Annotated in this window: 34 protein-coding genes; 16 read left to right on the forward strand and 18 right to left on the reverse strand. The window is 66.5% G+C overall.

Annotated features, from left to right (window positions below; translation table 11 throughout):
* The 5 genes from RT697_RS16370 to clpS form a co-directional block, all read right to left on the reverse strand.
* On the reverse strand, positions 1 to 1131 hold a 1131-nt coding region (locus RT697_RS16370), incomplete at its 3' end, for a paraquat-inducible protein A (RefSeq protein WP_313700252.1).
* Positions 1131 to 3443 carry an ATP-dependent Clp protease ATP-binding subunit ClpA gene (gene clpA, locus RT697_RS16375; RefSeq protein WP_313700254.1) on the reverse strand — a complete coding sequence of 771 codons (2313 nt, stop codon included), beginning with the start codon at positions 3441 to 3443 and terminating at the stop codon, positions 1131 to 1133. The genes RT697_RS16370 and clpA, both read right to left, overlap by 1 nt.
* 55 nt (positions 3444 to 3498) lie before the next feature.
* Positions 3499 to 5751, reverse strand: coding sequence for a penicillin-binding protein 1C (gene pbpC, locus RT697_RS16380; RefSeq protein WP_409517446.1), 2253 nt, complete (start codon positions 5749 to 5751; stop codon positions 3499 to 3501).
* Complete coding sequence (locus tag RT697_RS16385; RefSeq protein WP_409517447.1) at positions 5706 to 10928, reverse strand: alpha-2-macroglobulin family protein; 5223 nt, start codon at positions 10926 to 10928, stop codon at positions 5706 to 5708. Before RT697_RS16385 ends, pbpC begins: the two co-directional genes overlap by 46 nt.
* 170 nt (positions 10929 to 11098) lie before the next feature.
* Entirely contained in the window at positions 11099 to 11413 is a 315-nt protein-coding gene (gene clpS / locus RT697_RS16390; protein WP_056562630.1) for an ATP-dependent Clp protease adapter ClpS, read from the reverse strand.
* Between the two features lie 226 nt (positions 11414 to 11639).
* On the opposite strand from clpS, the gene RT697_RS16395 reads away from it, so the two are divergent.
* Positions 11640 to 11885, forward strand: a complete 246-nt coding sequence (locus RT697_RS16395; protein WP_006220277.1) for a cold-shock protein — start codon at positions 11640 to 11642, stop codon at positions 11883 to 11885.
* A gap of 198 nt (positions 11886 to 12083) precedes the next feature.
* Positions 12084 to 12521: a DUF192 domain-containing protein gene (locus RT697_RS16400; protein WP_313700295.1), complete on the forward strand. Its 438-nt coding sequence runs from the start codon at positions 12084 to 12086 to the stop codon at positions 12519 to 12521.
* Between the two features lie 105 nt (positions 12522 to 12626).
* Here RT697_RS16400 and pcaF read toward each other — a convergent pair whose 3' ends face one another.
* The 6 genes from pcaF to xseA form a co-directional block, all read right to left on the reverse strand.
* Positions 12627 to 13832 (reverse strand): 3-oxoadipyl-CoA thiolase, encoded by a 1206-nt coding sequence (gene pcaF, locus RT697_RS16405; RefSeq protein WP_313700258.1) that lies wholly within the window; start codon positions 13830 to 13832, stop codon positions 12627 to 12629.
* A gap of 166 nt (positions 13833 to 13998) precedes the next feature.
* Positions 13999 to 15393 carry a chloride channel protein gene (locus tag RT697_RS16410; protein WP_312428605.1) on the reverse strand — a complete coding sequence of 465 codons (1395 nt, stop codon included), beginning with the start codon at positions 15391 to 15393 and terminating at the stop codon, positions 13999 to 14001.
* Positions 15394 to 15534: 141 nt separating this feature from the next.
* Positions 15535 to 17241 carry a methyl-accepting chemotaxis protein gene (locus RT697_RS16415; protein ID WP_313700260.1) on the reverse strand — a complete coding sequence of 569 codons (1707 nt, stop codon included), beginning with the start codon at positions 17239 to 17241 and terminating at the stop codon, positions 15535 to 15537.
* 274 nt (positions 17242 to 17515) lie between these two features.
* Positions 17516 to 18094: a superoxide dismutase [Fe] gene (gene sodB, locus RT697_RS16420; RefSeq protein ID WP_313700262.1), complete on the reverse strand. Its 579-nt coding sequence runs from the start codon at positions 18092 to 18094 to the stop codon at positions 17516 to 17518.
* Between the two features lie 153 nt (positions 18095 to 18247).
* Entirely contained in the window at positions 18248 to 21592 is a 3345-nt protein-coding gene (locus tag RT697_RS16425; protein WP_313700264.1) for an ankyrin repeat domain-containing protein, read from the reverse strand.
* A gap of 79 nt (positions 21593 to 21671) precedes the next feature.
* The gene (gene xseA, locus RT697_RS16430; RefSeq protein WP_313700266.1) at positions 21672 to 23039 is read right to left on the reverse strand and encodes an exodeoxyribonuclease VII large subunit; all 1368 of its coding nucleotides are present in this window, start codon (positions 23037 to 23039) and stop codon (positions 21672 to 21674) included.
* A 352-nt stretch (positions 23040 to 23391) separates the two neighbouring features.
* Here xseA and RT697_RS16435 point away from each other — a divergent pair, with 352 nt between their 5' ends.
* The 10 genes from RT697_RS16435 to rpsT all read left to right on the forward strand — a co-directional run bounded on the left by RT697_RS16435 (position 23392) and on the right by rpsT (position 31697).
* Entirely contained in the window at positions 23392 to 24015 is a 624-nt protein-coding gene (locus RT697_RS16435; RefSeq protein ID WP_313700267.1) for a MotA/TolQ/ExbB proton channel family protein, read from the forward strand.
* Positions 24012 to 24425 (forward strand): biopolymer transporter ExbD, encoded by a 414-nt coding sequence (locus RT697_RS16440; protein ID WP_313700269.1) that lies wholly within the window; start codon positions 24012 to 24014, stop codon positions 24423 to 24425. The genes RT697_RS16435 and RT697_RS16440 overlap by 4 nt, the downstream gene beginning before the upstream one ends.
* On the forward strand, positions 24422 to 25621 hold the full coding sequence (gene lpxK, locus RT697_RS16445) for a tetraacyldisaccharide 4'-kinase (RefSeq protein WP_313700271.1): 1200 nt from the start codon (positions 24422 to 24424) through the stop codon (positions 25619 to 25621). The genes RT697_RS16440 and lpxK overlap by 4 nt, the downstream gene beginning before the upstream one ends.
* Before the next feature lie 69 nt (positions 25622 to 25690).
* Positions 25691 to 25873, forward strand: coding sequence for a Trm112 family protein (locus RT697_RS16450; RefSeq protein ID WP_105239494.1), 183 nt, complete (start codon positions 25691 to 25693; stop codon positions 25871 to 25873).
* A gap of 10 nt (positions 25874 to 25883) precedes the next feature.
* Positions 25884 to 26648: a 3-deoxy-manno-octulosonate cytidylyltransferase gene (gene kdsB / locus RT697_RS16455; RefSeq protein WP_313700273.1), complete on the forward strand. Its 765-nt coding sequence runs from the start codon at positions 25884 to 25886 to the stop codon at positions 26646 to 26648.
* A 91-nt stretch (positions 26649 to 26739) separates the two neighbouring features.
* On the forward strand, positions 26740 to 27396 hold the full coding sequence (gene adk, locus RT697_RS16460) for an adenylate kinase (protein ID WP_191575623.1): 657 nt from the start codon (positions 26740 to 26742) through the stop codon (positions 27394 to 27396).
* Positions 27397 to 27530: 134 nt separating this feature from the next.
* Positions 27531 to 28289, forward strand: a complete 759-nt coding sequence (locus RT697_RS16465) for a 3-hydroxyacyl-CoA dehydrogenase (RefSeq protein ID WP_175123486.1) — start codon at positions 27531 to 27533, stop codon at positions 28287 to 28289.
* Positions 28290 to 28420: 131 nt separating this feature from the next.
* Positions 28421 to 29980, forward strand: coding sequence for a murein biosynthesis integral membrane protein MurJ (gene murJ / locus RT697_RS16470; RefSeq protein ID WP_313700275.1), 1560 nt, complete (start codon positions 28421 to 28423; stop codon positions 29978 to 29980).
* Positions 29981 to 30176: 196 nt separating this feature from the next.
* Positions 30177 to 31145 (forward strand): FecR domain-containing protein, encoded by a 969-nt coding sequence (locus RT697_RS16475; RefSeq protein ID WP_313700276.1) that lies wholly within the window; start codon positions 30177 to 30179, stop codon positions 31143 to 31145.
* A 288-nt stretch (positions 31146 to 31433) separates the two neighbouring features.
* Positions 31434 to 31697 carry a 30S ribosomal protein S20 gene (rpsT, locus tag RT697_RS16480; protein WP_043542310.1) on the forward strand — a complete coding sequence of 88 codons (264 nt, stop codon included), beginning with the start codon at positions 31434 to 31436 and terminating at the stop codon, positions 31695 to 31697.
* A 149-nt stretch (positions 31698 to 31846) separates the two neighbouring features.
* On the opposite strand, the gene RT697_RS16485 is transcribed toward rpsT, so the two are convergent.
* Complete coding sequence (locus RT697_RS16485; protein ID WP_313700278.1) at positions 31847 to 32764, reverse strand: LysR family transcriptional regulator; 918 nt, start codon at positions 32762 to 32764, stop codon at positions 31847 to 31849.
* Positions 32765 to 32877: 113 nt separating this feature from the next.
* Between RT697_RS16485 and lysA the strand changes: the two genes are divergently transcribed.
* Positions 32878 to 34110, forward strand: a complete 1233-nt coding sequence (gene lysA / locus RT697_RS16490) for a diaminopimelate decarboxylase (protein ID WP_313700280.1) — start codon at positions 32878 to 32880, stop codon at positions 34108 to 34110.
* A gap of 108 nt (positions 34111 to 34218) precedes the next feature.
* On the opposite strand, the gene garL is transcribed toward lysA, so the two are convergent.
* The 4 genes from garL to RT697_RS16510 form a co-directional block, all read right to left on the reverse strand.
* Positions 34219 to 34986 (reverse strand): 2-dehydro-3-deoxyglucarate aldolase, encoded by a 768-nt coding sequence (gene garL / locus RT697_RS16495; protein ID WP_313700281.1) that lies wholly within the window; start codon positions 34984 to 34986, stop codon positions 34219 to 34221.
* Positions 34987 to 35038: 52 nt separating this feature from the next.
* Positions 35039 to 36079 (reverse strand): Ldh family oxidoreductase, encoded by a 1041-nt coding sequence (locus RT697_RS16500; protein ID WP_409517448.1) that lies wholly within the window; start codon positions 36077 to 36079, stop codon positions 35039 to 35041.
* A 117-nt stretch (positions 36080 to 36196) separates the two neighbouring features.
* Positions 36197 to 36970, reverse strand: coding sequence for a FadR/GntR family transcriptional regulator (locus RT697_RS16505; protein WP_370633056.1), 774 nt, complete (start codon positions 36968 to 36970; stop codon positions 36197 to 36199).
* Positions 36971 to 37084: 114 nt separating this feature from the next.
* The gene (locus RT697_RS16510) at positions 37085 to 38014 is read right to left on the reverse strand and encodes a dihydrodipicolinate synthase family protein (RefSeq protein ID WP_313700283.1); all 930 of its coding nucleotides are present in this window, start codon (positions 38012 to 38014) and stop codon (positions 37085 to 37087) included.
* A gap of 234 nt (positions 38015 to 38248) precedes the next feature.
* Between RT697_RS16510 and RT697_RS16515 the strand changes: the two genes are divergently transcribed.
* From RT697_RS16515 to RT697_RS16525, 3 genes are all read left to right on the forward strand, one after another.
* On the forward strand, positions 38249 to 39250 hold the full coding sequence (locus tag RT697_RS16515) for a tripartite tricarboxylate transporter substrate binding protein (protein ID WP_313700285.1): 1002 nt from the start codon (positions 38249 to 38251) through the stop codon (positions 39248 to 39250).
* 75 nt (positions 39251 to 39325) lie between these two features.
* Complete coding sequence (locus RT697_RS16520; RefSeq protein ID WP_313700287.1) at positions 39326 to 40297, forward strand: tripartite tricarboxylate transporter substrate binding protein; 972 nt, start codon at positions 39326 to 39328, stop codon at positions 40295 to 40297.
* Between the two features lie 130 nt (positions 40298 to 40427).
* Complete coding sequence (locus tag RT697_RS16525; RefSeq protein WP_313700289.1) at positions 40428 to 41384, forward strand: 2-hydroxyacid dehydrogenase; 957 nt, start codon at positions 40428 to 40430, stop codon at positions 41382 to 41384.
* A 152-nt stretch (positions 41385 to 41536) separates the two neighbouring features.
* Here the strand turns inward: RT697_RS16525 and RT697_RS16530 are convergent, their stop codons facing one another.
* On the reverse strand, positions 41537 to 41752 hold the full coding sequence (locus tag RT697_RS16530) for a hypothetical protein (protein ID WP_313700291.1): 216 nt from the start codon (positions 41750 to 41752) through the stop codon (positions 41537 to 41539).
* Positions 41753 to 41994: 242 nt separating this feature from the next.
* Positions 41995 to 42153, reverse strand: a 159-nt coding sequence (locus RT697_RS16535; RefSeq protein ID WP_313700297.1) for a TSUP family transporter, incomplete at its 5' end; no start/stop codon positions are given.

Genomic DNA, 42153 nt, shown 5'->3' on the forward strand with positions numbered 1-42153 from the left:
GCCCTGAAAATCGGCCAGGGCCGCCAGCAATATAACGACAAATACATCCAGCATGGACCACTGGCCAATGAATTCAACCATCTGATACAACCGCGTACGCGCCCCCAGATTGGTTGTGCTACGCCATTGTTCAGTCAGCAGCAGCAAGATAAGTGCCAGCAATTTGGTCAGCGGCACCGCCACGCTTGCGATGAACACGATCAGCGCGATGTCCCACGAGCCCATCTGCCAAAGCTCCACGACGCCACCCAGAATGGTGTGCGCGCTGTCGCCCAGCAGCGAACTGACGTTCATGACGGGCAGCACGTTCGCGGGGATGTAGAAGACGACGGCCGCCAGCAGCAGCGCCCAGGTGCGCGCCACGTGGTCGGGCTTGCGGTAATGCACCACCGCGTCGCAGCGCACGCAATGATGGTGCGCTTCGGGGTCGGCATCTTTCGGCAGGGCCTGCACCTGGCCGCAGACGTGGCAACCGGTCAACACGACGTCGGGACCGGCTTCTGGCACATGCACGGGCACCACGCCGACGGATTCGGCATACCGCCACAACACATGGGGCGACAACCTGCCCAAAATCGTGAGCAGCACCGTCAGGACGCCGAACGCCGCCAGGCCGATGCCCGGCGACACCGCGGCCATCCCGGCCAGTTTCACCACCGCAACCAGCACGCCAAGCAGGAACACCGGCACCATGCACCACGGCCGCAGCACGCCCAACAGGCGCATGGCGGCGTGGAAATCCGCCGGCTCGCGGCCACGCGACAGCGGAACCAGCACCCACAGCAGCACGGTGAGCTGCAATAGCGGCAGCGCGAAGCCCGCCAGGCCGGTCATGATGGACACGAGCCAATGGCCCTGGCGCCAGGTAATGGAAATGGAGTCCAGCAGCGAAGCCTGCTGCACCATGCCCTGCACGGACATCGAAGCGACCGGGTAGGCATTGGCCACCCCGAAGACGATCAGGGCAGTGATGGCGAGCGCCAGCCAATTGGACAAAGTAAGCCCGCTGTAGCGCCAGAGCACGGCGCCGCAGCGGGCACAATTGGCCGTCTCGCCAGGTTCAAGCTGATGTCGGCGATAGATGCTTGCGCAATGTTCGCATTCAATCAGCGGCTGGCGGTCCGCGGTCATCAGTCGACGAGTTCGACTTCCTGCTTGTCCGGCGCGTCCGACGAAGGCGGCTTGCCGCTATCGTCAAAGTCCAACGTGACTTTGCCCGACTCGTCCAGATCCACCGTGACGGAACCGCCGTCGACCAGCTTGCCGAACAGCAGCTCGTCGGCCAGCGCGCGCCGGATGGTGTCCTGGATAAGGCGTTGCATGGGACGCGCGCCCATCAGCGGATCGAACCCCTCCTTGGCAAGGTGTTCACGCAGGCGCGTGGTGAATACGGCTTCCACGCGGCGCTCGTGCAGTTGGTCTTCAAGCTGCATGAGGAACTTGTCCACCACGCGCATGATGACCTCGTGGTCCAGCGCGGCAAAGGGAATGATCGCGTCCAGGCGGTTGCGGAATTCCGGCGTGAACATGCGGCGGATTTCCGCCATTTCGTCGCCGACCATCCGCGAGTTCGCAAAACCGATCGACGGACGGTTCAAGGTCTCGGCGCCCGCGTTGGTCGTCATGATGAGGATGACGTTGCGGAAGTCTGCCTTGCGGCCGTTGTTGTCGGTCAGCGTGCCGTGGTCCATGACCTGCAGCAGGATGTTGAACACATCCGGATGCGCCTTTTCGATTTCGTCGAGCAGCAGCACGCAATGCGGCTGCTTGGTGATCGCCTCGGTCAGCAGGCCGCCCTGGTCGAAGCCCACGTATCCCGGCGGCGCGCCGATCAGGCGCGACACCGCGTGGCGCTCCATGTACTCGGACATGTCGAAGCGCAGCAATTCGACGCCCAGCGTGAACGCCAGCTGGCGTGCGACTTCGGTCTTGCCGACGCCCGTGGGACCCGACAGCAGGAAAGCGCCGATCGGCTTTTCCGGCTTGCCCAGACCCGAGCGCGCCATCTTGATGGCGGCGGACAGCGCGTCGATGGCGCCATCCTGGCCAAACACCACGGTCTTCAAGTCGCGGTCCAGCGTGGCGAGCTTGCTGCGGTCGTCGTTGGAGACGGACTGCGGCGGGATGCGCGCGATCTTGGAAACGATGTTCTCGATGTCGACCTTGCCGATCACCTTCTTCTGGCGCGAACGCGGCAGCAGACGTTGCGCGGCGCCGGCCTCGTCGATCACGTCGATGGCCTTGTCGGGCAGGTGGCGATCGTTGATGAAGCGCGCCGACAGCTCGGCGGCAGCCGACAGCGCCGCCGCCGAATAGCGCACGCTGTGGTGCTCTTCGAAGCGGCTCTTCAGGCCGCGCAGGATCTGCACAGTCTGTTCGATGCTGGGCTCGGGCACGTCGATCTTCTGGAACCGGCGCGACAGCGCGTGGTCCTTTTCGAAGACGCCGCGGTATTCGGTGTAGGTGGTGGCGCCGATGCACTTCAACTGCCCCGACGACAAGGCCGGCTTGAGCAGGTTGGAGGCATCCAGCGTGCCGCCCGACGCGGAACCGGCGCCGATCAGCGTGTGGATTTCGTCGATGAACAGGATCGCGTCGGGGTTGCCGCGGATCTGCTTGAGCACACCTTTCAGACGCTGTTCGAAATCGCCGCGATACTTGGTGCCGGCCAGCAGCGCGCCCATGTCCAGAGAAAAAACCTGAGCGGCCTGCAGGACTTCGGGCACTTCGCCGCGCGTGATGCGCCAGGCCAGGCCTTCCGCGATGGCGGTCTTGCCAACGCCGGCCTCGCCCACCAGCAGCGGGTTGTTCTTGCGGCGGCGGCACAGCACCTGAATGACGCGCTCGACTTCGTGCTCGCGACCGATCAGGGGATCGATGCGGCCGGCCAGCGCGGCGGCGTTCAGGTCGGTGGCGTACTGATCCAGCGGCGACTGACGCGAGTCGCCCTGCTCTTCAGCATTGGGCTGTTGCTCTTTCTGCACGGCGGCGGACTCCACCTGCGGCTGTTTGGTAATGCCATGGGACAGAAAATTGACCACGTCCAGGCGCGTGACGCCCTGCTGTTGCAGGTAGTACACGGCGTGCGAGTCCTTTTCACCAAAAATGGCCACCAGCACGTTCGCGCCCGTAACGGGCTTCTTGCCCGTGCCGCCGGCGGAGACGTGCATGATCGCGCGCTGAATGACGCGCTGGAAACCCAACGTGGGTTGCGTGTCGACTTCTGCGCCGCTGGGAATTACCGGCGTGTTTTCCGATACGAACTGGCGCAGGTTGCGGCGCAGGTCGTCCAGGTTGGCCGCGCACGCGCGCAGGACCTCGACCGCCGAAGCGTTGTCGAGCAACGCCAACAGCAGGTGCTCGACGGTAATAAATTCGTGCCGGGCCGAACGGGCCTCGACAAAAGCCATATGCAGGCTGACTTCAAGCTCTTGAGAAATCACGCTTCCTCCGTAACGCATCGAAGCGGGCTAATACACGATTCATATTCTATGCCGATCATGGCGTAACGCCAGCGATTTCAAAAACCACGCTGTCGTGCCGGCCATGTGTATCCATGACGGTTAGCGTATACCGGCCGTCGTGCGCCAGCACCAAATTAAACGGATGACCCGCGGCGCCATGACTTGCGACACGACCATCGAGCATCCACCATACTTCGCCTTCAGCGCCCTGGACATCGACGTCCAGCGCGACTTGTTGCATGCCGGGCACGGGCCGCAGCACCGAGCCGTTGGCCACGCCGCCGAGACGCAGCGGTCCCTGAGTGGCGTCGGCATAGCCGGCAAACGAGGGCGGCGCCGTTTCATTGAGCATCCAGGCCGCCCGTTGTTCGGGACACGCGCCCGAGGGCTCGCTACCCAGCCTGTAACCCAAGGGCCAGCATGTCACCACCGCCTGCACCGTTTCGGGCCTGACGCGGACCTGCTGGGCGCCTTCCGGCAATGCCGCCACGATGTCCTGCAGTAGCGGCGCCGCCACATTCGCCCCGAAAAATCCCGGGTTCGGCGTACCGTCGGGCCTGCCGACCCATACGCCGATCGTCCATCTGTCGGTCACTCCGACCGCCCAGGCGTCCCGGAAACCGAAACTGGTCCCGGTTTTCCAGGCCAGTTGGCGGCCAGGATTACCGGATTGGTAGAACGGCCGGTCCGGGTGTCCCCCGCCTTCGAGGATGTCCCGGACGATCCAGGCCGCGCCAGGACTCATCATACGGGACTCGACAAGGGGCTGCTCCGGCCTGAGACGGGGCCGCCCCGAGATGCCATCCCGGGCCAGCGCGCGATACGCGCCGACCAGTTCTTCCAATGTGGTGCCGCCCCCGCCCAAAATCAAGCTCAGATTCGGCTCGGCGCCCGCGGGCATTCGTAACTTCACGCCGCCCGCCAGCATAACCGAGGCAAAACTGGCCGGGCCGACCCGGTCCAGCAGGTCCACCGCGGGCACATTCAACGACCGTTGCAAGGCCTGCGCCACGCTGATCGGCCCCGCGAACGCCGCCTGGAAATTACCTGGCGCGTAGCCGCCGAACGACATGGGCGCGTCGATCAGCAGGCTTTCCGAATGGATCAGTCCCTCGTCCAGGGCCTGGGCGTACAGAAAAGGCTTGAGCGTCGAACCCGGCGAACGCACCCCGCGCACCATGTCCACGTGCGAGTAACGGGAATCGTCGGAAAAATCAGCCGAGCCAGCGTAGGCCTTGACCTCCAGCGTATCGTTGTCCATCACCAGCACCGCCATCGACACCTTCGGCGGAAGGTTATCGACCCGGTCCAGCAACATTTGTTCCACCGATGCCTGCATGTCGGCATCCAGCGTGGAAGTGACCAGCGGTGGCCGCCCGCCCGCGCGGCGTGCGCCGCCCGCCTCCAGCAGCAGGCGCTGCGCCGCCAGGGGCGCGAGCCAGCGCGCCCGCAGCGGTGGCGCGATGACGGTTTCGATCTTGGCGTCTGCCACCTCGGCCGGGCTCCAGCGGCCCAGTTCGGCCATGCGATCCAGCACCTTGTCACGGGCGGCCTGCGCGGCCTCGGGATGGCGGTCGGGCCGCAGCCGCGATGGGGCCTGCGGCAAGGCGGTCAGCATGGCGGCCTCGGCCGGCCCCAGGTCGCGAGCCGGTTTGCCCAGCCAGAGCCGCGCCCCCATTTCAACGCCCTCGACAATGCCACCCATCGGCGCATGCGTCAGATACAGCGAAAGAATCTCGTCCTTGCTGTAGTGCATTTCCAGCTGCACGGCGCGCCACGCCTGCCGCAGCTTGGCCGACATCGTGCGCGACGGCTTGCCCGCCAGTTGCGGATCGATCAGCCGCGCGACCTGCATGGTCAGGGTGGAACCGCCGGACACGATGCGGCGGTTGGTGGCCCACTGCCAGCCCGCGCGCGCGAGCGCCACGGGGTTCACGCCCGGATGCCAGTAGAACCAGCGGTCCTCGTAGGTCAGGAGCGTTTCCAGATAGTGAGGCGAGACCTGATCGGGCTGGACCGGGTAGCGCCAGATGCCGTCGCGGCTGGGATAGTTGCGCAGCGGCGTGCCGTCGGCGGCGACGACGACCGCCGCCCCGCCCGAGTCGATGGGGGGCAGCGGATACAGACGGTCGAGCGCGAATAACAACGCGGCCAGCGCTGACAACGCGCTGGCCGCGAAGATGCCGCGCCGCCGCCAGCGGCGGGCGCGCGATGCGCCCGCCTGGCAAGCAGCGGCGTCGTTCAAGGACGCTTGGCGCCGCGATCGCGGATTTCGACCGTGCTCCATTGCTCACCCACGCCGCGGATTTCGGGCCTGTACATATCCTCAGCCACCGTCGACGGCACCGCGTAGCGGCCCGGCGTCACGACGCGCACCAGATAGAACACGTCCACCTTGCCACGGCCCAGCGACACCGCGGCGACGTAGCGGTCGTCGCGGAACTCGCGATGCTTGATGTTGGAATCCGACATGGCGTCGGCCACGCGGCGCCCGCCGATCGTCCAGTCCTGCATCTCCGGGCTTTGCGACAGGTTGAGGTTTTCGACCTCGAAACCTGCCGGCACGCGGTCAACCAGCAGCCCGTCCGGGATGTTCTGATTGGCGCTGGCCTGGACCCACACCACCAGCATGTCGCCGGTCTGCAGGGAGCCGCCATCCCACGGGCGGCCGTCCGGACGGTACCAGCCGCGCTTGAGCTGGATGATGTCGTTGCGCGGCGCGGGCGTCGCGGTCGGGCTGCCCTGGATGTCGTATTCGACAAACAAGGACTGGCTGCCCGTGTTCTGCAACTGCGTACCCGCCAGATCCGCGGCCGAGAGCGAGACCGTCTGGTCGCTCTTGCCGCCCGTCAACGGCTTGCGCTCGCCATTGACGGTCAGCACCGCTTCCCACGGCGTGTTCTTGCTACCGCCCGCGACGCGCGCGGCCAGCAGCAGGGCCATCTGTTCCTGCGTGGACAGGTACGAACGGTTGCCCAGGCGGCTGGAGAGCTGATTCAGCAGGTTCTCGCTGCGTTCATGGCGCAGCTCGTACTGCGAAACCAGCGCATAGGACAGCGCGTAGTCGCGCACGCTGCTGCCGTAGTCGCCCATCCATTCGTCGTAGTAGGCGCTGCTGCGATTGTTGATGTTGATGCCGTAGGCACGCGTCATGGCCAGGTCAAGCGCCTGTTTCATGCGCCCTTCGTCGCCCATCAGCTTGAAGGCGGCGGCCAGTTGCACCAGCGGCAGCGGCGAGCGCGCGCGTTCCTGGTAATTGTCGAACAGCTGACGCACGGTCGACAGCGGCGCCTTCTTGTCGCGCGCCAGCGCAAGTGCGGCGGTAGCCAGGCCGGCAAAGCGGCGATGGTCTTCGCGCAGCACGTTGGCGTCGCTGCTGTCGATGCGGTTGGCTTCGACGTTGCGGCGCAGGTTGGCCGACCACGTGCCGAATGCGCCGGCGCTCTGCTGCACCTGCTCCAGCAGCCACGTCCGCGAACGGTCCAGCGACGCCTCGGGCACGTCGAAACCACGATCCCGGGCGTCCTGCATGAAGCCCACGGCGTAGGCCGTCAGCCACACGTCGCGCGAGGACGCGCCGCTCCAGAGGTTGTACGAACCGACCGAGTTGCGCATGCCCGACAGGCGGCTGATGGCGCCGGCGACCTTGGTGGCGCGTTCGGCCTCGGTGCGCGGCTTCAGGCCGAACTGCTTGGCGGCATCCTCATCCAGCATCACCCACGGCATGGTCGCGCTGATGGTCTGCTCGGTGCATCCATATGGATAGTTGAGCAGGTCCTCGACCAGACGATTGATGTTGAACGGCGGACGATTCGACACGGTCAGGCTGACGGTCGTCGAGTCCGGGTAATAGGACGCGACCCACGACGCCTGCGCCGCTTGCGACTCGCCCGGATTCAGGCGCAGACGCCGAACCTGGCGCTCGGGCGCATGCGCCGGCTGCACCTGCAGCACGGACTCGCGCACGATGCGGATCGGCTGGGCGCCGCCCTGCCCGTCCACCGTCAGGCGCATGAGGCCCAGGCCATACGAACCGGTGGTGGTCGCCGTGAACCGCAGCGTCGTGCGCTGCTTGTCTTTCAACGTGACAGTGCGCACGCCATCGACGATGGCCAGCGGATCCAGAGCTTCGAGCTTGACCGAGATCTTCTGTTCGGCGCCGCTCAGGTTGGTGACGTCCAGCGCGATGGCGGCCTGGTCGCCCGGCGTGATGAAACGCGGGGTGTTCAGTTCCGCCACGATGGGCGCCGCCACGACCATTTCGGCATCGGTGCTGCCGTAGTTGTCGGGCGTGAACGCGACGGCCATCAGGCGCAGCGTGCCGTTGAAGTCGGGCAGGTCCAGCGGAATGTCCGCTTCGCCTTGCGCATTGAGCGCAACGGGACCCGAGAACAGGTCGACCAGCTTGACCTTCTTGGGCAGGCTCTTGCTGTCGCCGCGCATCGCGGCGTCGCCGCCCCACTTCAGCTTGCCCTTGGTGCCGTCCATCTTCTCGATGAGCTTGCCGTACATGTCCAGCAATTCGGGCGCGTAACGGTGCTTGCCGAAGAAGTAATCCAGCGGATCAGGCGTGGCGTACTGGTTGATGTTGAGAATGCCCACGTCGACCGCGGACAGCGTCACCATCGCCTGCTTGCCCTGGGCGCCGTCGACCTTGACGCGCACGGTCGTCTTGGTCTCAGGCACGGCCTTCGGCGCGGCGGTGAGCTTGACGTCCAGCTTGCGGTCGGCGCTGGCGATCGGCAGGAACGCCAGGCCCAGCGCGCGGGCCGGCGTGACGCGGTCGCCTTCACTGCCGGGGCGGAACACCGCCGCGGCCACGTACAGATCGTGGCGCTTCCATGCCTTGTCGACCGGGATCTCGACCTCGGTGCCGGTGGCCTTCACAGCCACCCACTTGGACCACAGCATGCGGTCGCCTTCGACGGTGATGAGCGCCTGGCCGTCATGCGGCGGCGTCAGCGTCAGCTTCACGGTGTCGCCCGGATTGGCGGGCACGCCTTCCAGCTTCATTTGCACGCGGTCGGGACGGTTGCCCATGGCATCGGCGTCCTGCGCGTTCCAGCCGGCATAGAAGCGATAACGCATCGTTTCGCCGGTTTCCGGATCCGTGATTTCCAGGCGGTAGCGGCCCCACTTGACCGGCACGGTCAGCTGGGTGCGATCGTTCAGCGCGATCTCGCGCGAGTCGACCAGTTCTTCGGTTTCGGTATAGCCGCTGTTCCAGCCGCGCTGGTCGTCGAACCGCCAGTAGTACTGGCGCTCTTCGCGGAACAGACGCATCTGCGCCTGCGCGAGCGGTTCGATCTTGCCTTGCGCGTTGGCGCGGATGACTTCAAAACCGGCCGGCGCGTTTTCGCGGGCCACGTCGCTGTCGAACTGCGGACGGACGGCGATCAGCTTGTCGGCGGGCCAGACGGAGCGCTCGATGGAACGGACCACCGGGCGGCCGCCGGATTCCAGCAGGCTGGCGGACACCCGGACCTTCATCGGCGAATGCGTGCCGGCGGCGTTCGGGTTGACGTCGAGCTGCGTACGGCCCTTGTCGTCCAGCTCGGACTCCGGCAGTTCGCCGAAGCTGCGGCGCGTATCGTCGGCCACGTCGCCGAAGATGAAGCCCGGCCATTGCTGGGCCAGCGCAAAGCGGTCGCGCTTGACCTGGAAGGTCGCCAAAAGGCGGTTGCCCGCCGCGGGCGCGCCATACAGATAGTCGCCCTGCACGTCGACGGTCAGTTCCTCGTCGGGGGACAGCACGTCTTGCCCCGAGGTCAGCGCCATCTTCATGCGTTCAGGCAGGAATTCCTCGACCTGGAACTTCCACGAGGCATCCGGTGCGCGCGAGGACGGATCGACGCGCAATTCCAGCAGCCACGTGCCGGTCTGCGCATCCAGCGGCAGATCGATCGCGCGCTCGACGTAGCCGGGCAGATCCTTCTGCGGCTGCCACAGCGCGGTCTGCATCGTGCGGCCATCCGGACGCTTGAGGGTCGCGGTCAGCGGCGACGGCGTCAGCACGCGGCCGTCCAGGTCGCGCGGCAGCACCGATACGTGGAAGGTTTCGCCGGGGCGGTACAGGTTGCGGCCGGCATAGACGAACAGATTGTTGGCGCGCGACGCATGGCCGCCCGTATCGAACTCGGACAGGTCCAGCGCCGGTTCTCCCAGCGCCAGCACGGTCATTTCCTTGTCGCGCGAGGCGCGGATGACGCGGGCGTTGGCAAAGCTGCCGTCAAAGCGGACATGGCCCTGCGCATCGGCGGCGGCCTTGGCCAGCGGCTTGCCGGCGCCATCCACCAGTTCAAACACCGCGCCCGAGATGGCCTGGCCCGACTTCAGCGACACCGAATACGCTTCGATGCGGTCGCTGTAGCGGCGCGCATGCAGCCCGATGTCGCTGACGTAGAAATAGGTGACCTGGTATTCGTAGCGAAAGCGGCCCGGCTGGCTCATGACCGCGACGTAAATGCCCGGCTCCTGCAATTCCTTGATGCCCTCGACGGGCAGGAACGTGACGTGGCGGCGGTTCGGCTTGTCGTCGGTGACGAAGCGGCCCTGATAGACGCTGGTCGTCAGCGAATTCAGCCGGTCCAGGTCCCAGTTGCTGACCGAGCCCTTCAGGCTGCGGTTGCCGGCATAGCGCCAGTCGTTCTCGTCATAGTTGCCGTCATCCTCGTCTTCCGAGGCGGCGGGGGTGCGGCCCACGCCCAGCACGGTGTCGAAGAGTTCGGGCACGCGTTCGGGGGACACGCGCAGGAACTGCACGTCGACCTCGGGCACGTTGACCGTGGCCACCGGCAGGCCGCCATTCTGGCCGGCCGGCAGCACCACGCCGCGGCTGGCGAAATAGAAGGACGGCGGCATGGCCTGCGTGCTGACTTCGCAATGCGAAGCCTCGGTCAGCGCGACCTTTTCGCCTGCGCCGGGCAGGCCGGAACGGACCGTGATCGCGTAGGAACGCTGCGGCTGCACATAGGGGAAGTACACGACGCGCGGGTTGTCGCCGACGACCCAGTTGCCCTTGAGAATCTTGCCCTTGGGCGCGGAATCGCCAGGACGCACCGACGCCGGCTGCTGGCCCGGCGCGGCGGCCGATTCGCTGTCCTCGTCGGCCTTGCCGGCCGTCGAACCCGTATCGGTCACCTGAAGGAAAGTGTCCAGATTGCTCTTGGCATCCACCGGCTGCGTGAAGGTCACGGCCAGCGACAAGGCATCGTTGTATTGGCGAGGTTGGCAATTCAAGGCCGCGAAGGGATCCGCCGCGCCCACCGTTGCGGTGGCAGGTAGCGTCGGCGCCGCGCTGCTCGCCGCCTGCGCGGACGGAGCGGTCGCTGCCTGCGTCGCCAGAACTGCAACCGTGCTTGCCGGCCGCTGCCCCTTGCCCATCCACCAGCCCGCGCCAATCGCGCCGGCCACCACCGCGATCCCGGCTACTGCCAGCCAGGTCTTGTTGAACTTTCCACTCACGGCGAAACCTCCCCGCCCACTAGAATGCAACGCTCCTTAGCGGCGGAGCTGCCGACCCGCATGTGCCGCGCGCTTCCCGTTACGCGGCAAAACCGTTCATCCCTGTACCCGGGATGCAACCGGCAGCACAACGCCGCCATAGCTGGCGGCGCCATTGTGTTTTGTCGAGATCAAACCGGTTCCATGACGCATTGCAGCGGGTGCTGGCGCGCCCGCGCATACTGACCGACCTGCGCGATGCGCGTGGCGGCGAGGTCACGCGGGTAAACCCCGCAGACGCCTCGGCCTTCGTGATGCACCTGCAGCATGATCCGCGTCGCCTCTTCCTGATTCTTATTGAAGAATTTCTGCAGCACTTTCACGACGAACTCCATCGGTGTGTAGTCGTCATTGAGCAGCAACACCTGGTACATCGGCGGCGGCGCAGTGCGTGCCGGCGCCTTCTCGACGACCAAGTCATGCTGGGAATCCAAGGTAGAACTCATAGGGCGGGTATTCTATTTAAACTGGGGACGGCAACCACTCAACTTACTGAAAATTACACGCAGAAATACGTAGTATCCATACTTGACTAGGTCAAGAAAAGCGGCGCATTATCCACGCATTCTGGGGTTTTCAATTCACCGAAAATCTGCCAGGAAGCCGGAGGGGGGACAGGGGTCTAGACCACAATGCCCTTCTGTCAACATACGATTCAATGAGGCAGGCCGCATGTCTGATACGACCGCAACCGCCGTCCAAGGGGACAATCCCAAATCGACGGGCACCGTCAAATGGTTCAACGATGCAAAGGGGTTTGGCTTCATTACGCCCGACGATGGCGGTGAAGATCTGTTCGCCCACTTCTCGTCCATCCAGATGAATGGTTTTAAAACCCTGAAAGAAGGCCAGAAAGTGGCTTTCGAGATTATCCAGGGGCCTAAAGGCAAACAGGCGCTTAATATTACGGCTGCCTGAGTTACCCTTTAAAGCGCAACGGTAACGTTGCGCCATTATCCAGGCGGGGCTTTCGGGCCCCGCCTTGTTATTTTCTTAATACTGCGCCGTGCCATGCTGAAGATTGCCGTTTTGTTTCCCATTGTTCATACGCTGTTCAAAACAACCTTCACCAAGGCATCGTCAGCGGCTACCGCGGCCGGCCGCAAGGTGCCGGTGATGGCCGCCGCAGCCATCGCGATCGCAGCCGCCCTGCCCCTGCCCGCCAGCGCCCAGCAACAGACCGGCCCGCAGCCGCGTCTGCCCACGACGCAACTGTCGGCCGGCATCCATATTATCCGCGCCGAGGTCGCCAACACGGACGCCACGCGGCGCGACGGTCTGATGTTCCGCAGGGAGCTGCCCGGCAACGACGGCATGCTGTTCGTCTTCGACCAACCGGACGTGCAGTGCTTCTGGATGCGCAACACGTTGCTGCCGCTGTCGATTGCCTTTATCGCCGACGACGGCACGATCGTCAACATTGAAGACATGGCGCCCCAGACCGAGGATCCGCATTGCGCGAAGAAGCCGGTGCGCTATGCGCTGGAAATGGCGCAGGGGTGGTTCGGCAAGCACGGCATAGCCGCCGGCAAAAAGCTCGACGGCCTGCCCTGACACGCTTGGGCGGACGTCCCACGCACTGAATGACAAAGGGAGCCCGAGGGCTCCCTTGTTGTTTGCCGGGAGGTGCAACGCGCACCGCCAGGCGTTCGACGCGCCTTACACGCGCTCGATGATCAACGCGATGCCTTGGCCGACGCCGATGCACATCGTGCACAGCGCATAGCGGCCGCCGGTGCGGTGCAGCTGGTTGATGGCCGTGGTGGCCAGACGCGCGCCGCTGGCGCCCAGCGGGTGGCCCAGGGCGATCGCGCCGCCGTTGGGGTTCACGCGCGGGTCGTTGTCGGCGATGCCCAGTTGGCGCAGCACGGCCAGGCCTTGGGCGGCAAACGCTTCGTTCAGTTCGATCACGTCCATCTGATCCAGCGTCAGGCCGGTCTGGGCCAGCACCTTCTGCGTGGCGGGCGCCGGGCCGATGCCCATGATGCGCGGCGCGACGCCGGCGGTCGCCATGCCGACGACGCGGGCACGCGGGGTCAGGCCGTGGCGAGCGGCGGCCTTTTCGTCGGCCAGCAACAGCGCGGCGGCGCCATCGTTCACGCCCGACGCGTTGCCTGCCGTGACGCTGCCGCCTTCGCGGACCACGCCCTTGAGCTTGGCCAGCGATTCCAGCGACGTTTCACGCGGATGCTCGTCCTTGGCCACGACGATCGGGTCGCCCTTCTTTTGGGCGATCGACACGGGCACGATCTCGGCGTCGAAGAAACCTTCCTTCTGGGCGCGCGCGGTCTTTTCCTGGCTGGCCAGCGCGAACAGGTCCTGGTCGGCGCGGCTGATGTTGAAATCGTCGGCGACGTTTTCGGCGGTCTCGGGCATCGAGTCAACGCCGTACTGCGACTTCATCAGCTTGTTGATGAAACGCCAGCCGATGGTGGTGTCATAGATGGCGGCGCTGCGCGAGAAGGCGCTGTCGGCCTTGCCCATGACGAACGGGGCGCGGCTCATGCTTTCCACGCCGCCGGCCAGCATCAGGCCGGCTTCACCGGCGCGGATGGCGCGCGCGGCGGTGCCGATGGCGTCCAGACCCGAGCCGCACAGGCGGTTGACCGTGGCGCCGGGCACTTCTACCGGCAGGCCAGCCAGCAGCGTGGCCATGCGGGCCACGTTGCGGTTGTCTTCGCCGGCCTGGTTGGCGCAACCCATGATGGCGTCGTCGAGTTCTTCCCAGCGCACGCCAGGATTGCGCGCCGCGAGGGCCTTGATGGCTACTGCAGCCAGATCGTCGGGCCGCACGGAAGCCAGCGCACCGCCGTAGCGGCCGAAGGGGGTACGAATCGCATCACAGATAAAGGCATTCACGGTCATGGGAAGCTCGAAGTGAAGTGAAAGAACTCGGGATCGGACGATGTTAACGCAGCGGTTTCGCGCCAAGTTGGTGCGTTACTTGGATGTCCGCAGCACGGACAGTGTCCAGTAGACGTTCACATTGCCCGGCGCGCGCGCGCACGAAACCGGGCGGCCATGCCCGCGATCAGTGCGCGCCGGATTTGGCCGCGCGGCCAGCGTCGACAATGGCCTGACGGCGGAAACGGCCGGCCGCCAGATGGTAGAACGGTTGCGGGCAGAACTGGCGCGACACGCCCGACGCCAGCAGCGATCCCACCAGCAGCCAGAACAGCATCGGCTGGCTGCCCGTCATTTCCATCACCACGACGCTTGCCGTCAAGGGCGCCTGCGTGGCCGCCGCCAGAAAGGCCGCCATGGACAGCAGCACCAGCACGCGTTGATCGACGCCCTCGCCCGCCAGCTCCCAGATGTGATGACCGATGCCCGCGCCGGTGGTCAGCGCCGGCGTGAAGATGCCGCCGGGAATGCCCGCCCAATAGGACGCGACGGTGGCCGCCAGCTTGGCCAGGCCAAAGCCGTCCGGCACCGAATCCTTGCCGTTGAGCAGGTCGGCCGCCACGGCGTAGCCCGTGCCGTACACGCTGCCCGCGGTGCACAGGCCGATCACCGCCAGGGCCAGCCCCATGATGAACGCCGTCCAGATGGGATGGGTCCGGATCCATGCGCGCCACGACTGCGGCGCCGCGCCGATCGGCCCCTTGCCCAGCAGGCGGGCGAAGATGCCGCCCAGTGCGCCATTGAGCGCGCCGCAGATGACGATCCACATCACCATGTTCTGCGACAGCGGTGCGCCGGCGAAGACGCCGAAATATGGATTGTTGCCTTCCACCGCCACCACCAGGAAGCCGGCGGCCAGCACGCCGATCAGCACCAGCCGCTGCCACCGCAGCACGGTGCCGCGGCCCAGTTCCTCGATGGCGAAGATCACGCCGGCCAGCGGCGCGTTGAACGCGGCCGCCAGGCCGCCTGCGGCGCCTGCCGCGATCAGCTCGTTGGCGTGAAAGCCGCGCAGCTGCAAGCCGCGGCGCTTCCAGAAATCGCCCCACGCCAGCATCAGCGCGGCGCCCACCTGCACGGACGGACCTTCGCGCCCGATCGATGCGCCGCACAGCATGCCGAAGAACGCCAGCGGTATCTTCCAGAGACTTTGGGCCAGCGACACCAGGCTGTTTTGGCTGGGACCCGGCGGCAGCGATAACGCGCCGATGACTTGCGGGATGCCACTACCGGAGGCATTGGGCGCGAAACGCAGCGTGAGCCAGCGCAGGGCGGCAAGCCCGAACGGCATGATCAGCAACGCCAGCCAGCCGTTATAGGCGACCCACTGGCGGTTCCAGGCCAGCGCCTTGTCGGCCAGATAGGTAAAACCCAGCGACATGAGCGCCACCAGCGCGGCGCCGCCCAGCAGCAGCCCCAACTGCACGCTTTTCCTCGACAACCGGTTGATCTGGCGTACCTTGCGGCGCGCCAGCCGGCGTGTTCGAGCGATGACGCGGCGGACGGGGTCAGGCAGACTCATGGACGGGGACGGGGCGGCGAGGGAGGTTGCCAACCTTACCATTCCATCCTGACCCGTAGCCGAAAGAATGCAGCGCTGCGGAACCGGAAGTGCGGACGGGAACGGCCGATCAACGGCCGTCCATCGCCGCGTGACCGGACCTCAGAACGAGGACCAGTCGTCCTGCGAAGCGCTCGCCAGCGCGGGCTTGGCCTGCGCCGCACGGGCTGCCGGCGCGGCGGGCTTGCGCACCGCCACGCGTTCGGCCGGAAGCAGCCGGGCCTGCGCCTGCGCCGCCGACCCGCCGCCTGCATCCACCTTGAAGCGGCGCACTTCCTGCGCGAGACGCGTGGCCTGCTCCTGCATGCTGGCTGCGGCGGCCGCGGCTTCCTCGACCAGCGCGGCGTTCTGCTGGGTCACCGTGTCCATCTGCGAGACGGCCTGGTTCACCTGCCCGATGCCGGTCGATTGCTCTTCCGATGCACCCGAGATCTCGCGCACCAGCGTCGCAACCTGGCGCACGCTGTCCACCACTTCGCGCATCGTGCGTCCGGCCTCGTCGACCTGACGCGTGCCGCCTTCGACGCGCGTCGCGGACTCGTCGATCAGGGCCTTGATTTCCTTCGCGGCCACGGCCGAACGCTGGGCCAGCGTGCGCACTTCGCCCGCCACGACCGCGAAGCCGCGGCCCTGCTCGCCGGCGCGCGCCGCTTCCACGGCGGCATTGAGCGCCAGGATGTTGGTCTGGAACGCGATACCGTCGATCACACCCGTGATGTCGGCGATGCGGCGCGAGCTGTCCGAGATCGCGCTCATGGTCTGCACCACGCCTTCGACAACCTCGCCGCCGCGCACGGCGACGTTCGACGCCTGGCTGACCAGACGGTCGGCCTCGCTGGCGTTGTTGGCGTTCTGCTGCACCGTGCTGGTCAGCTCTTCCATCGAGGCCGCGGTTTCTTCGAGCGAGGAGGCCTGCTCTTCCGTGCGTTGCGACAGATCGGCGTTGCCCTGCGCGATCTGCGACGACGCCGAGGCGATGTTTTCACAACCGTCGCGCACGTCCTTGACGATGCGGGCCAGGCTTTCGTTCATGGCCTTGAGCGCGCCCATCAGGTCGCCGGTTTCGTCGCGCGTGACCACGCGGATATCGGTGGTCAGGTCGCCTGCGGCCACCTGGCGCGCCGCCGACACGGCCTCGCCGAGCGGGCGCACGATGCCGCGCGTCACCAGCCAGCCCAACAACATGCCGATGGCCACGCCGGCGATCGCCAGCGCGATCATGATGGCGCGAACCGTGTTGTAGAGCGCCGTGCCTTCCGCCACCGAGCGCTCGGCGACCTTTTCCTTGCTGATGGCCAGATTGGTCATCAGGTCATCGAGCTTCTGCGACGAAGCGATGACGCGCTTTTCGGCCTCGGCCACGCGCGGATCGGTCTGCGTCATGGGCTCCGACCTGGCCGCCTCGAAGAACGCGGCCGCGTCGCGCTTCCACACCTGCTCGGTTTCGCCGAACTGCACCAGCAGGCGCTTGGTCTGTTCTTCGTAGAACTTGCTGGCAGCCTTCTCGCGCAGCACGTCCATGTTCTTGACCGCGTCGTCGAACTGCTTACGCAGCGCCAGACGCTCCTGGTCGGTGGACGCGCCCAGGTACGCATTGCGCGCGCGTCCTGCGTAGATCAGATTGATGTTGGCTTCCTTCAGATCCGAAATGCCGCGCAGTTCGGTGTCGTAAAGCCTGTCGTTCATGTCATTGATGCGCGCCAGGCCCCACACCCCAAAGGCTCCGATCGCACCGCCTATCACCGCCACCAGCAAAAACGCCCCTGTCAGGCGAGCGCCGATGCGCATCCCCGAAAATAACCGCAACATGCTTCCCTTCCCTGTGATTGCCCCGGCTTGTGCGGTCTTGCCGCAGCCATGCGCTCCGGGGTGCAGCCGCTGACCGTGGGCAACGATAGCGACGTTTCGGTAAGGGCTTACCCTGAAGAAAAGCCTGTTCCCGCGTCAGTTCCGTGTAATGAACGCGACAATCGACAGGGTTTTCGAAACTGACTTTTTCCTGAATAAAAAACCCCTCGCCAGGGCGAGGGGTCGTGTTTCCAGGCATGCAGCGCAAGGGCCGCATGCGTGCTGGAAGTGCCGATCAGGCGAAGTTCTTGGCGGCGAAATCCCAGTTCACCAGAGCCCAGAAGTTTTCCAGGTACTTGGGACGCGCGTTACGGTAGTCGATGTAGTACGCGTGTTCCCAGACATCACAGGTGATCAGCGGCTTGTCGGCCGTCGTGAGCGGGGTGGCGGCGTTGCTGGTGTTGACGATGTCGACCGAGCCGTCGGCCTTCTTGACCAGCCAGGTCCAGCCCGAACCGAAGTTGCCGGCAGCCGACTTGTTGAAGGCTTCCTTGAAGGCGTCGAAGCTGCCCCACTTGGCGTTGATGGCGTCAGCCAGCGCGCCCGTCGGTGCACCGCCGGCCTTGGGAGCCAGGCTGTTCCAGTAGAACGTGTGGTTCCAGATCTGGGCTGCGTTGTTGAAGATGCCGCCCGAGGACTTCTTCACGATGTCTTCCAGCGACAGCGTTTCGAATTCCGTACCCGGGATCAGGTTGTTCAGATTCGTGACGTACGTCTGGTGATGCTTGCCGTAGTGAAACTCCAGCGTTTCCTTGGAGATGTGCGGCGCCAGAGCGTCGAGTTCGTAAGGCAGGGGGGGAAGAGTATGTGCCATGTGATGGTTCCTTCTGTTGAGAGCACGATCAAGCCGGTCAATTGTATCGGCAACTCCTGAGGATACGGTGTTAACCCCGCGCTGGCGCGGGGTTAACGGGCACATGCTTATGACCGCGCGATGTTGGGCCCGCGGGCGGCGGCGCGCGTGACGTCACTTCATGTAGCGCAGCTCGCGGCCGCCGGCGGTCTCGACCAGCGCACCGTCCTTCGCCATGACCAGAATCTTGTGCAGCGGCGCGCTGGCCGCCGCGTCGGGTACGTCGACGTCGATGCGCACGGCGCGGGTGGCGGCGTCGATGCCGGCGACGTCCACCTCGTGCCAACGTCCACCAGAGGGCACCGGCACGAAGACCGCCAACGCCTTCATGGCGCCCGCCGCGATGGGCACGGAGACGCCGTCCGCGCCTTCCGATTGGCGCGGCCCGCCGCCCAGATCCTGATCGGCCGACGACACCGCCACGTCGATGCTGACCGGGCGGCCGCGGTGATACACGCGCACCGTCAGCATGCCGGGCTCAGCCGGCCGGGTGTCCGCGCGCACGCTCGCAATGGCCGAGTACGGCCGTAGCGGCGGCGTGTCCAGGAAGACCTGGCTGCCGTCGCTGCGCCAGGCGCCACGCGCGTTGATGTCGACGGCGCCATAGCTCAGGAAATACTCGAAGCTGCCGTCTTCCAAAAGCAGCAATTCGCTGCCCACTTCCCGCACGCCGCGCAGGTAGTAATGCCCCGGAATACGCACGGCTTCCGAAGACTTGCTGGCGGCCTTGGAACCCACGCTCCGGCCTTGCGCGGGCGGCGGCGCGCAGTCCTCCTGCAGCGCGACGCCCGCATCCTGCAGTACGCGTGCAAAGGCCGGATCGGATTGGCAGACGAGCGCCGCGCGAAACGACTGACCCGAAGGCGCCGCGGCCGCGTCGAATCGCGCGTGGTGCTGCGCCAGCAGGGACAGCATGGCGGGCTGGCCGGTCTCAAGTGCGATCCACGCAGGACCGCGACCCGCGCCGTCGTCGGCGTCAGGGCTTGCGCCGGCATCGAGCAACGCTTGGGCGAGGTCCCGGCGGCCCAGCCGGATGGCGGCGTTCAGCGGCGTATCGCCGTCGGCCAAAGGCGCATCCAGATCGATGCCCGATTCCTTCAACTGGCCCAGCACCTGCACCACGGTCTCGTGCCGCGCGGTGATCAATTGCCGGCTCTGCAGCAGCATCGACACGATGCGCTCGGGCAAGGGACGTCCATCGCGCGCGCAAGACGATGGCTGCCCGGTAAAGCCTGCCTCATGCAGTTGCGCAAAATAGCCGGGCTTGTCGATCAGCACGAACTCGCCGTTGTCCGGCAGGCACGCTTCCCCAACCGGCTGGCCGTTCGCAGCGCTCACGCGGCGCACCGTCTCCATGTCGCCGGACACGACCGCAGCGTTGAGCAGCGCGTACCGTTCTGGCGCAACCGGCAGCCGCGGGTCATCCAACCGCGCGCCGGCGTGCAGCAGCCGGTCCAGCATGGTGGCGTCCCGCCGGCCGATCAGCCAATACAAGGCGCTCTCGCCGTCCGGCGCGATCGCGGCGGGGTCGGCGCCCTTGGCCAGCAACGCATCCACCACCGCGACCTGGCCCGACGTCGCCGCCAGGAGCAGCGGCGGCGTGCCGCGCGGATCGTCCAGGCTTAGCGGCAAGGCATCGGGGCCGGACGGATTCACCGGCACGCCCGCTTCGATCAGCATCATGGCCAGCGCCGTATCGCGGCTTTCAAGTGCCTGGCGAATGGCGCTTGCGTCCAGCGTCTTCATGTCGAAACCCGCGTCCGCGAACATGCGCAGCACTGCCGCACCCTGCCCGCCCGGCTGCCGCAGCAATTGCGCGACGGGCGAGTCGGCGGGGTTCTGCAGCGCCGCGCGCAGCGCGTCGGGTTTCATCGCCGCCAGCAGGGTGCGCAGGAGCGCGGTGTCTCCAGCCCGCACCGCAACCTCCAGCGCCGACCGGCGGTCGTAGCCTTCGCGCCGCAAGCCCGGATCGGCGCCTCCGGCCAGCAGCGCCTTGACGGCGTCGGTCTTGCCGGCTTCGACGGCATCGGCCAGTGGCGTGTTGCCATGTGGCTCAGCAGGATCGCCGTCGACCGGCGCACCGAGGGCCAGCAGGCGCTGCACCGTCTGCGTGTCGCCGCGCTGGGCAGCCAGGTTCATGATCGGCCTGTTGCCCATCTGGGGCTTGGCGAATATCAGGCCGCCCGAGCCCACTTGCGGGCCGCGCTGTGCGAAGGGCATGCCTGCGCGCAGCAGTTGTTCGGCGATTGCGGGATGCCCGCCTTCGACCGCCGCCTGCGCCGCATCCAGCCACACGTCGCGGTCGCCGGTTTCGCCGTACGCCGTGGCCGGGATCGTGCGCGGCCCCTGCTCCATCAGGTACGACGCCGCCTGCGCATCGCCTTCGTAGGCGGCGAACGCCAGGGCGGTCAGTTCCTCTTCATAGGCGGGCCGGCTGCCCGTCGCGGCCAGCGCTCGCAGGGCGTCTGCGCCTTCCGTCAACTCCACCAGGGGCAGCCAGGACAGGAAGTCCGCCGCGGGCCGCGCTTTGCCCTGTCCGTCCTTGAAAGGACTCGTCGAGGTCTTGTCGGCGGCGTCGAGCGCCGCGTACGGGCGGCCGGCGCCGGCGCCGAACAGGGACACCACCATGCGCGTCAGGTTCTTGCGGTCGACGAGGCGCGGCAGGTAGGTCTGGCGCACCGCGAATTCGAAATCGCGGTGCAACAGGAATTCCAATGGGGTGTTGTTCTGGTCGCCGCGCTGGTCGGGGTTGGCGCCCGCCGCCAGCAACGTCTCCATGATTTCGGGCGTGCCATACAGCAGCGCCAGGTGGAGCGGCGGCCGGCGCGATTCGTACGTGATGTCGTTCAGCGCCGGCTTGGTGGCCAGCAGCGCGGCCAGCATGCGCGCGCGGGCCGGCAGGCCGGCCTCGTGGGTTTGGCGCAACCGGGCCGCGTCTGCCGGCGTCATGTCCCAATACACGTACTGCGATCGCAGACCAGGTGGCGGCATCAGCAAAGCGTGCAGCAAGGGCACGCCGTCACGGGCATAGTCGCCGGGCCGTTCGACTTGCGCCAGCGCGGCCAGGAATGCCGCCTCGTCGTTGCGGCTGACCGCTGCGAACAGCGCCTCGGTCTGCGGGGTGTCGGCGTTTTTGTATTCGCGGTATGGCGACGCGCAGTTGCAATCGGCGGCTGCGGGCGCGGGCGGCGTGACTGCGGGCGCGGCGGCTGCGGGCGCTGGGGTCGAAGACGCTGCCGGGACGGGCGCTGGACGTGGAGACGCTGCGCTGACGGGCGCTGCGGCAGCCGCCTCAGTGGCTGCCGCCGTGGCTGCGGCCGCTGCCGCCTCCGCTGCTGCCGCCGCCGCTGCCGGGGAAACCGCTGCGGTTTCCGCGAGGGCTACGGAGCAACCCCCAGTTGCCCAGATCGCCGCGGCCAGACCGGTGGCCGCCCATTTCAGATTTCTGTCGTGGAACATCCTGCCGCCATGGTTTGGGTGGAAAGGATTTGCGCGCGACCGAGCCGCGCGCCGCCCCCAGTCGGGGCTCGCGGAAAGATCAGCCTGGGTCGCGCGTGGAACGCGTGGATTGCACCTGGACCTGCGCCCCGCCCTGCGCGAAGCTCAGGTCCAGCGGCTGGCCAGCCGACAGCGCGGCCGCGTCACGAACAATGCGGCCCTCCGCGTCGCGGGCGATCGCGTAGCCGCGCGCCAGCGTGTTGCCGGGATCCAGGGCGCGTAGCTGTGCCGAGGCGGCGGCAAGCCGATTGCGCCGCTGCACCAGCAGGCGGGCATGGGCCTGCCCCAATTGGCGCACGGCGCCGGCCAGCCGCTCGGCTGCCCGACCGGTGTCCGGCGCACGATGACTGAGGCGTTGCGCCAGCAGATTGACGCGCGCGGCGCGCCGGCCTTGCGGCGCCGACCAGGCCGAGGCCAGGCGGTATTGCAGACTGTTCAGGCGTTCACGCTGGTGCTGCAGGCGTTGCGCCGGGGACACGAGCTGCGCGGTGGCGCGGTCCAGGCGTTGCGCCGCCCGCTCCAGCCGGCGCTGCTGGCCGCGCACCATCGTTTGCAGGGTCTGCATCACGCGGCCCAGCAATTCGGCGCGCGGCGCGCAGGCCAGTTCAGCCGCGGCGGTGGGCGTGGGCGCCCGCAGGTCCGACACGAAGTCCACGATGGTGAAGTCGGTTTCGTGGCCCACGCCGCTGATGACGGGAATTTCACTGACCGCCACCTGGCGCGCCAGGTCTTCGTCGTTGAAGCTCCAGAGATCTTCGATGCTGCCGCCGCCCCGCACCAGGAGCAGCGTGTCGACCTCGGCCCGCTCATTGGCCAGACGCAACTGCGCGGCCAGCTTGTTTGCGGCGTCCGCCCCCTGAACCGGGGCCGGATAGATGATGACCGGCACCTGCGGCGCCCGGCGGGCCAGCGCCGACAGCACGTCGCGCAGCGCGGCCGCATGCAGCGAGGTGATCACCCCGATCGCGCGGGGCAGACGGACGGGCTCGCGCTTGCGGGCCGGGTCGAACAGGCCCTCGGAGGCCAGTTGCTCTTTCAGGCGCAAAAACGCCTCGTACAGATTCCCTAATCCTGCCCGCCGCATGGCGTCAGCCTGTAGCTGATAGTCGCCCCGCGGTTCGTACAGGGAAACGCGGGCCCGGATCTCGACCTGGTCGCCCGCCCGGGGCACGAAACCCACGGCGCTGGCGCGGCTGCGGAACATGACGGCCCGCACGGAGGCCCGGCTGTCCTTCAGCGTGAAATACCAGTGGCCGGACGCCGCCTGCGTGAAATTGGAAATCTCGCCGCGAACCCACAGCGCCGGGATGCTGCGCTCCAACAACTGCCCCACTGCTTGGTTTAGCTGGGCAACTGTAAGGATTTCCCGCGCAAATGCGTTGTTTGTGACTGGGAGCTCAATTGTCATGGGGCTTTCCGATGCGAACCTGTCCACAGGGCATGCGTAGCGGGGCGCAATGATACCGCTTTCGCAGAAATTTGCACGAACGGCCCAGAAAGCCAGCAAATTCGGTACAAACCATTGATTTATATAAAGTTTTTTAAGACACGACAGTGCGCGCAATTGAAGCAAACAAGCGCAAGCCCTGTGCCCATAAGCCTTCCGGCTGAGTTCTACACAGAATTATCCACAGATTCTGTGGATAGTTTCGGGATCCCCCCGCCTTGCCACATGCGCGCCGCGCCGTTACAGTTTCGGCTTGTTCAGATGCCACTGCGCGCCGCTCCCGGCGCCTTCGGCTCCTCAGGAGTTGACCGCTTTGCTTTCCATTCTGCGCGAGGCCGGCTGGCCCATCTGGCCCCTGCTGGCGACATCCGTGCTGGGCCTGGCGCTGATCTTCGAGCGCTTCCTGGCCCTGCGCCGAAACCTGGTGCTGCCGCGTGGCCTGAACGAGCAGGTCGCCGAAATGCTGCGCAATCACCAGGACACGCCGGACTCGATCCACCGGCTGGAACGCAATTCGCCGCTGGGCCGCGTGTTGGCCGAGGTGATGCGTCACCGCCACCTGCCGCGCGAAGAACTGCGCAACGTGGTCGAGGACACCGGCCGGGCCGTCGCGCATGATCTCGGCCGCTACATTTCCGCCATCGGCACCATCGCCGTCGTCGCCCCGCTGATGGGCCTGTTCGGCACGGTCGTCGGCATGATCGAAATCTTCGGCTCCTACACCCCTGGCGGCGGCGACCCCGCCCAACTGGCGCGCGGCATCTCGATCGCGCTGTACAACACCGGCTTCGGCATTCTCATCGCCATTCCCGCCATGATCGCGCACCGCTACCTGCGTGGCCGCGTGGACGGTTACCTCAACGCCATGGAACAGGCCGCTTCGCGCCTGATCCGTGCGCTCGCGCCGGCGCGCGCCTCCCGCGAGGCCCGTCCATGAATTTCCGCGGTTCCCGGGGCGACCGCGATGAGCTGGACATCAACCTGATTCCGCTCATCGACGTCCTGCTGGTCATCCTCATCTTCCTAGCGGCCACCACGTCGTTCACCCGCTTCACGCAGTTGAAAGTGACGCTGCCGCAGGCGTCCTCCGAACAGGACACGCCGCCCGCGCTGGAAGTCGCGGTCAGCCAGGATGGCCGCTACGCCCTGAACGGCACCCTGATCGACGTCTCCACGCCGCCCGAAATCGCCGAGGCCCTGCGCCAGGCCGCAGCCGGCAAGACCGAGCCGCTCGTCATCATCAATGCCGACGCCCAGGCCACCCACCAGTCCGTGATCAACATCATGGAAGCCGCGCGCCTTGCCGGCATCGGCCGCGTCAATTTCGCCGCCCAGACCAACCGTTGAAAACCCGACGCGCATCACTGCTGGCCCGCCAATGGCAGCACGGCGGCTGGCTGTCCACCGCCCTGCGCCCGCTGTCCGCGCTGACCGCCTGGGCGGTCGAACGCAAACGCACGCGCTACGCCACCGGCGCCAAAGTGTCCTACCGGGCGCCCGTACCCGTGGTCGTGATCGGCAACATCTACGTGGGTGGCACGGGCAAGACGCCCATGGTGATCGCCACCGTGGAAAACCTGCGTGCCCGCGGCTACACCCCGGGGGTGGTCAGCAGGGGCTACGGCGTCAAGGTCGGCCCGCATCCGCGCGTGGGGTTGGGCGATCTGGAAGCGGCCCGCTTTGGCGACGAACCCGCGCTGATCGCCCGCGCCACCGGCGCGCCCGTGTGCATCCACCCCAAGCGCGCCCTCGCCGCCCAAGTCTTGCTGCAGGCCCACCCTCGGGTGGACGTCATCGTCTCGGACGACGGCCTGCAACATCTGGCCCTGGCGCGCGACATCGAAATCGTGGTGCAGGACCAGCGCGGCGTGGGCAACCGGCGCCTGCTGCCCGCCGGCCCGCTGCGCGAGCCCGCCAGCCGGTTGGGCGACGTGGACGCCGTGGTGACCAATATCGGCACGCCCGGTGCCTCGCCTGCAGTGCCTGACACCCTTGGGGCGCCTTCGCCGCATGACGGCCGACTGCTTGCGGTGTCTGACACCCTTGAGGCGCCGTCGCTGCATGAAGGCCGTCTCCCCAGGGTGTCAGACACCGCAAGCAGCGGTCCCCGCCAAGTCCAGATGTGGCTTGAACCCGGCCTGGCGCGCCATATCGGGGGACACGCCACGCAGCCGCTGTCCGCCTTTGCCGGGCAGCCGCGCATCGCGGCCGCGGCCGGCATCGGCAATCCGGAACGCTTTTTTGCCACCCTGCGAGCAGCCGGCATCACGCTGTCCGCGACGCTTCCCCTGCCCGATCACCACGACTACGCCACCTCGCCGTTCCAGGCGCTGGATGCCGACGTCATCCTGGTGACCGCCAAGGACGCCATCAAGTGCGGCGCCTTGAACGATCCCCGGCTGTGGGAAGTGCCGGTGCAAGCCGCGTTCTCCGACCCGGGACTCTTTGACTGGCTAGCCGACGCGCTGCGCACTCGCGAAGAGCGCCCGGCCGGGGGCCAGAACGGCGGCGGCAAAAATCAGGGCCACAACCCAACTGCGTAACTCGCAGCTTGCGGTAACCCTGACGCGTCGCGCGCGGTCCGGCGGCAAAACTGTTTTAGAATCCCGGTCATGGAATCCCGCCTTCTCGACATCCTCGTTTGCCCCCTGTGCAAGGGCCGCCTCGAACACGACCGGCAGCAGGCCGAACTGGTCTGCCGCGCGGACCGGCTGGCCTTCCCGCTGCGCGACGGCATTCCGGTCATGCTGGAATCCGAAGCCCGCGCGCTGGACGACGCCGCCGCCCCTCGCTGAACGCCGCATCGTGAGCTTCATCGCCATCATCCCGGCGCGCACCGCGTCGACCCGGTTGCCCGACAAGCCGCTGGCCGACATCGCCGGCAAGCCGATGGTCGTGCGCACGGCCGACCGTGCCGCGCAGTCCCGCGCGTCGCAGATCTTCATCGCCACCGATGATGCGCGCGTGCAGCAGGCGGCACAGTCGCACGGCTTGCGCGCCCTGATGACCCGCGGCGAACACCCCACCGGCACCGACCGGCTGGCTGAAGCGGTCGAGCAGCTTGGGCTGCCCGACGACGCGATCGTGGTGAACGTGCAGGGCGACGAACCCCTGATCGAACCCGAACTCATCGACGCGGTGGCGGCCAAGCTGCAAGCCTATCCGCAGGCCGACATCGCCACCTGTGCATGCCCGCTGGCCGACGCCGAGGCGCTGTTCAATCCCAACGTCGTCAAGCTGGTCTGCGCCGCCGACGACCGCGCGCTGTATTTTTCCCGCGCCCCCATCCCCTGGGCCCGGGACGCGCTGGCCGGCGGCGAACGCGTGCTGGCGCAGGGACTGCCCGCCTGGCATCACATCGGCCTCTACGCCTACCGCGCATCGTTCCTGCGCCGCTTTCCGACCCTGCCGCAAGGCGCGCTGGAACGCTTCGAATCGCTGGAGCAACTGCGGGCCATGGAACACGGCCACGTCATCGTCGTCCATCGGGCGTCGACGCCTCCTGCGGGTGGGGTAGATACCCCGGCCGACCTTGAGCGCGTCCGCTTGATCTACAGCAATCAGATATAAGGGTTATTTCCCATGGCGCAGCCCCGCATTGGCTGCTGCGTTGCGGCATAATCCCCCGGATCACAAAAAATAAACCCCTTCAGGAGCACTCATGCGTCTCATCTTGCTCGGACCCCCCGGCGCCGGCAAAGGCACCCAGGCCGCGTTTCTAACGCAGCACTTCGGCATTCCCCAGATCTCCACCGGCGACATGCTGCGCGCCGCAGTGAAGGCGGGCACCCCGCTGGGTATTGAAGCCAAGAAGGTCATGGACGCCGGCGGCCTGGTTTCCGACGAGATCATCATCGGCCTGGTGCAAGACCGCCTGACGCAGCCCGATTGCGCCAACGGTTACCTGTTCGACGGCTTTCCCCGCACCATCCCGCAGGCCGACGCGCTCAAGAGCGCCGGCGTCAAGCTGGACTACGTCGTGGAAATCGCCGTTCCCGAAGAAGACATCATCGAACGCATGAGCGGACGCCGCGTGCACCAGCCCAGCGGCCGCAGCTACCACGTGCGCTTCAACCCGCCCAAGACCGAAGGCAAGGACGACGTCACCGGCGAAGACCTGGTCCAGCGCGACGACGACCGCGAGGAAACCGTGCGCCACCGCCTGTCGGTGTACCGCGAGCAGACGCGTCCCCTGGTCGACTACTACTCCGCCTGGGCGCAGCAAGACTCCGCCGCTGCCCCGAAGTACCGCAAGATCTCGGGCGTGGGCGCCGTCGACGAAATCAAGTCGCGCCTGTTCGAAGCCGTTCAAAGCTGATCGGCGTTTCGATGGCCCAGAGGCCTTCGGCGCCGGCCGGACGCAGCGCGTCCCGGCCCTGGCCCGAAGGCCTTGTTGCATCCGGCGCCCGGCGCGCCGCCTTTCTTCCCTTGAACTGATCTGGTGGTAGACACATGGAAATCGCGAACAAGGTATTCATCGTTACCGGCGGCGCATCCGGCCTGGGCGCCGGCACCGCCCGCATGCTGGTTGAACACGGTGCCAAGGTCGTCATTGCCGACCTGCAGGATGAGCCGGGCGAAGCCCTCGCCAAGGAACTCGGCCAGCGCTACGTGCACTGCGACGTGACCCAGGAAGCTGACGGCAAGAAGGTCGTGGCCGCCGCGCTGGAGCTGGGCTCGCTGTTCGGTCTGGTCAACTGCGCGGGCGTTGCCCCCGCCGCCAAGATCGTCGGCAAGAACGGCGCGCACCCGCTGGAGCTCTTCCAGAAGGTCGTGTCGATCAACCTGATCGGCAGCTTCAACATGATGCGCCTGGCCGCCGAGGCCATGAGCGCCAATACGCCCGAGCCCACCGGCGAACGCGGCGTGATGATCAACACGGCGTCCGTCGCCGCCTTCGACGGCCAGATCGGCCAGGCGGCCTATGCCGCTTCCAAGGCGGGCGTTGCGGGCATGACGCTGCCTATCGCACGCGATCTGTCCAAGACCGGCATCCGCTGCATGACCATCGCCCCGGGCATCTTCGGCACCCCGATGATCTTCGGCATGCCGCAGGAAGTGCAGGACTCGCTGGCAGCCAGCATCCCCTTCCCCGCGCGCCTGGGCCGCCCGGAAGACTACGCCAAGCTGGTCCACAGCATCATCACCAACGACATGCTGAACGGCGAAACCATCCGTCTCGACGGCGCCATCCGCATGCCGCCGAAGTAATTCAGCTTCATGACCGGTCCGTAAGGGCCGGTCCATAGGGGTCGGCCTTGCAGTGCCGGCCCCGCTGATGGCCGGCATTCCGTCCCCATCAACGCGGCGATCCGGCCCGCATTCACTTCAGTAGTCCACCCATGAGCCTGTTCCGTTCGGCGGCCACGGTCAGCAGTTTCACCTTGCTGTCCCGCATTTCCGGCCTGATCCGCGACATCCTGGTGGCCCGCGCGTTTGGCGCCGGCCCCATTACCGACGCCTTCTGGGTCGCTTTCCGCATTCCCAATCTGTTGCGCCGCCTTTTCGCCGAGGGCGCCTTCGCCCAGGCGTTTGTCCCCATCCTGGGCACCGCGCGCAACAACCGCTCCGAAGAAGAAGTCCGCACGCTGCTGGACCGCGTGGCCCTGCTGTTGACCGCTGCCTTGATGCTGGTCACGCTGATCGGCATCGTCGCGGCGCCGTGGGTAGTGTCCGCCATGGCCAGCGGCCTGCGCGGCGCGGCACGCGACACCGAATTCGGCGCGGCGGTCTGGATGACGCGGATGATGTTCCCGTACATCCTCTGCATGTCGCTGATCGCCTTCGCGTCGGGCGTGCTCAATACGTGGCGGCGCTTCGCGGTGCCCGCCTTCACCCCCGTGCTGCTGAACCTGTCCATGATCGGCGCCTGCATCTGGCTTGCGCCGCGCATGGACGTGCCGGTCTACGCGCTGGCCGTCGGCGTCATGATCGGCGGCGTGCTGCAGTTGGCGGTGCAATGGGTTGCTTTGGCCCGCCTCGGCCTGACGCCCCGCTTTTCGCTGCGCTTCGGGCAGGCCTGGGCCGATCCCACCGTGCAGCGCATCCTCAAGCAGATGGCGCCCGCCACGCTGGGCGTGTCGGTGGCGCAGATCTCGCTCTTGATCAACACCAATATCGCGACGTGGCTCACGCCGGGCAGCGTGACCTGGCTGTCGTTCGCCGACCGCCTGATGGAATTCCCCACCGCCCTGCTGGGCGTGGCGTTGGGCACCGTCCTCTTGCCCAGCCTGTCCGCGGCGCACGCCCGCGACGACCACGGCGGCTACAGCGCGCTGCTCGACTGGGGCTTGCGTCTGGTGCTGCTGCTGGGCCTGCCCGCCGCGGTGGGCATGGCGATGCTGTCCGATGGACTGGTCGCCACGCTGTTCCATTACGGCGCCTTCAGTGCGCAGGACGTGCTGCAGACGCGCCTGGCCGTCATCTCCTACTCTGCCGGGCTGATCGGCCTGCTGGCGGTCAAGATTCTGGCCCCCGGCTTCTATGCCAAGCAGGACATCCGCACCCCCGTGAAGATCGCCATCGCCGTGCTGGTAGTGACGCAGCTCCTGAACCTGATGCTGGTGCCGGCGCTGGCCCATGCGGGACTGGCCCTGGCCATCGGCCTGGGCGCCTGCCTGAACGCCCTGGCCCTTCTGATTGGACTGCGCCGCCGCGGCGTCTACGTGCCAGGCGCCGGGTGGACCGCATTTGCTCTGCGCCTGGTGCCCGCGCTGGCCGGGCTGGCCGCGCTGCTGTGGTACGCGGACACCCGCATCAACTGGATTGCGCTGCAGACGCATTCCGGCCAGCGCGCCCTGCTGCTGGCAGGCGTGCTGGCGGCGAGCGGCGTGGTGTACTTCGGAATGTTGTTACTGTTTGGATTTCGTCCCAGGGATTTTGGACGACGCCCCAAGCAGTAATTCCGCCCGTTCGGGCTACATTGCCTTCAAAAAGCCGGCCAAACGCCGGCTTTTCGCATTAATTTCGTCAAGAATTGACAACCACCCCGTAATCTTTGGTAAAAAACCTTTATGATTTAAAAATTGCCACTGAGAGGACCCCCTGTAGGCACCTGCCTGCGGGAAGCATGAATTGAAGTACGCCCAAGGACAACCCATGGCGGACCAGGTGATCAATTGGCTGCTGTTGCTGCGCTCCGGCAAGGCAACGGCCCAAGACTACAACGACTTCCTGGCTTGGCGAGCGGCCGACCCTGTCCATGAAAACGCCTGGCAGCAACTGACGGGCACCCTGGCAGGATCGTCGTTCGGCCGGCTGGGCGACGCCTATGCCACCGGCAGCGGCGATGCCGCTGCCGCTGCCCAGTCGCTGATCCCGCCCCCGCCCGCCGCCATCGTGCCGCCCCGCCGCCGTTTTCTGACTGGCGCGCTTGCGCTCGCCAGTACCGGCGCCGCCGCTGCCTATGTCGGCAATGCGTTCTACCCGCTGAACAACGTTGCCGCCGACGCGGCCACCGCAACGGGCGAACGCCGCCGCTACCTGCTGTCGGACGGCAGCCAGCTTTTGCTGGACGCCCGTAGCCGCGTCAACCTGGACTTCACGCCTGCGTACCGCCAGGTCCGTCTGCTGGATGGCGCCGTGACGGTGTCGGTCGCACCCGATTCCCGCCGTCCCTTCCTCGTGCAGACCGCGCAGGGCACGGTTCGCGCGCTAGGCACCCGCTACATGGTGCGCCAGCAGGCGCAGCGTACGGTCGTGGTGGTGCACGAACACGAAGTCGAAGTCGAAACCATGTCCGGCGCGCACGGCACCATCCGCGCCGGCACCGGCGCCCGTTTCGACAACGCCCGCATGGACACGCCGCGCGCCGAGCTCATGGCCGAAGCCGCCTGGGAATCGGGCTGGGTCGAGGCCCGTGGCCGCCCGCTGGGCGAAATCATCGCGGCGCTGCGCCCCTATCGCAGCGGCACCTTGCGCGTGTCCATGGCCGCCGGCGGCCTGCCCGTATCCGGCCACTTTCCGCTGGACGACACCGACGCCGCGCTGGACAGCCTGCAAGACCAGATGCCCATCCAGGTGCGCCGTCTTACGCCCTGGTTTGTCTCCATCAACGTCGCCGCCTGACAACGGCCACCCCGAAGGTGTGCCGGGCCGCGCGGTTTCCGTTGTATAATCGATACCTAGTTTTTATCCAGTGGTTTGACCACTGGTTTTATCGATAGGCGCCGCGAATTTTCCTCGAGTTTTCAAGAGGATCAGACGCAAGGGTTCTCCAACCCGGGAATTCTTCCCAGCAGCGCCCTCCCGCCCGGTTGACGGGCGCTCCATCGGTTAAAGCGACATTAAAAGCTTGCATTCCCCACGGGGCTTGCTACAATGTTCGACTTTGCCGAATTCAACTTACAAAGCAACATGGCCAATACCGCCCAAGCCCGCAAGCGCGCTCGCCAATCCGTTGAGCGCAACAAGCACAATTCCAGCCTGCGCTCGATGCTGCGCACCGCCATCAAGCGCGTTCGCCAATCCATCGCCGCTGGCGACAAGGCTGCGGCTGGCGAAGTGTTCCAGAAGGCCACCAGCGTGATCGATCGCGTGGCTGACAAGAACATCATCCACAAGAACAAGGCCGCTCGCCACAAGAGCCGCCTGGCTGCCGCCATCAAGGCGCTGGCCTAAGCCATTCTGCCGCCCCGGTCTTACGGGGCGACACGAATACGGCAAATGAAGAAGGATGCCCACGGGCATCCTTTTTTGTTGCCTGCGCACAAGGCCGACCCCCAAGGCCGACCCCCAAGGCCGACCCCGCTCGGCCGTGCCCTCCTCCTTCATGCCGATTCTGCCGCCGCAAGCCGGCCCTTGATGGCTGCCGCCGCGTCGCGCAGCGATTCCATGAACGCGCCGACCAGCGGATTGCCCGGACGGTGTTCCGGAAGGACCACATTGACGCGGAATGGAAACGACCGCGTCAGGGGCCGGATGTGCAGCCCTCGGCCCACGAAGTCCAGGGCCGTCAGCGGATTGACGATCGCCAGGCCCAGCCCTTGACGCACGAACGTGCAGACGGACACCGCGGTAGGCGTTTCCACAATGGATCGGGGCAACACGCTCGCCTGGGCGAACGCTTCGTCGATCTGAACGCGGTAAGGATCGCTGGCGGACAGGCTGACGAAGGCCTGCCCTTCAAAATCAGCCAAGTCGACTGCCGCGCGCGCCAGCAGCGGATGGCCGTCAGGCAGCACGCAGACCTCGTCGACCTGCACCAGCAGTTCCAGCCGGGTGCCGGCGGGCGGGGCATCGTGCTCGGTCAGGCCCAGATCGTAGCGCTGCGCCGTCAGCCACTCTTCGAGCAGTGGCGACTCCTGGGTTTCGACTGAAAGGCTCACGCCGGGGTGGCGGCCATGAAAGCGCAGGAACGCGTCGGGCAGGATCGAATGCGAAAACGCTGGCAAGGTAATCACCGAGAGCTGCCCTTCGCGGAACGCCCGCAAACGGGCCGCGGCGGACGCCACGCGCTCGAGGCCGGCGTAGGACTGCCGCACCTCTTCAAAGAGCGCCAGCGCGGGCATGGTGGGCCGCAGGCGCCCCGCAATACGCTCGAAGAGCGCGAAGCCGATCGTCTGCTCCATGCGGGCCAGCTCGCGGCTGACGGTGGGCTGCGACGTATTGAGCAGTTCGGCTGCCTTGGTGACGCTGCCCGCGATCATCACCGCGCGAAAGACTTCAATATGACGATGCGTCAGCATCGCGCTCCCCATATCAGAAATGAATCGATCCACGAAATGAAAGCATTTTACTGGATGGACTGACGCAGGCATCATGCCGCCTTCGCTTCACTTTCCACACGGCTACTTCCATCATGACCTTCGATCCGCGCCAGCTCACCCAACTTGCCGCCGAACACGGCACGCCGCTCTGGGTGTACGACGCCGCCGTCATCCGCGAACGCATCTCCCAACTGCGCCGCTTCGATACGATCCGCTACGCCCAAAAGGCGTGCTCGAACCTGCACATCCTGCGCCTGATGCGCGCGCAGGGCGTGGTGGTGGATGCGGTATCCCTGGGCGAGATCGAGCGCAGCCTGGCCGCCGGCTTCGACCCGCGCAGCGAACCGGAAGGCATCGTCTTCACGGCCGACCTGATCGACCACGCCACGCTGGCCACCGCGCTCAAGCAGGGCATCACGGTCAACGCCGGATCGCTGGACATGCTGTCGCGCGTGGGTGAGGCATCGCCGGGCCATCGCGTCTGGCTGCGCATCAATCCGGGCTTTGGCCACGGCCACAGCAACAAGACCAACACCGGCGGCCCGCAAAGCAAGCACGGCATCTGGATCGGCGACGTCGCCGAAGCCATCGCCATCGTCCGCCGCCACGGCCTGAAGCTGGTGGGCGTGCACATGCACATCGGTTCGGGTGTGGACTACGGCCATCTGTCCAGCGTGTGCGACGCCATGGTGGACGTGGTGAAGTCGCTGGATCACGACATCGAAGCCATCTCCGCAGGCGGCGGGCTGTCGATCCCCTACCGCGACGGCGAGCCGCGCATCGACTGCGATCACTATTTCGAGCAATGGGATGCGGCGCGCCAGCGCATCGCCCAGTATCTGGGTCATGAGATCCGCCTGGAGATCGAACCCGGCCGCTTCCTGATCGCCGAGTCCGGTGTGCTGGTCGCCGAGGTGCATTCGATCAACCGGCGTCCCGAGCGCGATTTCGCGCTGGTCGACGCGGGCTTCAACGATCTGATGCGCCCGGCCATGTATGGCAGCTATCACCGCATCTCGGTGCATGCGCCGGACGGCAGCGACCCGCAGGACGTGCCGCAGACGCGCATCGCAGTGGCCGGCCCGTTGTGCGAATCGGGCGACGTGTTCACGCAGAACGAAGGCGGCGTCATGTCCGACCAGCTGCTGCCGCGTCCGCGCATCGGCGACTTCATGGTCTTTCACAACGCGGGCGCCTACGGCTCGTCGATGTCCTCGAACTACAACAGCCGTCCGCTCGCGCCGGAGGTGCTGCTGGACCAGGGCGAGGCGCGCCTGATCCGGCGCCGCCAGACCGTCGCCGAGCTGCTGGCGCTGGAAGAATAAGCCGCCAGTAATCGCAAACGGCGCCGGACAGTGAGTCTGCCCGGCGCCGTCGTAGCGGTTTCGCTTCTAACGGCCGGCGCCCCGCACGGCGCCTGCCGCATCAAGGCATCAAGTCGGAAACGCCTCGCGCAACGCGAAGGTCGCCTGCTTGAACACGCCAAGGTCGGTCCCTACGGCCACGAAGTGCATGCCCATGTCCAGATAACGGCGCGCGTCCGCATGCACGGGCGCAAGAATGCCCACGGACTTGCCCTGCGCGGTCACGCGCTGATGCAGATGGCGGATCGCTTCCTGCACTTCGGGGTGGCCGGGATTGCCAATATGTCCCAGGGCTGCCGCCAGGTCTGACGGGCCAATGAATACGCCGTCCACGCCTTCGACGGCGGCGATCTCGTCCACTGCCTCGATACCGGGTCGGCTTTCGATCTGCAGCAGCACGCAGATGTTGTCATTGATGGTGTGCAGATAGTCCGGCACCGTGCCGTAGCGGTTGCTGCGCATCGCGCCCGCCACGCCGCGGATGCCCTGCGGCGGATAGCGCGTGGCGGCCACCGCGCGGCGCGCGTCTTCTTCGGATTCGATGAACGGAATCAGCAGGTTGTAGAAACCGATATCCAGCAGCCGCTTGATCTCGACCGGATCATTCCAGGACGGACGGCCCACCGCGGCGCTGGCGCTGCCCTGCAAGGCCTGGAGCTGCTGCAGGAACATCGGCACCTCGTTCGGCGAATGCTCGCCATCCAGAAGCAGCCAGTCGAAATCCGCCAGGCCGACGAGCTCGGCGGCGATGTGGCTGGACATGCACATCCAGAATCCGATGAGCCGCTCGCGGGCCAGGATGCGTTGCCGAAAGCGATTGGGAAGAGGTGAATTCATTGCTGCCCTCATGTCTTTGAAAGAGAACGTGGAATCGCTTGCCGACGCCGGGTCAGGCGGGATCCAGCAGGTACGGCGTGCCAGCGCGCTCGCAGATGCCGCGCAGGCGTTCGGCCAGCGCCGCGGGAATCGGGATGCCCTCGCGCAGCCGGCGCATGCGCTCGGCCGCTTCGGGCTCGCCCGCCACCAGCACGGGCTCGGCAGGGTTGGCCGGCGGCGTGTCGTGCATGGCGTCGATCATGTCGTCCATGTCGGTTTCGAACGACCCCGCCGCGCGGAAGGCGTCGGGGTTGAGCGCCAGGAAGAAATGTCCGACGTCGTCGGGCTCGCCGGGACGGCGCGTGGCCGCACGCCGCGCGGCGAACGCGCTGCCGCTGAGCGTGCCGCCCAGGATCTGCGCCATCATCGCGAGGCCATAGCCTTTGTGGCTGCTCATGGCGGTGGTGCCGCCCAACGGCGTGAGGCCGCCCTCGGGGCGCTTGAAGATGTACTGCATGGCCGCGTCGGCGTCCGTGACCGGCGCGTCCTGCCCGTCCACGGCCCAGCCCGGCGGCAAGGGCTTGCCCAGAAAGTCGTACACCTTGACCTTGTTGGCCGCGACGGTCGTCGTCGCCATGTCGAGCACGAAGGGTTCGTTGTACGCCGCGGGCGCGCCGAACGCGATGGGATTGGTGCCCAGCATCGGCATCGCGCCGCGCGTGGGCACCATGATGACGCCGTTGGCGCTGCTGGTGACCAGTCCCACCACGCCGCGCTCGACCGCGATACGCGCATAGACGCCTGCCGCGCCGAAGTGGTGCGAGTTGCAGACCGAGACAGCGCCCACGCCGTGTTCCAACGCCTTGTCCACGGCCAGGTTCATGGCCTGCGCCGCCACTGGATAACCCAGGCCGCCCATGCCGTCGATCAGCGCACTGGCGCCGCCGTCGCGCACCACGCGGGCCCGTGCGTCCAGCCGCAGCGTGCCGGCGCGCCATTTGTCCTCATAAGCGGGCAGCATGGAGATGCCATGCGAATCGATGCCCAGCAGGTCCGTGCGCGCCATCAGGCCCGCGGTGATGTGGGCAAGGTCTTCGGCCATGCCCCAGGCCATCAGCACCTGCAGGATCTGTTCTCGCACCTGCTCCACCGGCACGGCCGTGGCGTTTGCTCCGTTCCCTGACACTGTCTGTCTCCTGTCGTCTTGTAGGTGTGGCGGGCGTCGGCGGCGTCAGTCCCGGTCGCGGTCGACCAGTCGGTGGCGGGCCTGGCCCAGATGGAATTGCATGGCGACGCGCGCGCGTTCGCCGTCCTGTTCGCGGATGGCGTCCAGGATGGTGGCATGTTCGTCCACAACGCGCTGCGCACGCTGGCGCGAGCCGGTGCGCGTCAGGTTGAGCGTCAGGCGCATGAAGCCGCTGATGGACTCATGGATGCTTTCCAGCACGCCCAGGTAGAAGTCGTTGCCGCTGGCCTCGGCGATGCTGGCATGAAACGCCAGGTCCGCTTCGGCGGACACTTGTCCCTTTGCCAGCGTGTCGGCAAACGCCGCGTGCGCGTCGGCGATCTTTCCAAGCTGATCGTCGGTGCGCCGCAGCGCGGCCAGGCGCGCGGCATCGCCCTCCAGCGCCACGCGCACCTCCTGCGCGCGCAGATAGGCGCTGACATTCTGCACATCGTTAAATGCCTTCAGGCGCGGCGCGGGCTGGTGGCTGACGAAGGTGCCCAGGCCCTGGTGCGCGGTGATGAGGCCGTCGGCGCGCAGACGCAGCAAGGCTTCGCGCACGACGGGCCGAGACACGCCGAAGCGTTCGGAGATTTCGTTTTCGGACGGCAGCTTGTCGCCGACGTTCAGTCCGCCGGACACGATCTGTTCGAAGATCTGCCCGTAAAGCTGGTCCGCCAGCCGCACCCGGTGCCCGCGTTCCAGCACCGGCGCGGCGGGCGCTTGCGCCTCGTCGGGCGCGTGCGGCGTGGATGAGGGGGATGCTTTGGGTCGAGCCACGGAAACTCCTGGTAGTAGGGCCTGTCCTCGCGCGGAGAACAGGCCCTGAAAGACTGCTGCGATGCGCGGACGGCGCTCATCGTACCCGCATTGCGTCCGCTGCGCCGCACGCGGTCATGCCGTGGCGGTATCGCGGTCCCAGGCGGCCAGCGCGCGCGCCACGGGCGCCACGCGTTCGCGTTCGGTGCTGGAGATGCCGGTCAGGAGCGGCAGCATCGGGCCCATGTCCGCCACACCCGACAGCGTCACGGCGTCGTGCAGCACGCGAATGGGACTGATGCCGTCGCGGCAGTCTTCCAGGCCCATGTACTGCTCACGCACGGCTTCGGCTTCGTCGAAGCGGCCTTCCTGCAAGAGATGAAGGAGGCGCATCGAACCGCGCGGCGCCACGCAGACGGATCCCGACGTGAAGCTCTTCAGGCCGAATTCGCGATAGTGGACAATGGCCGGGCGCTCGCCGATGCCGCTGACGACCCAGCGCGAATCCACGGCTTGCAGCAGCGCGGACAGGTAGGCGTCCTCCGAAGGATTGTCGCGCACGACGGCGTACTTGAAGGCGACCAGGCGTCCTTCCTCGATCAGGCGCGCCGCGGTTTCCGGGGCCAGGTAGTCGGCCGACTTGATGTAGACCACCGCAGGTTTGCCCAGCGCATCCGTGAAGCGGCGCACGCCGTCGGCCAGCCCGGCGTCGGTATAGGGGAAGGACATGGGCAGCAGCATCGCGGTCGGAAAGGTGCGCGATCGCAGGATGGCGGCCTGGTCCATCATCTTGCCGTAGTCGGGCCCCACCGAGGGCAGGATCCAGGTGTCCGGACCTGCCAGGCTTGCCAGCATGTCCACGATGCGTGCATATTCGCTCACACCCACGTTGTAGAAGTTGGCGTTGCCGCCATACATGACGTTGCGCACGCCGCCCGCTTCCAGGTGGCCGAGCAGCGTCTTGTTGGCCGCTTCGTTCAGCGACAGATCGGCGTTGCGGGCCAGCGGCGGCACGGCGATGACCGAGCGCTGCAGGTCCTGGGCGGTGACCGGGGTGGTTTTCATGGAAGGGACTCCTGGCGGGTGGGTTGTCAGTGCGGTTGTCAGATAAGTAAGGTGAAAAAAGTATACTTGGTTGACAAGCTATAGCTCAATACCTATATTTGTTTTACAAGTAGTTCGGCAGCACACAGTCGCATGAGGCGCGGGCCGCATGCGGCTTTGAGCTCCCGGCTCGCCGGGAGCGGAATACCCCCAGAAACGATGCGCGGCCACGCGCACACCGAGGAGACGAATTCCATGCATGCAGCCCCTGTGCGAGGCCGGTTTATTGCGGCCGCCCTGCTGACGGCCACCGCCTTTGCCCTGCCGGCCTCGCCGGCCTTCGCGGACTACCCCGAACGCGAAGTCAAGATCATCGTGCCCTTCCCCGCCGGCGGCACAGCCGATATCGCCGCGCGCGTCGTGGCGGCCGAACTGGGCAAGAGCTGGAACAAGCCCGTCGTGGTCGACAACAAGGCGGGCGCCGGCGGCAACGTCGGCTCGGCCGAAGCCGCGCGCGCCACCCCGGACGGCTACACATTCCTGATGGGCACGGTCAGCACCCACGCCATCAATCAGTCCGTGTACGCCAAGCTGCCGTATGACCCGGTCAAGGACTTCGTGCCGGTGACGCTGGTGATCCCGGTGCCGAACATCCTCGAGGTCAACCCCAAGTTCGCCGACAAGCACGGCATCCGCAACGTGGCGGACCTGATCAAGTACCTGAAGGCCAATCCCGACAGCGTCAACATGGCGTCCACGGGCAACGGCACGTCCACGCACCTGTCGGGCGAACTCTTCCAGAGCATGACCGGCACGCGCATGACGCACGTGCCTTACAAAGGCAGCAGCCCCGCGCTCACCGACGTGATGGCCGGACAGGCGGACCTGATCTTCGACAACCTCCCTTCTTCCATGGGCTTCATCAAGGCCGGCAAGCTGCGCCCGCTGGCCGTGACGACCGCCAACCGCTCGCCCGCCTTGCCCGACGTACCCACGATGGCCGAAGCCGGCGTGAAGGGCTACGAGGCATCGAGCTGGTTTGGCCTGCTGGCCCCGGCCGGCACGCCTGCGGAAATCGTGGAAAAGGTCCAGCGCGACGTGGCGGCGGCCTTGCAGCAGGAGCCCGTGCGCGCACAGCTCCAGGCGCAAGGCGCGACGCCATCCGGCAACACGCCCGCCCAGTTCAAGCAGTTCATGGCCCAGGAAACCGTCAAGTGGGCCGACGTTGTGAAGAAATCCGGCGCCAAGGTCGACTGACCCTGCGCCGATCCGGGGCCCGTCCGCAACGCGTGAGCGGCGGGCTCTTCATCATCACGCGAACCAGGAGACACCATGAACAGACTGATCAGCGCCGTATTCGCGGCGGGCGCCGTTGTGCTTGGGTCGCCGGCGGCCCTTGCCGCCGGTTACCCGGAAAAGCCCGTCACCATGATCGTGCCCTTCGTGCCAGGCGGGTCTTCCGACATTACCGGGCGCTCGGTCACGCCGGCGCTGTCGAAGATCCTGGGACAGACCTTCGTCGTCGAGAACAAGCCCGGCGCCAACAGCGCCATCGGCGCGCAGGCGCTGGCCCGCTCCACGCCCGACGGCTACACCATGATGGTCGGATCCATCGGCACCTTCGCCATCAACGAGGCGCTGTACAAGAATCTTTCGTACAACCCCAGCAAGGACTTCACCTATCTGACGCAGGCGGTGCGCAATCCCAATGTGCTGGTCGCGGCCACGTCCTTTTCCGCCAGCACCGTGGCCGAGTTGGTCGACTACGCCAAGAAGAATCCGAACCGGGTGTCGTATGCCTCGTCGGGCACGGGGTCGTCGGACCACCTGTCGGCCGTGCTGTTCCGTCAACGCACGCAAAGCACCGGCGTCGACGTGCCGTACAAAGGCGGCGGCGCGGCCATCGCGGACCTGATCGGCGGACAGGTCAACGTGTCGTTCCAGAACCTGGGCGCGGTGCAGAACCACATCAAGGCCGGCAAGCTCAAGGCGCTGGCCATCACGGGCGACACGCGCGCGACGGACCTGCCCGACGTGCCCACGCTGGCCGAAGCCGGCATCAAGGACATGGTCGTGTATTCCTGGCAGGGCTTTGCCGTGCCCAAAGGCACGCCGCAGCCGGTCGTCGACAAGCTGGCCGAGGCCTTGCGCACCGCGCTGCGCGAACCGCAGACGCAGAAGACGCTGCAAGGACTGGGCTTTGAAGTCGTGGCCAACACGCCGCAGCAGTTTGCCGACTTCCAGCAAGCCGAGGTCAAGCGCTGGAAGGACGTGATCCAGAAAGCCAACATTCAGCTCGAGTAAAGCGACGGGATGCCCGAAAGCGGGCATCTTTTTTCCGCGGCCCGTCCCGATCCCGCGGATGCGGGGCGGGCCGCGGTCTCCCGCATGAATCAAGTAGCATGAAACCTTCGCCACCCAACCGTACGACAACATGACCACCAAGCAACGCATCATCCAGGTCGGCTCGCTGGCCGGCTCTCCCTCCGCCAACAAGCGCCTGGCCGACGGCTATGACGTCATCGAATTGTGGAAGTACCCGGATCGCAAGGCCGCGCTGGCCGAACACGGCAAGGGCATCACCGCCGTCGTCACCTCCGCGAATTTCGGCGCCAACGCCGAACTCATCAACGCGCTGCCCGACCTGAAGGCCATCTGCAGCTGGGGCGTCGGCTACGAGACGATCGATGTCGAGGCCGCGCGCAAGCGTGGCGTGCTCGTCAGCAATACGCCGGACGTGTTGACGGATTGCGTGGCCGATCTGGCCTGGGGCCTGTTGATCGCCGGCGCGCGCCGCATGGGCCAGGGCGAACGCTTCGTGCGTGCCGGCCAATGGGGTCAGGTGCACGGCAGCATTCCGCTGGGGCTGCGCGTCAGCGGCAAGAAGCTGGGCATCGTGGGCCTGGGCCGTATCGGCGAAGCGATCGCCAAGCGCGGCACGGGCTTCGACATGGACGTGCGTTATCACAACCGCAGAAAGCGCGACGACGTCGAGTTCGGCTACGAGGCCTCGCTGACGGACCTGGCCAAGTGGGCCGATTTCCTGATCGTGGCGACCGTCGGCGGGCCGAGCACGCGTCACCTGGTGAACCGCGAGGTGCTCGAGGCGTTGGGCCCCAAAGGCATCATCGTCAACATCGCACGCGGTCCGGTCATCGACGAAAGCGCTTTGGTCGCCGCGCTTGAAGACGGCAAGCTGGGCTGCGCCGCGCTCGATGTCTTTGAGCACGAGCCCAAGGTGCCGGAAGCGCTGATCAAGAGCGACAAGGCCGTGCTGCTGCCGCACATCGGCAGCGCCACCGAGGAAACGCGCCTCGCGATGGAAAACATGATGCTGGAGAACCTGCAGTCGTTCTTCGAGACCGGCCGCGTGATCACGCCGGTGGAATAAACGAATGCCGCCGCCTGCGCGGCGCGCGGCTTGAATGCAGAAATGAAAAAGCCTCTCGGCGCCCATACCGAGAGGCTTTCGACTTTCCGGCCCCCGCGTGTCCGGTCAGTCTTTGTCGCGCAAAGGAACTTGGGCGTCGCCGCCCGACGTTGCTACTTCGTCGGCGTCGTGGCGCCGGACTTGTGGTTGGTCGCTGCGCCGGCCGAGTGCTTGGCGGACGACTTGTCAGCCTTGTGATGCTTGTGATGCGCCTGAGTCTTGTTGTCGCCGGACTTGGCGCCAGCCGCGAATGCCGACGGTGCGGCAGCGAGACCGAGGCAAAGGGCCGAGGTGGAAAGAAACGCAGCAATGCGGGAGTGAGTCGTCATGTAAGTACTCCTGGTTGGTGAAGGCATATGCCTTCTGCCGTTACGGGGCGGCAAGATCGCCGCGGGTCCCGTATGCGGTTGGAAGCCCGCCCCTCCAGAAGGTTCAACACGGAACCACAATTTTTCTGTCTCTAAAGAATTGTTGCCCCCACGCCGCACTCGCTCCGCTCGTTTGCTGCCCCCCAAGGGGGCTGCCCCGCCTTCGGGCGGCCGGGCGGCGGGGCGGCTATTTTTTTGGAGGTTTAGCCCTCAAACGCCAACAACGCCACCGTCGCAAACAGCATCAGCGCAAAGCAAGCTCTCAGCTTGCGTTCAGGAAGCCGGTAGGCAAGCCGCACGCCGATGGGCACGAAGATGAGGCTGCCGATCGCGAGCGGCGCGCCGACCATCCAGTTGGCCTG

It is taken from the genome of Achromobacter sp., from assembly GCF_032113835.1.
Taxonomy (GTDB): domain Bacteria; phylum Pseudomonadota; class Gammaproteobacteria; order Burkholderiales; family Burkholderiaceae_B; genus Achromobacter.

Excerpts from the sequence above, each read along its gene's own strand:
- RT697_RS16525 (WP_313700289.1), top strand. The coding sequence starts at position 40,428 with ATGACCACCAAGCAACGCATCATCCAGGTCGGCTCGCTGGCCGGCTCT.
- pcaF (WP_313700258.1), bottom strand. The coding sequence starts at position 13,832 with ATGACCGTGAATGCCTTTATCTGTGATGCGATTCGTACCCCCTTCGGC.
- RT697_RS16415 (WP_313700260.1), bottom strand. The coding sequence starts at position 17,241 with ATGTTGCGGTTATTTTCGGGGATGCGCATCGGCGCTCGCCTGACAGGG.
- RT697_RS16510 (WP_313700283.1), bottom strand. The coding sequence starts at position 38,014 with ATGAAAACCACCCCGGTCACCGCCCAGGACCTGCAGCGCTCGGTCATC.
- clpS (WP_056562630.1), bottom strand. The coding sequence starts at position 11,413 with ATGAGTTCTACCTTGGATTCCCAGCATGACTTGGTCGTCGAGAAGGCG.
- RT697_RS16475 (WP_313700276.1), top strand. The coding sequence starts at position 30,177 with ATGGCGGACCAGGTGATCAATTGGCTGCTGTTGCTGCGCTCCGGCAAG.
- sodB (WP_313700262.1), bottom strand. The coding sequence starts at position 18,094 with ATGGCACATACTCTTCCCCCCCTGCCTTACGAACTCGACGCTCTGGCG.
- xseA (WP_313700266.1), bottom strand. The coding sequence starts at position 23,039 with ATGACAATTGAGCTCCCAGTCACAAACAACGCATTTGCGCGGGAAATC.
- adk (WP_191575623.1), top strand. The coding sequence starts at position 26,740 with ATGCGTCTCATCTTGCTCGGACCCCCCGGCGCCGGCAAAGGCACCCAG.
- RT697_RS16410 (WP_312428605.1), bottom strand. The coding sequence starts at position 15,393 with ATGAGTCTGCCTGACCCCGTCCGCCGCGTCATCGCTCGAACACGCCGG.
- RT697_RS16400 (WP_313700295.1), top strand. The coding sequence starts at position 12,084 with ATGGCCGCCGCAGCCATCGCGATCGCAGCCGCCCTGCCCCTGCCCGCC.
- RT697_RS16500 (WP_409517448.1), bottom strand. The coding sequence starts at position 36,079 with ATGGCCTGGGGCATGGCCGAAGACCTTGCCCACATCACCGCGGGCCTG.
- RT697_RS16450 (WP_105239494.1), top strand. The coding sequence starts at position 25,691 with ATGGAATCCCGCCTTCTCGACATCCTCGTTTGCCCCCTGTGCAAGGGC.
- RT697_RS16530 (WP_313700291.1), bottom strand. The coding sequence starts at position 41,752 with ATGACGACTCACTCCCGCATTGCTGCGTTTCTTTCCACCTCGGCCCTT.
- RT697_RS16485 (WP_313700278.1), bottom strand. The coding sequence starts at position 32,764 with ATGCTGACGCATCGTCATATTGAAGTCTTTCGCGCGGTGATGATCGCG.
- RT697_RS16395 (WP_006220277.1), top strand. The coding sequence starts at position 11,640 with ATGTCTGATACGACCGCAACCGCCGTCCAAGGGGACAATCCCAAATCG.
- RT697_RS16520 (WP_313700287.1), top strand. The coding sequence starts at position 39,326 with ATGAACAGACTGATCAGCGCCGTATTCGCGGCGGGCGCCGTTGTGCTT.
- RT697_RS16515 (WP_313700285.1), top strand. The coding sequence starts at position 38,249 with ATGCATGCAGCCCCTGTGCGAGGCCGGTTTATTGCGGCCGCCCTGCTG.
- RT697_RS16465 (WP_175123486.1), top strand. The coding sequence starts at position 27,531 with ATGGAAATCGCGAACAAGGTATTCATCGTTACCGGCGGCGCATCCGGC.
- pbpC (WP_409517446.1), bottom strand. The coding sequence starts at position 5,751 with ATGGAGCACGGTCGAAATCCGCGATCGCGGCGCCAAGCGTCCTTGAAC.
- rpsT (WP_043542310.1), top strand. The coding sequence starts at position 31,434 with ATGGCCAATACCGCCCAAGCCCGCAAGCGCGCTCGCCAATCCGTTGAG.
- RT697_RS16425 (WP_313700264.1), bottom strand. The coding sequence starts at position 21,592 with ATGTTCCACGACAGAAATCTGAAATGGGCGGCCACCGGTCTGGCCGCG.
- murJ (WP_313700275.1), top strand. The coding sequence starts at position 28,421 with ATGAGCCTGTTCCGTTCGGCGGCCACGGTCAGCAGTTTCACCTTGCTG.
- RT697_RS16440 (WP_313700269.1), top strand. The coding sequence starts at position 24,012 with ATGAATTTCCGCGGTTCCCGGGGCGACCGCGATGAGCTGGACATCAAC.
- lysA (WP_313700280.1), top strand. The coding sequence starts at position 32,878 with ATGACCTTCGATCCGCGCCAGCTCACCCAACTTGCCGCCGAACACGGC.
- garL (WP_313700281.1), bottom strand. The coding sequence starts at position 34,986 with ATGAATTCACCTCTTCCCAATCGCTTTCGGCAACGCATCCTGGCCCGC.